Origin of the sequence: Streptomyces sp. NPDC015346, assembly GCF_043078785.1 — a bacterium.
In the GTDB taxonomy this organism is placed as follows: domain Bacteria; phylum Actinomycetota; class Actinomycetes; order Streptomycetales; family Streptomycetaceae; genus Streptomyces.
Genome location: NZ_JBIBTW010000005.1, coordinates 57672 through 114855, shown reverse-complemented (window position 1 = coordinate 114855; position 57184 = coordinate 57672). Strand labels below are relative to the sequence as shown.

Annotated in this window: 49 protein-coding genes, 1 pseudogene and 1 riboswitch (1 of these 51 running past the window's edge); of the genes and pseudogenes, 33 read left to right on the top strand and 17 right to left on the bottom strand. The window is 72.1% G+C overall.

What is annotated here, in order from left to right:
• Positions 1-104: 104 nt before the first annotated feature.
• The 5 genes and pseudogenes from ACF06X_RS19545 to ACF06X_RS19525 form a co-directional block, all read left to right on the top strand.
• Positions 105-464: pseudogene (locus tag ACF06X_RS19545) on the top strand (YraN family protein); the annotation flags it as partial.
• Positions 464-2077, top strand: a complete 1614-nt coding sequence (locus ACF06X_RS19540) for a YifB family Mg chelatase-like AAA ATPase (RefSeq protein ID WP_392288532.1) — start codon at positions 464-466, stop codon at positions 2075-2077. The pseudogene ACF06X_RS19545 and the gene ACF06X_RS19540, both read left to right, overlap by 1 nt.
• Positions 2074-3276 (top strand): DNA-processing protein DprA, encoded by a 1203-nt coding sequence (gene dprA / locus ACF06X_RS19535; RefSeq protein ID WP_392288531.1) that lies wholly within the window; start codon positions 2074-2076, stop codon positions 3274-3276. Before ACF06X_RS19540 ends, dprA begins: the two co-directional genes overlap by 4 nt.
• Before the next feature lie 236 nt (positions 3277-3512).
• Entirely contained in the window at positions 3513-4349 is an 837-nt protein-coding gene (whiG, locus tag ACF06X_RS19530) for an RNA polymerase sigma factor WhiG (RefSeq protein ID WP_392288530.1), read from the top strand.
• A 53-nt stretch (positions 4350-4402) separates the two neighbouring features.
• The gene (locus ACF06X_RS19525) at positions 4403-4960 is read left to right on the top strand and encodes a TetR/AcrR family transcriptional regulator (RefSeq protein ID WP_392289018.1); all 558 of its coding nucleotides are present in this window, start codon (positions 4403-4405) and stop codon (positions 4958-4960) included.
• Positions 4961-5040: 80 nt separating this feature from the next.
• Here the strand turns inward: ACF06X_RS19525 and ACF06X_RS19520 are convergent, their stop codons facing one another.
• Positions 5041-5520 (bottom strand): M23 family metallopeptidase, encoded by a 480-nt coding sequence (locus tag ACF06X_RS19520; RefSeq protein ID WP_392288529.1) that lies wholly within the window; start codon positions 5518-5520, stop codon positions 5041-5043.
• A 255-nt stretch (positions 5521-5775) separates the two neighbouring features.
• Here ACF06X_RS19520 and rpsB point away from each other — a divergent pair, with 255 nt between their 5' ends.
• From rpsB to ACF06X_RS19495, 5 genes are all read left to right on the top strand, one after another.
• A complete protein-coding gene (gene rpsB, locus ACF06X_RS19515) occupies positions 5776-6678 on the top strand; it encodes a 30S ribosomal protein S2 (protein WP_392288528.1) in 903 nt (300 codons plus the stop codon).
• A 122-nt stretch (positions 6679-6800) separates the two neighbouring features.
• Entirely contained in the window at positions 6801-7637 is an 837-nt protein-coding gene (gene tsf, locus ACF06X_RS19510) for a translation elongation factor Ts (protein WP_392288527.1), read from the top strand.
• Between the two features lie 159 nt (positions 7638-7796).
• Positions 7797-8561, top strand: a complete 765-nt coding sequence (gene pyrH, locus ACF06X_RS19505; RefSeq protein WP_158990975.1) for a UMP kinase — start codon at positions 7797-7799, stop codon at positions 8559-8561.
• A 100-nt stretch (positions 8562-8661) separates the two neighbouring features.
• Positions 8662-9219, top strand: coding sequence for a ribosome recycling factor (frr, locus tag ACF06X_RS19500; protein WP_392288526.1), 558 nt, complete (start codon positions 8662-8664; stop codon positions 9217-9219).
• On the top strand, positions 9219-10316 hold the full coding sequence (locus ACF06X_RS19495) for a phosphatidate cytidylyltransferase (protein ID WP_392288525.1): 1098 nt from the start codon (positions 9219-9221) through the stop codon (positions 10314-10316). The genes frr and ACF06X_RS19495 overlap by 1 nt, the downstream gene beginning before the upstream one ends.
• A gap of 91 nt (positions 10317-10407) precedes the next feature.
• On the opposite strand, the gene ACF06X_RS19490 is transcribed toward ACF06X_RS19495, so the two are convergent.
• On the bottom strand, positions 10408-11976 hold the full coding sequence (locus ACF06X_RS19490) for a phytoene desaturase family protein (RefSeq protein WP_392288524.1): 1569 nt from the start codon (positions 11974-11976) through the stop codon (positions 10408-10410).
• A gap of 3 nt (positions 11977-11979) precedes the next feature.
• On the bottom strand, positions 11980-12468 hold the full coding sequence (locus ACF06X_RS19485; RefSeq protein ID WP_392288523.1) for an SRPBCC family protein: 489 nt from the start codon (positions 12466-12468) through the stop codon (positions 11980-11982).
• 109 nt (positions 12469-12577) lie between these two features.
• On the opposite strand from ACF06X_RS19485, the gene ACF06X_RS19480 reads away from it, so the two are divergent.
• The 5 genes from ACF06X_RS19480 (at position 12578) to ACF06X_RS19460 (ending at position 18747) form a co-directional block, all read left to right on the top strand.
• Positions 12578-13516: an SDR family oxidoreductase gene (locus ACF06X_RS19480; RefSeq protein WP_392288522.1), complete on the top strand. Its 939-nt coding sequence runs from the start codon at positions 12578-12580 to the stop codon at positions 13514-13516.
• A gap of 134 nt (positions 13517-13650) precedes the next feature.
• Complete coding sequence (rlmN, locus tag ACF06X_RS19475) at positions 13651-14757, top strand: 23S rRNA (adenine(2503)-C(2))-methyltransferase RlmN (RefSeq protein WP_392288521.1); 1107 nt, start codon at positions 13651-13653, stop codon at positions 14755-14757.
• 29 nt (positions 14758-14786) lie between these two features.
• A riboswitch (TPP riboswitch) is annotated at positions 14787-14897 on the top strand.
• A gap of 86 nt (positions 14898-14983) precedes the next feature.
• Entirely contained in the window at positions 14984-16063 is a 1080-nt protein-coding gene (locus ACF06X_RS19470) for a thiamine ABC transporter substrate binding subunit (protein ID WP_392289017.1), read from the top strand.
• Between the two features lie 38 nt (positions 16064-16101).
• Complete coding sequence (locus ACF06X_RS19465; RefSeq protein WP_392288520.1) at positions 16102-17718, top strand: ABC transporter permease; 1617 nt, start codon at positions 16102-16104, stop codon at positions 17716-17718.
• The gene (locus ACF06X_RS19460; protein ID WP_392288519.1) at positions 17719-18747 is read left to right on the top strand and encodes an ABC transporter ATP-binding protein; all 1029 of its coding nucleotides are present in this window, start codon (positions 17719-17721) and stop codon (positions 18745-18747) included.
• A gap of 33 nt (positions 18748-18780) precedes the next feature.
• Here ACF06X_RS19460 and ACF06X_RS19455 read toward each other — a convergent pair whose 3' ends face one another.
• Positions 18781-19722, bottom strand: coding sequence for a hypothetical protein (locus tag ACF06X_RS19455; RefSeq protein ID WP_392288518.1), 942 nt, complete (start codon positions 19720-19722; stop codon positions 18781-18783).
• A 115-nt stretch (positions 19723-19837) separates the two neighbouring features.
• Between ACF06X_RS19455 and ACF06X_RS19450 the strand changes: the two genes are divergently transcribed.
• Positions 19838-20944, top strand: coding sequence for a hypothetical protein (locus ACF06X_RS19450; protein WP_392288517.1), 1107 nt, complete (start codon positions 19838-19840; stop codon positions 20942-20944).
• A gap of 25 nt (positions 20945-20969) precedes the next feature.
• On the opposite strand, the gene ACF06X_RS19445 is transcribed toward ACF06X_RS19450, so the two are convergent.
• The 5 genes from ACF06X_RS19445 to ACF06X_RS19425 form a co-directional block, all read right to left on the bottom strand.
• Positions 20970-22088 carry an LOG family protein gene (locus ACF06X_RS19445; protein WP_392288516.1) on the bottom strand — a complete coding sequence of 373 codons (1119 nt, stop codon included), beginning with the start codon at positions 22086-22088 and terminating at the stop codon, positions 20970-20972.
• 100 nt (positions 22089-22188) lie between these two features.
• Complete coding sequence (locus tag ACF06X_RS19440) at positions 22189-23364, bottom strand: hypothetical protein (protein WP_392288515.1); 1176 nt, start codon at positions 23362-23364, stop codon at positions 22189-22191.
• Entirely contained in the window at positions 23346-24077 is a 732-nt protein-coding gene (locus ACF06X_RS19435) for an ABC transporter ATP-binding protein (protein WP_392288514.1), read from the bottom strand. The genes ACF06X_RS19440 and ACF06X_RS19435 overlap by 19 nt, the downstream gene beginning before the upstream one ends.
• A 223-nt stretch (positions 24078-24300) precedes the next feature.
• Positions 24301-25680, bottom strand: a complete 1380-nt coding sequence (locus ACF06X_RS19430) for an aspartate aminotransferase family protein (protein ID WP_392288513.1) — start codon at positions 25678-25680, stop codon at positions 24301-24303.
• Entirely contained in the window at positions 25665-26156 is a 492-nt protein-coding gene (locus tag ACF06X_RS19425; protein ID WP_356896785.1) for an Lrp/AsnC family transcriptional regulator, read from the bottom strand. Before ACF06X_RS19425 ends, ACF06X_RS19430 begins: the two co-directional genes overlap by 16 nt.
• A 193-nt stretch (positions 26157-26349) precedes the next feature.
• Here ACF06X_RS19425 and ACF06X_RS19420 point away from each other — a divergent pair, with 193 nt between their 5' ends.
• Both ACF06X_RS19420 and ACF06X_RS19415 read left to right on the top strand, forming a co-directional pair.
• Positions 26350-27789: a gamma-aminobutyraldehyde dehydrogenase gene (locus tag ACF06X_RS19420; protein WP_392288512.1), complete on the top strand. Its 1440-nt coding sequence runs from the start codon at positions 26350-26352 to the stop codon at positions 27787-27789.
• A 132-nt stretch (positions 27790-27921) separates the two neighbouring features.
• Positions 27922-28476: a hypothetical protein gene (locus ACF06X_RS19415; RefSeq protein WP_392288511.1), complete on the top strand. Its 555-nt coding sequence runs from the start codon at positions 27922-27924 to the stop codon at positions 28474-28476.
• On the opposite strand, the gene ACF06X_RS19410 is transcribed toward ACF06X_RS19415, so the two are convergent.
• The 5 genes from ACF06X_RS19410 to ACF06X_RS19390 all read right to left on the bottom strand — a co-directional run bounded on the left by ACF06X_RS19410 (position 28442) and on the right by ACF06X_RS19390 (position 33413).
• Positions 28442-29650 (bottom strand): serine hydrolase domain-containing protein, encoded by a 1209-nt coding sequence (locus ACF06X_RS19410; protein WP_392288510.1) that lies wholly within the window; start codon positions 29648-29650, stop codon positions 28442-28444. The genes ACF06X_RS19415 and ACF06X_RS19410 overlap by 35 nt on opposite strands.
• Before the next feature lie 96 nt (positions 29651-29746).
• A complete protein-coding gene (locus ACF06X_RS19405) occupies positions 29747-30433 on the bottom strand; it encodes a response regulator (protein ID WP_392288509.1) in 687 nt (228 codons plus the stop codon).
• On the bottom strand, positions 30430-31479 hold the full coding sequence (locus ACF06X_RS19400; protein ID WP_392289016.1) for a sensor histidine kinase: 1050 nt from the start codon (positions 31477-31479) through the stop codon (positions 30430-30432). The genes ACF06X_RS19405 and ACF06X_RS19400 overlap by 4 nt, the downstream gene beginning before the upstream one ends.
• Positions 31480-31658: 179 nt before the next feature.
• Positions 31659-32351, bottom strand: a complete 693-nt coding sequence (locus ACF06X_RS19395) for a glycerophosphodiester phosphodiesterase (RefSeq protein ID WP_392288508.1) — start codon at positions 32349-32351, stop codon at positions 31659-31661.
• 18 nt (positions 32352-32369) lie between these two features.
• Positions 32370-33413, bottom strand: a complete 1044-nt coding sequence (locus ACF06X_RS19390; RefSeq protein ID WP_392288507.1) for an adenosine deaminase — start codon at positions 33411-33413, stop codon at positions 32370-32372.
• Positions 33414-33488: 75 nt separating this feature from the next.
• Here ACF06X_RS19390 and ACF06X_RS19385 point away from each other — a divergent pair, with 75 nt between their 5' ends.
• Positions 33489-34160, top strand: coding sequence for a DUF4190 domain-containing protein (locus tag ACF06X_RS19385; RefSeq protein ID WP_392288506.1), 672 nt, complete (start codon positions 33489-33491; stop codon positions 34158-34160).
• Positions 34161-34262: 102 nt separating this feature from the next.
• Here the strand turns inward: ACF06X_RS19385 and ACF06X_RS19380 are convergent, their stop codons facing one another.
• Positions 34263-34811 carry an NADAR family protein gene (locus ACF06X_RS19380; protein ID WP_392288505.1) on the bottom strand — a complete coding sequence of 183 codons (549 nt, stop codon included), beginning with the start codon at positions 34809-34811 and terminating at the stop codon, positions 34263-34265.
• A 175-nt stretch (positions 34812-34986) separates the two neighbouring features.
• On the opposite strand from ACF06X_RS19380, the gene ACF06X_RS19375 reads away from it, so the two are divergent.
• From ACF06X_RS19375 to ACF06X_RS19345, 7 genes are all read left to right on the top strand, one after another.
• Positions 34987-36501 carry a gamma-aminobutyraldehyde dehydrogenase gene (locus ACF06X_RS19375; RefSeq protein WP_392288504.1) on the top strand — a complete coding sequence of 505 codons (1515 nt, stop codon included), beginning with the start codon at positions 34987-34989 and terminating at the stop codon, positions 36499-36501.
• Between the two features lie 50 nt (positions 36502-36551).
• Complete coding sequence (locus ACF06X_RS19370) at positions 36552-37799, top strand: spermidine/putrescine ABC transporter substrate-binding protein (RefSeq protein ID WP_392288503.1); 1248 nt, start codon at positions 36552-36554, stop codon at positions 37797-37799.
• A 40-nt stretch (positions 37800-37839) separates the two neighbouring features.
• The gene (locus ACF06X_RS19365; RefSeq protein ID WP_392288502.1) at positions 37840-38991 is read left to right on the top strand and encodes an ABC transporter ATP-binding protein; all 1152 of its coding nucleotides are present in this window, start codon (positions 37840-37842) and stop codon (positions 38989-38991) included.
• Positions 38988-39905 carry an ABC transporter permease gene (locus ACF06X_RS19360; protein WP_392288501.1) on the top strand — a complete coding sequence of 306 codons (918 nt, stop codon included), beginning with the start codon at positions 38988-38990 and terminating at the stop codon, positions 39903-39905. The genes ACF06X_RS19365 and ACF06X_RS19360 overlap by 4 nt, the downstream gene beginning before the upstream one ends.
• Positions 39905-40699: an ABC transporter permease gene (locus ACF06X_RS19355; RefSeq protein ID WP_392288500.1), complete on the top strand. Its 795-nt coding sequence runs from the start codon at positions 39905-39907 to the stop codon at positions 40697-40699. The genes ACF06X_RS19360 and ACF06X_RS19355 overlap by 1 nt, the downstream gene beginning before the upstream one ends.
• A 46-nt stretch (positions 40700-40745) precedes the next feature.
• Positions 40746-42164, top strand: a complete 1419-nt coding sequence (locus tag ACF06X_RS19350; protein WP_392288499.1) for an NAD(P)/FAD-dependent oxidoreductase — start codon at positions 40746-40748, stop codon at positions 42162-42164.
• A 228-nt stretch (positions 42165-42392) separates the two neighbouring features.
• Positions 42393-42863, top strand: coding sequence for a hypothetical protein (locus ACF06X_RS19345; RefSeq protein WP_392288498.1), 471 nt, complete (start codon positions 42393-42395; stop codon positions 42861-42863).
• Between the two features lie 19 nt (positions 42864-42882).
• Here the strand turns inward: ACF06X_RS19345 and ACF06X_RS19340 are convergent, their stop codons facing one another.
• On the bottom strand, positions 42883-43380 hold the full coding sequence (locus tag ACF06X_RS19340; RefSeq protein WP_392288497.1) for a phosphatase PAP2 family protein: 498 nt from the start codon (positions 43378-43380) through the stop codon (positions 42883-42885).
• A 364-nt stretch (positions 43381-43744) separates the two neighbouring features.
• Positions 43745-45079 (bottom strand): 4-aminobutyrate--2-oxoglutarate transaminase, encoded by a 1335-nt coding sequence (gene gabT, locus ACF06X_RS19335; RefSeq protein WP_392288496.1) that lies wholly within the window; start codon positions 45077-45079, stop codon positions 43745-43747.
• 255 nt (positions 45080-45334) lie between these two features.
• Between gabT and ACF06X_RS19330 the strand changes: the two genes are divergently transcribed.
• The 7 genes from ACF06X_RS19330 to dxr all read left to right on the top strand — a co-directional run.
• Positions 45335-47719, top strand: coding sequence for an ATP/GTP-binding protein (locus ACF06X_RS19330; protein ID WP_392288495.1), 2385 nt, complete (start codon positions 45335-45337; stop codon positions 47717-47719).
• Between the two features lie 82 nt (positions 47720-47801).
• Entirely contained in the window at positions 47802-49364 is a 1563-nt protein-coding gene (locus ACF06X_RS19325; RefSeq protein ID WP_392288494.1) for a PucR family transcriptional regulator, read from the top strand.
• Positions 49365-49863: 499 nt separating this feature from the next.
• Positions 49864-50847: an EamA family transporter gene (locus ACF06X_RS19320; protein WP_392288493.1), complete on the top strand. Its 984-nt coding sequence runs from the start codon at positions 49864-49866 to the stop codon at positions 50845-50847.
• Positions 50848-51055: 208 nt separating this feature from the next.
• The gene (locus ACF06X_RS19315; protein WP_392288492.1) at positions 51056-52501 is read left to right on the top strand and encodes an aldehyde dehydrogenase family protein; all 1446 of its coding nucleotides are present in this window, start codon (positions 51056-51058) and stop codon (positions 52499-52501) included.
• 156 nt (positions 52502-52657) lie between these two features.
• Positions 52658-54580 carry an acyl-CoA dehydrogenase family protein gene (locus tag ACF06X_RS19310; RefSeq protein ID WP_392288491.1) on the top strand — a complete coding sequence of 641 codons (1923 nt, stop codon included), beginning with the start codon at positions 52658-52660 and terminating at the stop codon, positions 54578-54580.
• Between the two features lie 269 nt (positions 54581-54849).
• Positions 54850-56088: a 3-phosphoshikimate 1-carboxyvinyltransferase gene (gene aroA / locus ACF06X_RS19305; RefSeq protein ID WP_392288490.1), complete on the top strand. Its 1239-nt coding sequence runs from the start codon at positions 54850-54852 to the stop codon at positions 56086-56088.
• A 34-nt stretch (positions 56089-56122) separates the two neighbouring features.
• Positions 56123-57184, top strand: the 5' portion of a protein-coding gene (dxr, locus tag ACF06X_RS19300; protein WP_392288489.1) for a 1-deoxy-D-xylulose-5-phosphate reductoisomerase. Its footprint extends 219 nt past the window's final position; the window shows 1062 of its 1281 coding nt (coding positions 1-1062); the start codon lies at positions 56123-56125; its stop codon lies beyond the right edge, outside the window.

The following is a 57184-nucleotide window of genomic DNA, read 5'->3' as shown; positions in this document are numbered from 1 at the left end:
CCAGGCCGACAGGACCTACAGGACCGACCGGGGCGAAGGCGTCCGCGACGGACGCACTTCAGCCGAACGCACGGCGGAAGAACGCGGCACGGCAGCCCACCCTCGCCAGGAACGCCCTCGGCGCGTACGGAGAAGGCCTGGCCGTCCGCCGCCTCGCCGACGCCGGGATGACCGTCCTCGCGCGGAACTGGCGCTGCGGACGCGTCGGAGAGATCGACATCGTCGCCCGCGACGGCGACACCCTCGTCATCTGCGAAGTGAAGACCCGCCGCGAAGGCGCCTTCCAACACCCCATGGCCGCCGTCACCGCCACCAAGGCCGACCGGCTCAAACGGCTCGCGGCCTGCTGGCTCGACCGCCACGGCGGACCACCACCCCGTAGCGGCGTCCGCATCGACCTCATCGGAATCGTCCTGCCCCGCCGCGGCGCACCCGTGGTCACCCACGCCCAGGGGGTGGCCTGATGGGATTCGCCCGCACCTGCTCCGTCGCCCTCGTCGGCGTCGAGGGAGTCGTCGTCGAAGTCCAGGCCGACCTCGAAGCCGGAGTCGCCGCCTTCACCCTCGTCGGCCTCCCCGACAAGAGCCTCACCGAGAGCCGCGACCGCGTCAGGGCCGCCATCGTCAACTCCGACGCCGAATGGCCCCAGAAGAAACTCACCGTCGGACTCAGCCCCGCCTCCGTCCCCAAAGGCGGCTCCGGTTTCGACCTCGCGGTAGCGGCGGCGGTCCTCGGCGCCGCCGAACGGATCGACCCCCGCGTCATCGCCGACCTCGTCCTCATCGGAGAACTCGGACTCGACGGCCGCGTACGCCCCGTCCGCGGCGTCCTGCCCGCCGTCCTCGCCGCCGCCGAAGCCGGCTACCAACAGGTCGTCGTCCCCGAACGCACAGCGGGTGAGGCCGCCCTCGTCCCCGGAATCTCCGTCCTCGGCGTCCGCAGCCTGCGCCAGCTCATCGCCGTCCTCACCGATGAACCCGTCCCCGAGGAGGAACCCGCCGAAGAAGGCCGCCCCGACGCCATGCTCGCCGGACTCCTCGTCCCCGGAGCCGGTGTCGGCACCGGACTCTCCGCCGACCCCCTCGACGGACCCGACCTCGCCGACGTCGCCGGACAGCACGGCGCCCGCCGAGCCCTGGAAGTCGCCGCCGCCGGCAGCCACCACCTCCTCCTCTCCGGACCACCCGGAGCCGGAAAGACCATGCTCGCCGAACGACTCCCCGGCATCCTGCCCCCACTCACCCGCCAGGAGTCCCTCGAAGTCACCGCCGTCCACTCCGTCGCCGGCATCCTCCCGCCCGGCGAACCCCTCGTCCGCCGCGCCCCCTACTGCGCACCCCACCACTCCGCCACCATGCAGTCCCTCATCGGCGGCGGAAACGGACTCCCACGCCCCGGCGCCGTCTCCCTCGCCCACCGAGGCGTCCTCTTCCTCGACGAAGCCCCCGAATTCGCCGGCAAAGCCCTGGACGCCCTGCGTCAACCCCTCGAATCAGGACACGTCGTCGTCGCCCGCGCCGCGGGAGTCGTCCGCCTCCCCGCCCGCTTCCTGCTCGCCCTCGCCGCCAACCCCTGCCCCTGCGGACGACACACCCTCCACGGCGCCGGCTGCGAATGCCCCGCCTCCCTCATCCGCCGCTACCAGGCACGCCTCTCCGGCCCCCTCCTCGACCGCATCGACCTGCGCGTCCAAGCCGAACCCGTCACCCGCTCCGACCTCCTCGGCCAGGGCGGCCGAGGCGAATCCACCGCCACCGTCGCCGACCGAGTCCGCGAAGCACGAGCCCGCACCGCGGCCCGCCTCACCGGCACACCCTGGACCGTCAACAGCGAAGTCCCCGGACACGAACTGCGCACGCGCTACACCGTCGGACCCGGAGCCCTCGCCGCCGCCGAACGCGACATCGAACGAGGCCTGCTCACCGCACGCGGCCTCGACCGCGTCCTGCGCGTCGCCTGGACCGTCGCGGACCTCGCAGGACACGACCGGCCCGACGCCCACGACGTCGACCTCGCCCTCGAACTGCGCACCGGCATCACCCGCGGCGTACCCGTGGGAACGGGGGAGGGGACATGACCTCGCCCGAGGAACGCCTCGCCCGCGCCGCCCTCACCCGCGTCGTCGAACCCGGCGACGAACACGCCGGCCGCTGGCTGCGCCGGTACGGCGCCGTCGGCTTCCTCCAGCGCCTCCGCGACCCGGACCCCGGCCCGGCCCTGGAACTGGACCTGACCCTGGACCCCGGCCCCTCAGACACCGAGCCGTTCCCCGGCACCGGCCGGAAACGGGTCGACGGATGGCGGCGACGGGCCGCGGACGCCGACCCCCGGCGCGACCTCGACGCCGTCGACCGACTCGGCGGCCGGCTCATCGTCCCCGGCGACACCGAATGGCCCGGGCAGCTCGACGACCTCGGCGACGCCCGCCCCATCGGGCTCTGGATCCGCGGCCCCGCCGACCTCCGCACCTGGGCCCTGCGCTCCGTCGCCGTCGTCGGCGCCCGCGCCTGCACCCCCTACGGCGCCCACATGGCCACCACCCTCGCCTCCGGACTCGCCGAACGCGGCTGGGTCGTCGTCTCCGGCGCCGCCTTCGGCATCGACGGCGCCGCCCACCGAGGCGCACTCGCCGCCCAGGGCGCCACGGTCGCCGTCCTCGCCTGCGGAGTCGACACCCCCTACCCCCGCGGCCACACCCAGCTCATCGGACGCATCGCCGCACAGGGCCTCGTCGTCGGAGAACTGCCACCCGGCACCCACCCCACCCCCAGCCGCTTCATCCTCCGCAACCGCGTCATCGCCGCCCTCACCCGAGGCACCGTCGTCGTCGAAGCCGAATACCGCAGCGGCTCCCTCGTCACCGCCCGCTCCGCCCAGCGCCTCGGCCGTCACACGATGGGCGTACCCGGCGCCGTCACCAGCGGCCTCTCCGCGGGCGTCCACGAACTCCTGCGCGGCGAGGCCACCCTCGTCACCGACGCCGCCGAAGTCGTCGAACTCGTCGGCGACATGGGCCAGCTCGCCCCACCCCGCCGAGGACCCGTCCTGCCGCGGGACCTCCTCGACCCGGCCGCCGCCCACATCCTCGAAGCCCTGCCCGCCGGCGACCCCACCCCCGTACAGGTCATCGCACAGCGCGCCGGAACCGCCCCCGACGACACCCTGGCCAGACTGTACGAACTCCACTCCCTCGGGTTCGTCGAACGGCAGGGCGACGGATGGCAGTTGACGAACACCCCCACCGAAGGGTCGAACGCGCGGCGAGGCGGTACTTGACCTGGAGCATTCGGGTGAAAAGGTGATGCGGATGAACAGAGTTCTCTCGGCCGCACCCGAGGGGCCGACACGCGCCACGGCCCGGGTTCGAAGATGTGCCCGAGGGCGCCCGCCCCGACCGGCGCGATCCGCAGAGGTTCGCGCACCGCGACTGTCCAGTCACGCTACGCTCACCAGGATTCCCCACAGGACACCTATCCCGACTCACTCCACAGCAGAACGGCTCAAGGCAACGCATGCCCCAGCACACCTCCGGGTCTGACCGCGCTGCGGTGCCCCCAGCAGCCCGGGGCACCGTGCGACCGCCCGCACCGACATCGCTCGACGAGCTGTGGCGGTCGTACAAGGCGACGGGCGACGAGCGGCTGCGGGAACAGTTGATCCTTCACTACTCGCCGCTCGTCAAGTACGTCGCCGGCCGGGTCAGCGTCGGACTGCCGTCCAATGTGGAGCAGGCCGACTTCGTCTCCTCCGGCGTCTTCGGGCTGATCGACGCCATCGAGAAGTTCGACGTCGAACGGTCGATCAAGTTCGAGACGTACGCCATCACCCGCATCCGCGGGGCGATGATCGACGAACTCCGTGCCCTGGACTGGATCCCCCGCTCCGTCCGCCAGAAGGCGCGCAACGTCGAGCGGGCCTACGCCACGCTCGAAGCCCAACTGCGGCGAACCCCCACCGAGAGCGAGGTCGCCGCCGAGATGGGCATCGCGCTGGAGGAACTGCACGCGGTTTTCAGCCAGTTGTCTCTGGCGAACGTGGTGGCACTGGAAGAGCTGCTGCACGTCGGAGGCGAGGGCGGCGACCGGCTCTCGCTGATGGACACCCTGGAGGACACCGCCGCGGACAACCCGGTCGAGGTGGCCGAGGACCGCGAGCTGCGCCGCCTTCTCGCCCGGGCCATCAACACGCTCCCCGAACGGGAGAAGACCGTCGTCACCCTCTACTACTACGAAGGCCTCACCCTCGCGGAGATCGGCCACGTCCTCGGCGTCACCGAGAGCCGGGTCAGCCAGATCCACACCAAATCGGTCTTGCAGCTGCGGGCCAAGCTGGCCGATGTAGGACGCTGACGCCGCGAGGCCGGTCGTACAGTGGAGCCGTGCCCAGGATTCGAGCGGCCTCCGTGGCCGAGCACCGGACGATGCAGCGCGGCGCCCTGCTGGACGCCGCGCGATCCCTGCTGTCCGAAGGCGGTACGGAAGCGCTGACCTTCCCCGCCCTCGCCGAGCGCACGGGCCTGGCCCGCTCCTCGGTGTACGAGTACTTCCGCTCCCGCGCGGCCGTCGTCGAGGAGCTGTGCGCCGTCGACTTCCCCGTCTGGGCGGCGGAGGTCGAGTCGGCGATGGCCCGCGCCGACGATGCCGAGGGCAAGGTCGAGGCGTACGTCCGCACGCAGCTGGAGCTCGTCGGCGACCGGCGGCACCGGGCCGTCGTCGCGATCTCCGCGAGCGAGCTGGACGACGGCGCCCGCGAGAAGATCCGCGCCGCGCACGGCGGCCTCGTCGCCATGATCGTCGAGGCGCTCGCCGAACTGGGCCAGGCCGAGCCCCGGCTCGGCGCGATGCTCCTCCAGGGCGTCGTGGACGCGGCCGTGCGCCGTATCGAGCTGGGCGCGGCCGAGGAGCCGGACCGGATCGCCGAGGCCGCGGTCGCCATGGCCCTCAGAGGCGTCCGGGGCTGACCCCCTCCCCCCGCCCCCTCCCCCCCCACCCCCGCCCCGCCCCCTCCCCCCTTCGTCAATGGCTTGTCACGGAACGCCCGTCACGGGACGCCCGTCACCGGGAGGAGGCGGGAGGGGGGTCGGTGGAGGAGGTGCAGGGGGTTCAGGTAGATGTCGCCGCGCAGCAGGCCCCAGTGGAGGCAGGACCGCGGGCAGTGGGGGTTCGTGTCGCGTGGGGCGGTGAGGGTGGCCACGGGGCGGCCGCGGGTGACGTGGTCGCCGACGGCGACCAGGGGTGTCACCGGTTCGTAGGTGGTGCGCAGGGGTGGGTCGCCGGTGTCCGGCAGGGTGATGGTGAGGACGCCGCGGCCTCCGACGGGGCCCGCGAAGGTGACCACGCCGGATGTCGTCGCGTGGACGGTGGTGCCCGGGGCGGCCGCGAGGTCGATGCCCCGGTGGCCCGGGGCGTACGGCCCGGCCGGTGGGTCCCAGCCGCGGAGGATCTCCGGGGGTGGTGGGCCCACGGGCCACACCAGGGTGAGGGCGAGGAGCAGGGGCGCGAGGTTCGTCGTCAGGTGCATGGACGTCACGTTCCCGCAGGCCGTCCGGCCGTGGGGGGCGTGGGCCAGATCTGTGGACAACCCGGCGGTTGTGGACAGCGCCGTCACCCGGTGCCCCCCGGGTCCCGTACACTTCCTATGGCGATCCGGGTCACCGGGTCGACTTCGCACGCCCCGCCACCACCCTCACCGGTCGTGGCAGCGCCTTTTCGGTCCCTCGTGGCACGGCGCGTCGGGGCGTCAGGACATAACCGAGAACACCAAGGAGATACGGCCATGGCCGTCGTCACGATGCGGGAGCTGCTGGAGAGCGGCGTCCACTTCGGTCACCAGACCCGTCGCTGGAACCCGAAGATGAAGCGCTTCATCTTCACCGAGCGCAACGGCATCTACATCATCGACCTGCTCCAGTCGCTGTCGTACATCGACCGCGCCTACGAGTTCGTCAAGGAGACCGTCGCGCACGGCGGCTCCATCATGTTCGTCGGTACGAAGAAGCAGGCCCAGGAGGCCATCGCCGAGCAGGCGACGCGTGTCGGCATGCCGTACGTCAACCAGCGTTGGCTCGGTGGCATGCTCACCAACTTCTCCACCGTCTACAAGCGTCTGCAGCGCCTCAAGGAGCTCGAGCAGATCGACTTCGAGGACGTCGCCGCCTCGGGTCTCACCAAGAAGGAGCTCCTGGTCCTCTCCCGCGAGAAGGCCAAGCTGGAGAAGACCCTCGGTGGTATCCGCGAGATGCAGAAGGTGCCGAGCGCCGTCTGGATCGTCGACACCAAGAAGGAGCACATCGCCGTCGGTGAGGCGCGTAAGCTCCACATCCCGGTCGTCGCGATCCTCGACACCAACTGCGACCCCGACGAGGTCGACTACAAGATCCCGGGCAACGACGACGCGATCCGCTCCGTCACCCTGCTCACCCGCGTGATCGCCGACGCCGTCGCCGAGGGCCTCATCGCCCGTTCCGGCGCCGCGACCGGCGACTCGAAGCCGGGCGAGAAGGCCGCGGGCGAGCCGCTCGCCGAGTGGGAGCGCGACCTGCTCGAGGGCGAGAAGAAGGCCGACGAGACCGTCGAGGCCGCCGAGACCGAGAAGCCGGCCGAGGCCGCTGCCGAGACCCCCGCCGAGGCGCCCGCCGCCGAGGCCGAGGCTCCGGCCGCCGAGGCCGAGCAGGCCTGACCCACGGCCTGACCTTCCCGGTCCGGTTGTTTCGGATGGATCGGACGTCGACGGCGGGGGCCCACAAAGCCCCCGCCGTCCACCCGTAGATCTTTCAGACTTCGAGAGAGAAACTCAGACTCATGGCGAACTACACCGCCGCTGACGTCAAGAAGCTCCGTGAGCTCACCGGCGCCGGCATGATGGACTGCAAGAAGGCGCTCGACGAGGCCGACGGCAACGTCGACAAGGCCGTCGAGGCCCTGCGCATCAAGGGCCAGAAGGGCGTCGCCAAGCGCGAGGGCCGCTCCGCCGAGAACGGCGCCGTGGTCTCCCTCATCGCCGACGACCACACCTCCGGTGTCCTCGTCGAGCTGAAGTGCGAGACGGACTTCGTCGCCAAGGGTGAGAAGTTCCAGGCCGTCGCCAACAAGCTCGCCGAGCACGTCGCCGCCACCTCCCCGGCCGACCTGGAGGCGCTGCTCGCCTCCGAGATCGAGCCCGGCAAGACGGTCCAGGCGTTCGTCGACGAGGCCAACGCCAACCTCGGCGAGAAGATCGTCCTCGACCGCTTCGCGCAGTACTCCGATGGCTACGTCACGGCCTACATGCACCGCACCATGCCCGACCTGCCCCCGCAGATCGGTGTTCTCGTCGAGTTCGACAAGGAGAACGCCGAGGTCGCGAAGGGTGTCGCGCAGCACATCGCCGCCTTCGCGCCGAAGTACCTCACCCGTGAGGACGTTCCGGCCGAGGTCGTCGAGAGCGAGCGTCGTATCGCCGAGCAGACCACCCGCGAAGAGGGCAAGCCCGAGGCCGCGATCCCGAAGATCGTCGAGGGTCGCGTCAACGGCTTCTTCAAGGACGCCACGCTCCTCGGCCAGGCGTACGCCCTGGACAACAAGAAGTCGGTCCAGCAGATCCTGGACGAGGCCGGTGTCACCCTGAAGCGCTTCACGCGCATCAAGGTCGGCATCTGAGTCCGTACGCGACGGACACCGGACCCCGGTAGGGTCTGAAGCAGTTGTCCGCGCCCGGCGCAGGACGACCGCAGATCTGACGAGGAGGCCATTGCCGTAGGGGAAACCGCAAGGACCCATCGGCAATGGCCTTCGTCGTATGTGCACGAGGAGAGCTCCATGAACCAGACCGCCGCACAGGGCGACGACATCCACGGCAAAAAGGCCGGCCGCTTCATGCTGAAGCTGTCCGGCGAGGCATTCGCCGGCGGCGGCGCGCTCGGCGTCGACCCCGACGTCGTGCACAAGATCGCCCGAGAGATCGCCGCGGTCGTCCGCGACGGCGCCGAGATCGCGGTCGTGATCGGCGGCGGCAACTTCTTCCGCGGCGCCGAACTCCAGGTGCGCGGCATGGACCGGGCGCGCTCCGACTACATGGGCATGCTCGGCACCGTGATGAACTGCCTCGCCCTCCAGGACTTCCTGGAGAAGGAGGGCATCGACTCCCGCGTCCAGACCGCCATCACCATGGGCCAGGTCGCGGAGCCGTACATCCCGTTGCGTGCCGTGCGCCACCTGGAGAAGGGCCGTGTGGTCATCTTCGGTGCCGGTATGGGCATGCCGTACTTCTCCACCGACACCACGGCCGCCCAGCGCGCCCTGGAGATCGACGCCGAGGCCCTGCTCATGGGCAAGAACGGCGTGGACGGGGTCTACGACTCCGACCCGAAGACCAACCCCGACGCGGTCAAGTTCGACGCACTGGAGTACGGCGAGGTGCTCTCCCGCGACCTCAAGGTCGCCGACGCCACCGCCATCACGCTCTGCCGGGACAACAACCTTCCGATCCTCGTCTTCGAACTGCTCGCCGAGGGCAATATCGCGCGCGCGGTGAAGGGTGAGAAGATCGGCACTCTCGTGAGCGACCAGGGCACCCGGGCCTGAGTCTCGGCTCGAACCGGGTACCGCCCCGCGAGGGGATGGACAGAGCCCTGCCGGTCGTACACCGTGCAGGACAAGACGCGACGACACGCAGGAGCAAGTGGTGATCGAAGAGACCCTCCTCGAGGCCGAGGAGAAGATGGAGAAGGCCGTCGTGGTCGCCAAGGAGGACTTCGCCGCGATCCGCACCGGCCGTGCGCACCCGGCGATGTTCAACAAGATCGTGGCCGAGTACTACGGTGCCATCACGCCGATCAATCAGCTGGCGTCGTTCTCGGTGCCGGAGCCGCGCATGGCGGTGGTGACCCCCTTCGACAAGAGCGCGCTGCGCAACATCGAGCAGGCGATCCGCGACTCGGACCTCGGCGTCAACCCGAGCAACGACGGCAACATCATCCGTGTGGTGTTCCCGGAGCTGACCGAGGAGCGCCGCCGCGAGTACATCAAGGTCGCGAAGGGGAAGGCCGAGGACTCGAAGATCTCGATCCGCTCCGTCCGCCGCAAGGCCAAGGAGACCATCGACAAGCTGGTCAAGGACGGCGAGGTCGGCGAGGACGAGGGCCGTCGCGGCGAGAAGGAGCTCGACGACACCACCGCGAAGTACGTCGCGCAGGTGGACGAGCTGCTCAAGCACAAGGAAGCCGAGCTGCTCGAGGTCTGATGAACGACTCTTCCTGGGGGGCCCCGGCCGGTTCCGGCTACTGGGGGCCCGACCAGGGGCCTGCCCCGGCGGGTCCCGCATACGATGGGATGACGGCGGCGCAGACTCGGCCCATGCCCATCGTTCCCGACGTCCCCGCCGGCGACCACCAGGACGATCATGATCGGGGGGCCGCTTCGCAGAGCGGTCCCCTGTTCCGTGACGAGACGCCGAACGAGCACCCGCAGGAGCCCATGCCCACCCCGTCCCGTTCTGCTGAGGCGCCCGAGCCCCCGCAGAAGAAGAGCGCGGGCCGTGACCTGGGCGCGGCCATAGGGGTCGGGGTCGGGCTCGGCGCCGTCATCATCGCGTCGCTGTTCGTCTGGAAGGCCGCGTTCGTCGGCGTCATAGCGGTCGCCGTCGTGGTCGGACTGTGGGAGCTCACCTCCCGCCTCCAGGAGCGCAAGGGCATCAAGGCGCCGCTCGTGCCGCTGGCCGTCGGCGGCGCGGCCATGGTCGTGGCCGGATACGTCCGCGGCGCGGAGGGCGCCTGGGTCGCGATGGCCCTGACCGCCCTCGCCGTTCTCGTGTGGCGCATGACCGAGCCGCCCGAGGGCTATCTGAAGGACGTCACGGCGGGCGTCTTCGCCGCGTTCTACGTGCCGTTCCTGGCGACGTTCGTGGCGCTGATGCTCACCGCGGACGACGGGCCGCAGCGGGTGCTCACGTTCCTGCTGCTCACCGTCGTCAGCGACACCGGGGCGTACGCGATCGGCTGGCGGTTCGGCAAGCACAAGCTGGCGCCGCGGATCAGCCCCGGGAAGACCCGCGAGGGCCTGCTCGGAGCGGTGACGTTCGCGATGGCGGCGGGCGCGCTGTGCATGCAGTTCCTGATCGAGGACGGCTCGTGGTGGCAGGGTCTCGTCCTCGGGTTCGCGGTGGCGGCGAGCGCGACGCTCGGCGACCTCGGCGAGTCGATGATCAAGCGCGACCTCGGCATCAAGGACATGGGCACGCTGCTGCCCGGGCACGGCGGCATCATGGACCGGCTGGACTCGCTGCTGCCGACGGCGCCGGTGGTCTGGCTGCTGCTCGTGATCTTCGTCGGTACGGCCTGACCGAAGGTTTTTCGTACGGTTCGTACGGTGGGGCTCGCTGTCCGCGGGGACGGCGAGCCCTTCGTCGTCTCCCGGGAACCCCGGGGGCGGTTCAGGTCCGGCCCCACAGGCGGCCGCGCAGCGCCGCCCGGGCCGCGTTGGCGCCCGGCGCGCCGTGGACCCCGCCGCCCGGGTGCGCCGAGGCCGACGCCAGATACAAGCCCTTGACCGGGGTCTCCGGGCGGCCGTTGCCCGGCGTGGGGCGGAAGACCAGCTGCTGGTGCAGGGCGGCCGTACCGCCGTTGATGGCACCGTGCCGCAGGTTCGCGTCCATCGACTCCAGCGTCGGCGGGGCCAGGATCCGCCGCCCCCTCACGCGCTTGCGGAAGCCGGGAGCGTAGCGCTCCACCTGCGCCTCGACGCGGTACGCCATCGCCTCCCGCTCGCGCGCGTCCCAGAGGCCGGTGATGCCGTCGGGCCCCGCGTCGCCGCGGATGTTCTGCGGCACATGGGTGTACGCCCACGCCGACTCGGTCCCGGCGGGTGACCGCACCGGATCCGAGGTGGTCATCTGGCCGAAGAGGGCGAACGGCTCCTCGGGGACGTACTCCATGGCGATCTGCGCGGCGAAGCGGGTGAGACCGTCCACTCCGTCGGCCAGATGGACGGTGCCGGCCGTCGCCGCGGCCTCGGCCGTCCACGGCACGGGGGAGTCGAGCGCCCAGTCCACCTTGAAGGTGGCGAAGTCCCACTGGAAGCGCCGGATGTCGCGCAGCAGCCGGTCGGGCAGGTGCTCGGGGGCGACCAGCCGGCCGAAGAGCGCTGGTGCCGATACGTCGGCCAGGACGGCCCGGCGCGCGGGCACCTCCTCCCCGTGCGCCGTACGGACCGCGACCGCCCTGCCCTGTCGTACGACGACCGACACGACCGGCTCCCGGCACCGCACCGCTCCGCCGCGCCCGGCCAGGCGGCGCACCAGGGCGTCGGTCAGGGCTCCGGCCCCGCCGACCGGGACCGGGAAGCCGTGGCTCTGGCCGAGCATCGACATCAGCCAGCCGAACCCCCCGCTGCCCGCCGCCTCGGGGGCCAGGTCGGCGTGGAGCGCGTTGCCCGCGAGCAGCAGACGGCCCCCCTCCCCGCGGAACTCCTCCTCGCCCAGGCGGCGAACCGGCAGCGACAGGTTCCGCGCCAGCCGCAGCGCGGCCGAGGGCCGCAGCCGGGCGGCGAGGCGCAGCGCCGGCAGGACGGGCGGGAACGGGGTGAAAAGGGCCCGCAGGATGTCGGGGCCGAGCCGCTCCCACAGGGTGTACATCCGCTGCCAGGCGTCTCCGTCGCCCGTCGCGAACGCGTCGAGCCCGGCCGCGGTCGTCGCCGCGTCCCGCGCCAGGACCGCGCAGCGCCCGTCGGGGAGAGGATGCGCCAGGACGCGGGGGGCGTGGCTCCAGCGCAGGCCGTGGCGGCCGAGGTCCAGGCGGGCGATCACGGGGGAGGCGGCGGCCAGGGGGTAGAAGGCGCTGAAGAGATCACTGACGTAGTCGGGGTGGACGCCCCGGTCGCTGCGCACCGCGCCGCCCGGTGCGGGCTGCTCCTCCAGCACCTCCACGCTCCACCCGGCGTCCGCGAGGAGATTGGCGGCGACGAGCCCGTTGGGACCGGCCCCGATCACCACGGCGTCGGGCACGGGTCACACCGCCCGGGTCGACGTCTCGTCCGTGCGGTCCTCGTCCGGCCGGCCCTCGCCCGTGCCGTTCTCGACGGTCCTGGCCAGGCGGGTGAGCATGTCCCGGTGGCGGAGCTGGATCAGCGCGTCCGAGAGGGTGTTGTGCCACCGGCCGCCGAGGCCGCGCAGCGGATGCTCGTCGCAGATGATCAGGGTCTCCTCGCCCCACGGGCGGACGTCGAGAGCGACCCGGGCGCTTCCGATGCCCTTGGCGAACGCCTCCAGCTCCAGTTCGGCCCCCGGCACGCAGCGGCGCACGACGGTCTCCCCGTCGCCCGACCACGGGCCGATCCGGACCGTGTAGAGCAGCCGGGACCCGACCTGAGGCCAGTCGCCGTCCAGGGGCTTCGACTCGCTGGTGCCCACCACCCAGTCGCTGTAGCGCGAGGGATCCGCGAGGACGGCCCAGACGGCCTCGGGGGAGCGGCGGATCAGCTGGTGTCGTACGGCCATGGGGTCCTCCCGCGTGCGGTCGTGAGGTCGTGCGGTCGTGCGGCTGGTCGTCGGGCGTGCGGGTTCCCCGTCCCGCGCGGTCCATCCCTCCCCTGCCTACGGTGGACCCATGACCGGAGCTTCACCACTGCGCGGGCGTACGGCGGTCGTCACGGGCGCCGCCCGCGGTGTGGGGGAGCAGGTGGCCCTGGCCCTCGCACGGCGAGGGGCGCGGGTCGCCCTCGTGGGACACGAGGAGGCCGGACTCGCCCGGGTGGCCGCCCGCTGCCGGGCGGCCGGCGGCACGGCCCACCCCTGGCCGGCCGACGTGACCGACGAGGAACGGATGCGGGCCGTGGCCCGCGAGGTGGGCCGGCGGCTGGGGCCGGCGTCCGTCGTCGTCGCCAACGCCGGGATCGCGGCCGGCGGCCCGTTCGACCGCACCGACCCCGCCACCTGGCGCCGGATCGTCGAGGTCAACCTCCTCGGCAGCGCCGTCACGGCACGCGTCTTCCTGCCCGCCCTGCGGTCGACCCGCGGCCACTACCTCCAGGTCTCGTCCCTCGCCGCGATCGCGCCCTCGCCGATGATGACGGCGTACGGAGCCTCCAAGGCCGGCGTCGAGGCGTTCGCGTACGCCCTGCGGGCCGAGGTCGCGCACCTGGGCGTGACGGTCGGCGTGGCCCGCCTCGCCTGGACCGACACCGACATGATCCGGGCGGCCGAGGAGCACCCCGTCATGCGTGAGCTGCGCCACCACATGGCCTGGCCCGCCTCCCGGGTGCGCTCCCTCGACGGTGTCGGCGAGCGCCTGGCCCGAGGCATCGAACGCCGCCGCCCCGCCGTGAACCTGCCGCCCTGGCTCCGCGCGGTGCGCGCGGCCGCCCCGCTGCTGCCCGGCCTGGTCGCCCGCCACGCCCGCCACGTCCTGCCCCGCCTCGACGACGCCGACCTCGCCCCCACCGGCCTCCTCGGCCCGGGCGGCGCGGCGGACCGGGCGCGCACCGAGCTGGAGCCTCGCACCGGGCTGGAATCTCACAGCGGGCCGGAGCCTCGCACCGGAGCCTGAAGCGGCCGGCCTCCCGGCGGCCGGCCTCCCGGCGGCCGGCCTCCCGGCGGCCGGGCTCCCCGCGGCCGGGCTCCCTGCGGCCGGATCTCTTCGGATCCGGTCCACGCGCGCGCGTCTGCGACACTGGTAGCACCATGCCCAAGCCCGGAGAACTCACTTTCGTCGCGCCCCGCGGAGCCAAGAAGCCGCCGCGGCACATCGCCGACCTCACGCCCGCCGAGCGCAAGGAGGCCGTCGCCGCGATCGGCGAGAAGCCGTTCCGCGCCAAGCAGCTGTCCACGCACTACTTCGCGCGGTACGCCCACGACCCCGCCGAGTGGACCGACATCCCCGCGGGCTCCCGCGAGAAGCTGCGGAGCGAGCTGCTGCCGGACCTGATGTCCGTGGTCCGGCACATCTCGTGCGACGACGACACCACCCGTAAGACCCTGTGGCGGCTGCACGACGGCACGCTCGTCGAGTCCGTGCTCATGCGCTACCCGGACCGGGTGACCATGTGCATCTCCTCGCAGGCCGGCTGCGGGATGAACTGCCCGTTCTGCGCCACCGGCCAGGCCGGGCTCGACCGGAACCTGTCGACCGCCGAGATCGTGCACCAGATCGTCGACGGCATGCGCGCGCTGCGCGACGGCGAGGTGCCCGGTGGGCCGGCGCGGCTGTCCAACATCGTCTTCATGGGCATGGGCGAGCCGCTCGCCAACTACAAGCGCGTGGTCGGCGCCATCCGACGGCTCACCGACCCCGAGCCCGACGGACTCGGCCTCTCCCAGCGCGGCATCACCGTCTCCACCGTCGGCCTCGTGCCCGCGATGCTCCGCTTCGCCGACGAGGGCTTCAAGTGCCGTCTCGCCGTCTCGCTGCACGCGCCCGACGACGAACTGCGCGACACCCTCGTGCCCGTCAACACGCGCTGGAAGGTCCGCGAGGTCCTCGACGCCGCTTGGGAGTACGCGGAGAAGTCCGGCCGCCGGATCTCCATCGAGTACGCCCTCATCCGGGACATCAACGACCAGGCCTGGCGCGGCGACCTCCTCGGGCGGCTGCTCAAGGGCAAGCGCGTGCACGTGAACCTGATCCCGCTGAACCCGACCCCGGGCTCGAAGTGGACCGCCTCCCGGCCCGAGGACGAGAAGGCCTTCGTCGAGGCCATCGCCTCCCACGGCGTGCCGGTCACCGTCCGTGACACCCGTGGTCAGGAGATCGACGGTGCCTGTGGACAGCTGGCGGCCTCCGAACGCTGACCTTGTACTCTGAGCTCGAACACATCTCCATATTCCGACAGGGGAGCGCCACAGCGCTGAGAGTGCGGTCACCGTAGGACCGCAGACCCTCTGAACCTCGCCCAGGTCATTCTGGGTAGGAAGTTCGGTCGCTACTCGAGCTGTTGCGCCCTGCCCACCCCCGGGTGGGCAGGGCCGCGTCTCTTCCTGGTCACACCCAGGAGGAATTTCAGTGAGCACCAAGAAGATGGCCGCCGTGGGCGTAGCCGCCGCGCTGGGCGTCACCACCCTCGCCGCCTGCGGTACCGAGGAGATCAGGGACGCGGCCGGTAAGTCCGGCGAGCCCGCGCCGAAGACCGTGACCCTCGTCAGCCACGACTCCTTCAACGCCTCCAAGGAGGTGCTCGCGGAGTTCACGGCGCAGACCGGCCTCACGGTCAAGGTCCTCAAGAGCGGCGACGCCGGCGAGGCCGTCAACAAGGAGATCCTCACCAAGGGCTCCCCGCAGGGCGACGTCTTCTTCGGCGTCGACAACACCCTGCTCTCCCGCGCCCTCGACAACGGGATCTTCGTCCCGTACGAGGCGAAGGGCCTGGACCGGGTCCCCGCCGAGCTGCGGCTCGACAAGGAGCACCGGGTCACCCCGGTCGACTCCGGCGACATCTGCGTCAACTACGACAAGAAGTACTTCGCCGACAAGAAGCTCTCGCCCCCGCAGACCTTCGACGACCTGGCGAAGCCGGAGTACAAGAACCTGCTCGTGGTGGAGAACCCCGAGCGGTCCTCCCCGGGCCTCGGCTTCCTCCTCGGCACCGCCGCCCGGTACGGCGACGACGGCTGGGTGGACTACTGGAAGAAGCTCAAGGCCAACGGCGTGAAGACCGTCGACAGCTGGGAGCTCGCCTACAACCAGGAGTTCTCCGGCTCCGCCGGCGGCAAGAAGGCCAAGGGGGACCGGCCGCTGGTCGTGTCGTACGCCTCCAGCCCGCCGGTCGAGGTCCTCTACGCCGAGCCGCAGCCCAAGGAGGCCCCCACCGGCGTCTCCACCGGCACCTGCTTCCGGCAGACCGAGTTCGCGGGCCTGCTGAACGGGGCCAAGAACCCCGAGGGCGGCAAGAAGCTGATCGACTTCCTGATCTCCAAGAAGTTCCAGGACGACATGCCGCTGCAGATGTTCGTCAACCCGGTCGTCAAGGACGCCACCCTGCCCGAGCTCTTCACGAAGCACGGTGTCGTCGTCGACAAGCCGCAGACCATGGCACCCGCGAAGATCGCCGAGAAGCGTGACCAGTGGATCCAGCAGTGGTCGTCCCTCGTTCTGAAGTAGGGCGCGACGTCAGGGGAAGCGCGGCGCGGCTCGGCCTCATGGTCGTGCCCGTCGCGTTCTTCGCCGTCTTCTTCGCCTGGCCCGTCGTCTCGATCGTCGAGCGCGGGCTGAGGACGGACGACGGCGCCTGGCGGTTCGGCCGGTTCGGCGAGACGCTGACCCGGCCGGAGATCCTCGACGTCCTGTGGTTCACGCTCTGGCAGGCGCTCGCCTCGACCGCGCTGACGCTGCTGGTCGCACTCCCCGGCGCGTACGTCTTCGCGCGCCTCGACTTCCCCGGCAAGGGACTGCTGCGCGCGGTCGTCACCGTCCCGTTCGTCATGCCGACCGTCATGGTCGGCACCGCCTTCCTCGCGCTCGTCGGCCGCGGCGGGCTCCTCGACGAGCTGTGGGGCGTCCGCCTCGACACCACCGTCTGGGCGATCCTCCTCGCCCACGTCTTCTTCAACTACGCCGTCGTCGTCCGTACGGTCGGCGGACTCTGGGCCCAGCTCGACCCCCGCCAGGAGGAGGCCGCCCGCGTCCTCGGCGCCTCCCGCTGGACCGCCTGGCGGACCGTGACCCTGCCCGCGCTCGCCCCGGCCGTCGCCGCCGCGGCGCTGATGGTCTTCCTCTTCACCGCCGGCTCCTTCGCCGTCGTCCAGATCCTCGGCGGGCCGGCGTACTCCACCCTGGAGACCGAGATCTACCGGCAGACGGTCGACCGCTTCGACCTGACGACGGCCGCCGTGCTCACCCTCGTGCAGTTCACCGCCGTCGGCCTGATCCTCGCCGTGCACGCCCGGACGGTGCGCCGGCGCGAGAGCGCGCTGAAACTCGTCGCGCCCGAACAGACCGCGCACCGCCCCCGGGGAGCGGGCCAGTGGACGCTGTTCGGAGCCGTCCTGCTCTCCGTCGCGCTGCTGATCCTGCTGCCGCTCGGCGTCCTCGTCGAGCGCTCCTTCGCCACCTCCGAGGGATACGGGCTCGCCTACTACCGGGCCCTGCGGTCCGTGGACCCCTCCGGCACCTTCCTCGTGCCCCTCGCCGACACGATCGGCAACTCGCTCCAGTACGCCCTCGTCGCCACCGCCCTCGCCCTCTCCATCGGCGGACTGGCCGCCGCGGCCCTCACCCGGCGGGCCGGGCGGCTGGTACGCGGCTTCGACGCGCTCCTCATGCTGCCGCTCGGGGTCTCCGCCGTCACCGTCGGCTTCGGTTTCCTCATCACGCTCGACGAGCCGCCGCTCGACCTCCGGGCCAGCTGGATCCTCGTGCCCCTCGCCCAGGCGCTGGTCGGCGTCCCCTTCGTCGTACGGACGATGCTGCCCGTGCTGCGGGCCGTCGACGAACGGCTGCGGGAGGCGGCGGCCGTCCTCGGTGCCTCGCCGCTGCGGGCCTGGCGGGAGGTCGACCTGCCGCTCGTCCGGCGGGCCCTGCTCATCGCGGCCGGGTTCGCCTTCGCCGTCTCGCTCGGCGAGTTCGGCGCGACCGTCTTCATCGCCCGGCCCGACAACCCGACCCTGCCGGTCGCCGTGGCCCGCCTCCTCGGACGGCCCGGCGAGCTCAACTACGGCCAGGCCATGGCCCTTTCGACGATTCTGATGGTGGTGTGCGCGGTGTCCCTGCTGCTCCTCGAACGGCTCCGCACCGACCGGACCTCGGGGGAGCTGTAGATGCTGACGATCGAGGACGCGACCGTACGGTTCGGTGAGCGCGCCGCCCTGGACGCGGTGGACCTGGAGGTCGCCGAGCACGAGATCGTGTGTGTGCTCGGACCGAGCGGCAGCGGGAAGTCCACGCTGCTGCGGGCCGTCGCCGGGCTGCAGGCCCTGGACGGCGGCCGGGTGCTGCTCGGCGGCGCCGACCAGGCGGGCGTACCCGTGCACCGGCGGGAGGTCGGGCTGATGTTCCAGGACCATCAGCTCTTCCCGCAGCGGGACGTGGGCGGCAACGTCGCCTTCGGGCTGCGGATGCACGGCGTCGGCCGGGCCGAGCAGAGTGCGCGGATCGCGGAGCTGCTCGACCTCGTCGGGCTGCCGGGGGCCGGGCGCCGGGCCGTGGCCTCCCTCTCCGGCGGCGAACAGCAGCGGGTCGCGCTGGCCCGGGCGCTGGCCCCTAGGCCCCGGCTGCTGATGCTGGACGAGCCGCTCGGTCAGCTCGACCGGGGGCTGCGGGAGCGGCTCGTGGTCGAACTGCGGCAGCTGTTCGGGCGGCTTGGCACGACCGTGCTGGCCGTCACCCACGACCAGGGCGAGGCGTTCGCACTCGCCGACCGGGTGGTGGTCATGCGGGACGGCCGGATCGCCCAGTCGGGAACCCCGCTGGAGGTCTGGCAGCGGCCGGCGTCGGAGTTCGTCGCGCGCTTCCTCGGCTTCGACAACGTCGTACCGGCGACCGTCGACGGCGCCGCCGCCGACACCGTCTGGGGGAAGATCCCGGTCCCCGAGGGCTCGGCGCGGGGCGAGGGGAAGATCCTCGTCCGCCCGGCCGGAGTGCTCCTGGGCGCCCCCGAGGACGGGCTGCCCTGCGTCGTCGAGGCCCGTACGTTCCGCGGCAGCCACGTCGCCGTCCTCCTCCGGCCCGTCGAAGGCCCGCTCCTGGAGGCCGAGTGCACGCTCCGGGACGCGCCGGACGAGGGCGACGAGGTGGGAGTGACGTTCGACGCCGCCGAGGTCGTGGTCCTGCCGGACGAGCGGGGCTGACCACCGGCGTCGGCCCTGGGCCGGCCGCGCGTCCTACGGGACGCGTACGGGCACGGGCTCGGGCTTCTCAGGCTCCGGCTCGGGCGTCACCGGTGTCTCCGCGACCGTCTCGCCCTCCGGCGCGCCGAACCACGCCACCGCCACCGCTCCCGCGACCGCCAGGACGAAGCCGGTCACCGCGAGCCAGGCGAACCCCGGACGGGACGCGTCGCCCAGCCACCACACGCCGATCATGCCCGGCAGCACGGTCTCGCCGACCACGAGCGCCGCCGTCGCCCCGTTCACCGAGCCGATCTGCAGCGCGACCGTGTGCAGATACATCCCGCCGATCCCGGCCACCAGGATCGCGTACAGCGCCGGGTCCGCGAGCAGCGCGCGCAGGTCGAACGGGTCGATGCCGTTCAGCACCCGGACCCCGACGCCGAGCGCGCCGAAGCCGAGCCCCGACAGCAGACCCGCCAGGATCGCCGCCCGGGCGCCCAGGAACCGTACGAGGACGGTGCCGCCCACCATCAGCAGCAGCGAGATCGCGAGCAGCCACCAGTGCGTGGCGATCGGGGTGTGCCCACTGCCCTCCGGGCCCGCCGCGCTCGCCAGGAGCACCAGCGCCGAGCAGACCACGCCGATCGAGGTCCACTCCGCGCGGGTGAGCCGTATCCCCAGCAGCTTGACGCTCAGGACCGCCGTGATGACGAGGTTGGCGCTGATCACCGTCTGGGAGAGGAAGAGCGGAAGCATCCGGGCGGCCAGCGCGCCGAGCCCGAAGCCGACGAAGTCCAGGATCGTGCCGACGACGAACTCCCAGGTCATCGCCGCCTTCGCGGTGGACTGCAGGCTGGGCCCGCCCCGCCCGGTGACCTGTCCGGACGCCGCCGCCTCACGGCGCGCGGACTTGCGGGAGCCGACGGCCTGAAGCACCGAGCCCGTGCCGTAACAGATCGATGCGGCGACGGCGGTCAGCAGTCCAATGAGCACGAGAGGGCTCCGTTTCCGGGTACGCGACGGTGTTCCGACTGCCAGACGTGGGATCGGGCGCCGAAGTTGCCTCGTCCGGACATCCGCGTTGATCAACTGGCCTACGCTGCTGCCCGTGAGCGGAATAGACGTGGGAAACGGAGTGGTCGGCGCCATCCTGGGGGTGGTCTTCGCCGCCCTGTTCCAGCAGTGGACGCAGGACGTCTGGTTCAGGATCAGACGCCGTTCGGCCGGAGTGGTCCGGAGCATCACCTTCCGCGAGCGGCAGGCATTGGCCTGGTCGACCTTCTCGCTCGGTCCGCTGCACACCTCCGCCCTCGTCGTCGAGGGCGACGGGGACCGCCCGATCGCCGCCGAATCGATCCACGTCCAGGTCCTGGACGAGGAGATCGCGCTGCCCGAGGAGATGGCGGCCTGGCGCGACGAGATCGAGGCCGAGGAGCGCCGGGTGGAGGCGACCGGCGAGCGGGCCCCGGTGTGGAACGGGCCGCGGTACGCCGTGGAGAGCCTGGAGGTCTCCAGGACCGCCCTCGACGAGCGGTCCGAGGTTCATCTGCGGCTGCGGCCCACCGACTACTACACCTTCCTCGCCGCCCAGCAGCTGGACCGCCGGCTCCCCGACGGCAGCACGCCCCGCTCCCGCTACCTCGACCCCGAGGACCCGCTGGCCGCGCCGGCGTTCCTCCAGTGCAGCTTCGGGGTCAACATCGCCGTGGTCACCTCCGACCACCTGCTCGTCGTCAGCCGCCGCAGCGACCGGGTCCGGATGGCACCGGGCGTGTGGAGCTCCTCCGTCAACGAAGGACTCTCCCGGCACATCGACTCCGCCGGCCGCAACGCGCCCGACCTGCACGCCGTGGCTCGCCGCGGCATGCGGGAGGAGCTGTCGCTGGAGCCGCACGAGTACACGCTCTCCCTGCTCGCCTTCGTCCTCGACGTCGACAAACGGCAGTGGAGCGCCCACTTCTACGCCCGGCTCGGCGACATGACGGGGGAGCAGCTCCGGGCGCGGCTGAGCAGGGGAGTCGCCGACCGCTGGGAGCACCAGACCATCGAGTACGTCCCCTTCCGCTCCGCCGACGTGGCCCGCTACCTGCTGCGACCCGACCGCATCCACCTCTGGGCGCCCGTCGCCCCCGCCCTGTTCCATCTGGCGCTCGTGCATGTGCACGGCCGGGCCTCGGTGGAGCGCGCGGAGGCGCAGGCGGTGCGCCGGCTGTAGCGGGCTCGACGGCTCTACGGGGGCTCTACGGGGCGCTCGCCAGGCGGCGCAGCGCCTCGGGGGCCTCCTCGACCGTTTCGACGAGGGCGATCCGGGCCGCCATCGGCCGGTCCGCCGCCAGGGCCGACAGCAGCGGCCACGCGGGCAGGCGCTCGGTCCAGTGGGCGCGGTTCACCAGGACCATGAGGGTCGGGCGGCCGCGGGACTCGTAGTAGTTCGGCGTGGTGTTGTCGAAGATCTCCTGGACCGTCCCGGCGGCGCCGGGCAGGAAGACGACACCGCCGTCGCAGCGGGCGAGCAGTCCGTCCTCGCGGGTGGCGTTGGCGAAGTACTTCGCGATGTGGCCGGCGAAGGCGTTCGGCGGCTCGTGGCCGTAGAACCAGGTCGGGACACCGACCGAGTCGCCGCCGCCGGGCCACCGGCCGCGCACCTCGAACGCCACCCGCGCCCACTCGGTGACGGACGGGGTGAAGGAGGGGGCCTTGGCGAGGAGTTCGAGCGCCTCGTCGAGGACGGGGTCGGCGAGCGGCGCGGTGTAGGCGCCGAGGTTCGCGGCCTCCATGGCACCGGGGCCGCCGCCCGTCGCCACGGTGAGGCCGGCGCGGGCCAGCGACCGGCCGAGCCGGGCGGCACCCGCGTACGCGTCGGTGCCCCGGCCCATCGCGTGGCCGCCCATGACGCCGACGACCCGGTGGCCGACGAGGAGTTCGTCGAGGGCATCGGAGATCGCGTCGTCGTGGACCGAGCGGAGCATCGAGGCGAAGACGTCGCCGTCGGCCTTCGTCCGCTGGAACCAGGCGTAGGCGAGGGCGTCGGGGGTCGCCGCGTACCCCTCCTCCCGCATGACGCCGGTGAAGAGTTCCTCGGGGGAGTAGAGCAGGGCGCGGTACGGGTCGAACGGCACGTCCGGTACGGGCGGGAAGACGAGGGCCCCGTCGGCGCGGACCTTGGCGGCGGCCTCGGGCCGCATCGGGCAGCCGAGGAAGACGGCGCCGGTCGTGGCGACGGAGAGCAGCTCGACGCCGCGGTCGGTGAGGTCCACGGACTGGATCCGGTAGCCGACGAGGGAGCCCTGGGCGAGGGCCGCGTCGAACTCGGCGAGGCTGTGGATCTCGCGGTGGTGGGGACGAGGGGGACGGGCCATGGGCTCACGATAGGCCGGACCCGGCGAGACCGTCGCCCACGACGGACGGCGCCGACGGGGCGCGGGTGTCGGACCCGGGCGTCGGCCTCGGGCGTCGGTGTCAGCCTCGGAGGGGGACCGCTGCCAGTTCCGCCACGAGCCACGTCACGGGCAGGAACACCGCGAGCAGGACGCCCGCGCGCATCAGTGCCGCCGTGCGCAGGACCGTCGCCGGGGCGCCGAGACGGAGGAGGGCCTCGGTGGTGTGGGCGCGGCTCTGCTTCGACTCGAGCGCCGCCGTCAGCAGCGTCGCCGTCGTGCAGGCGAGCACCAGGCCCGCCCCCAGACCCGACAGCGGACCGAAGTCACCGGCCCCGGCTCCGGCCCCGGCCCCCGCCCCGGATCCGTACAGGGTGCCCGCCGCCAGGGCGGCCGAGACGACCGCGCAGACCACGCCGAGCGGGCGGCCGATACGGCGGGACTCGCCCATGAGGACCCGGCCGGCCAGCAGCCGGACCGCGCCCGGGCGGGCCGTCTGGAGGAGCCGGCCGCACCAGTGGGTGAGGCCGGGGCCCGCCATCGCGAGGCCGACGGCCGTGAGGATCCAGCCGGCGAGCACGCCGCCGGGGCTGCCCTCGAACCGTCCGGGCAGCGGGAATGTTCCGCCCTCGCCGCCCTGCCCGGCGTACGTCTCCACCGCGAGGCCGACCGCGACCAGCGCCACGCCCCACGGCAGCCCGGTCGGCGCCGGCCCCTCGGCGCCGTCGGCGCTCGTGGCAGCGGTGTTCTTCCTCGGCCGCAGCGCGAGACCGGCCGCCGTGGAGGCGGCCACCGGCAGGATCGCGAGCAGGGTGAGCGCCGCGGCGAGCGGGATCGGCTGGTCGGCGGCGAGCAGCTCGGCGGCCGCCCCGTCGAAGGGCATCCCGGTGATGTCCCCGCGCAGGTGCAGGTAGAACAGCAGCGCGAGCATCGAGCCGAGCGTGCAGGAGACCGCCGTGGAGGCCGCGGCGAGCGCCGTCAGCCGGGCCGGCCCGAGGCCGACCGCGGAGAGCCCGGGACGGGGGCGGATGCTGGGATCCGTACGGGCCACGGCGACCGCGAAGTACACGGTCGCCGCGAGCGGGATCGCGCACCACAGCAGGCGCAGGGACGCGGCGGCCGCGTCGGCGGGGTGCCCGACGGCGTACCCGAGCGTGCACAGCAGCAGGAAGCCGACGCCCGCGGCCGCCGCGGCGACCAGGAGCCGCCGCAGCAGGACGAGGGGGTGGGTTCCGCGGACTAGACGGAGAGCGAGCACTCGGCGACGCCCTCCGCCCCGGTCGTCGGCGCCGCCGTCGTCCCGACCCGCCGCCCGTCGAGCAGGGCGACCGTGCGGTCGGCGTGGGTGGCGACCTCGGTGTCGTGGGTGGCCAGCACCACGGTGATCCGGTGCGAGCGGACCGCGGCCATCAGGGTCCGCAGCACCTGGGCGCCGTCGGCGCGGTGCAGGGAGGCGGTCGGCTCGTCCGCGAAGAGCACCGACGGGGTGGTGACCAGGCCCCGGGCGATGGCGATCCGCTGCCGCTGCGACTGGGTGAGGGCGTGCGGGCGCTTGCGCGCGCACGCGCCGATGTCCAGCCGCTCCAGCCACTCCATGGCGGAGGTCTTCGCGGCCCGGTGGGAGATCCCGCGCAGGAGCAGCGGCAGGGCCGCGTTCTCCCAGGCGGTCAGCTCGGGTACGAGTCCGGGCTCGGGGTCGATCCAGCCGAACCGCTCACGGCGCAGCCGCTCGCGCTGGGCCGGGGTCATGGTGTGGACGGGGCCGCTGTTGAACCAGACCTCGCCCTGCTGGGCGACCGCCTGGCCCGAGAGGCAGTGCATGAGGGCGGTCTTGCCGCTGCCGCGCGGCCCGACCAGGGCGAGGATCTCGGCCTCGCGGACGCCGAGGGAGACGCCGCTGAGCACGGTCGACTTCCCGAGGGAGTAGTGCAGAGAACGCGCCCAGAGCACGTCGTTGTCCGGTGGGGCCATCGCGTACACCTCGAAGTCGGATCTGCTGTGTGGTTCCCCGTGTACCCCCGTACGGGGGAACGAAGAGACGGGCCTTTCGGTCACTGGGCACCGTCTGGGCACCGTAAGGATTCAGATCCGCTTGTAGGGACAGCACACGGCCCGGGCTGCCGCCATCCACTCGGATGGCGGCAGGCCCGGGCCGGAGGTCACGCCGTGAGGGCGGCGTGGTGCGAGGAGATCTTTACAGCTTCGTCCAGGCCTCGGTGAGGGTGGCGCGGAGGATCTGCTCGATCTCGTCGAACGTGGACTGGTCCGCGATCAGCGGCGGAGCCAGCTGGATGACCGGGTCCCCACGGTCGTCGGCGCGGCAGTACAGACCGTTGTCGTACAGCGCCTTGGAGAGGAAGCCGTAGAGCACGCGCTCGGTCTCCTCGTCCGTGAAGGACTCCTTGGTGACCTTGTCCTTGACGAGCTCGATGCCGTAGAAGAAGCCGTTGCCGCGGACGTCGCCGACGATCGGCAGGTCGTGCAGCTTCTTCAGGGTGTCGAAGAAGTTGCCCTCCTGGTCCAGCACGTGCTGGTTCAGGCCTTCCTTGTCGAAGATGTCGAGGTTGGCGATCGCGACCGCCGACGACACCGGGTGGCCACCGAAGGTGTAGCCGTGCAGGAAGGTGTTGTCGCCCTTGTAGAACGGCTCCGCGAGGCGGTCCGAGATGATGCAGGCACCGATCGGGGAGTAACCCGAGGTCATGCCCTTGGCGCAGGTGATCATGTCCGGCACGTAGCCGAACTTGTCACAGGCGAACATCGTGCCGAGGCGGCCGAAGGCGCAGATCGTCTCGTCGGAGACGAGGAGCACGTCGTACTGGTCACAGATCTCGCGGACCCGCTGGAAGTACCCGGGCGGCGGCGGGAAGCAGCCACCGGCGTTCTGCACCGGCTCCAGGAAGACGGCCGCGACGGTCTCGGGGCCCTCGAAGAGGATCTGCTGCTCGATCTGGTCGGCGGCCCAGCGGCCGAAGGCCTCGGGGTCGTCGCCGTAGATCGGGGCGCGGTAGATGTTGGTGTTCGGCACCTTGTGCGCGCCGGGGACCAGCGGCTCGAAGGGGGCCTTCAGGGCCGGCAGGCCGGTGATCGACAGGGCGCCCTGCGGGGTGCCGTGGTAGGCGACCGCGCGGGAGATGACCTTGTACTTGGTGTGCTTGCCCTGCAGCTTGAAGTACTGCTTGGCGAGCTTCCAGGCGGTCTCGACGGCCTCGCCGCCACCGGTGGTGAAGAAGACCTTGTTCAGGTCACCCGGGGCGTACTGCGCCAGCCGCTCGGCCAGCTCGACGGCCTTGGGGTGCGCGTACGACCACACGGGGAAGAACGCGAGCTCCTGCGCCTGCTTGTAGGCGACCTCGGCCAGCTCCTGGCGGCCGTGTCCGGCGTTGACCACGAAGAGGCCCGCGAGACCGTCGAGGTAGCGCTTGCCCTTGTCGTCGAAGATGTAGGTGCCCTCACCACGCACGATGGTGGGAACGGGCGAGTTCTCGTACGACGACATGCGGGTGAAGTGCATCCACAGGTGGTCGTACGCGGTCTTGGAGAGGTCCTTGCTCACGGCTATCGGGTTCCCCACATATAGGTCTGCTTCTTGAGCTTGAGGTAGACGAAGCTCTCGGTGGAGCGCACGCCGGGGAGGGTGCGGATGCGCTTGTTGATCACATCCAGCAGGTGGTCGTCGTCCTCGCAGACGATCTCCACCATCAGGTCGAACGAGCCCGCGGTCATCACCACGTACTCGCACTCGGCCATGGCAGTCAGCGCGTCGGCGACCGGATCGAGGTCACCCTCGACGTTGATGCCGACCATCGCCTGCCGCCGGAATCCCACGGTGAGCGGGTCGGTGACGGCGACGATCTGCATGACGCCCTGGTCGAGCAGCTTCTGGACGCGCTGCCGCACGGCCGCCTCGGAGAGGCCGACGGCCTTGCCGATGGAGGCGTACGGGCGGCGACCGTCCTGCTGGAGCTGCTCGATGATCGCCAGCGAGACGGCATCGATCGTCGGGGACGAACCGGTTCCGGTCCTGGAGTTCGTGCTTTGACTGGCCACAACCCCACTGTGCACCGAGACTCGTCTGTCTTGCAAGCCCGAAGCGATGTAATTCGTTGTTTTCGCTTCGTGATCTCACTGAATCCGAAGTTGGGGGGTGCCAGGCCTGTCGAAAGCGTCCGCCGAGCGACTACTGTGGGGATGTCTCACCCATCGGGACAGAATGAACTCTGAACGACAGGAGGGGTGGCAAGTGACCACCGAGCTGCGCCGGCTGCGTAACTACATCAACGGGGAGTTCCGGGACGCCGCCGACGGGCGGACCATCGAGGTGGTCAACCCGGCCACGGGCGAGGTCTTCGCCACGTCTCCGCTCTCCGGCCAGGCGGACGTCGACGCCGCGATGACGGCCGCCGCGGCCGCCTTCCCGGCCTGGCGCGACACCACGCCGGCCGAGCGCCAGAAGGTCCTGCTGAAGATCGCGGACGCCTTCGAGGAGCGCGCCGAGGACCTGATCGCCGCCGAGGTCGAGAACACCGGCAAGCCGGTCGCTCTCACCGCGAGCGAGGAGATCCCGCCCATGGTGGACCAGATCCGCTTCTTCGCGGGTGCCGCCCGGATGCTCGAGGGCCGCTCGGCCGGCGAGTACATGGAGGGCATGACCTCGATCATCCGCCGCGAGCCGGTGGGTGTCTGCGCCCAGGTCGCGCCGTGGAACTACCCGATGATGATGGCCGTGTGGAAGTTCGCCCCGGCCCTCGCCGCGGGCAACACGGTCGTCCTCAAGCCCTCGGACACGACCCCCGCGTCGACCGTCCTGATGGCCGAGATCATCGGCTCCATCGTCCCCAAGGGCGTCTTCAACGTCCTGTGCGGCGACCGCGAGACGGGCCGCGCGATGGTCGAGCACCCGATCCCGGCGATGGCCTCCATCACCGGTTCGGTACGCGCGGGCATGCAGGTCGCCGAGTCGGCGGCCAAGGACGTCAAGCGCGTCCACCTGGAGCTGGGCGGCAAGGCCCCGGTCGTCGTCTTCGAGGACACCGACATCGACAAGGCCGTCGAGGACATCTCGGTGGCCGGCTTCTTCAACGCGGGCCAGGACTGCACGGCCGCGACCCGGGTCCTCGTCCACGAGTCGATCCACGACCAGTTCGTCTCCGCGCTCGCCAAGGCCGCCGCCGAGACCAAGACCGGTCAGCCGGACGACGAGGACGTGCTCTTCGGCCCGCTGAACAACGCCAACCAGCTGAAGCAGGTCAGCGGCTTCATCGAGCGCCTCCCGGCGCACGCCAAGGTCGAGGCGGGTGGCCACCGGGTCGGCGACAAGGGCTACTTCTACGCCCCGACCGTCGTCTCCGGCCTGAAGCAGGACGACGAGATCATCCAGAACGAGGTCTTCGGCCCGGTCATCACGGTGCAGTCCTTCCGTGACGAGGAGCAGGCCCTGGAGTACGCCAACGGCGTCGAGTTCGCGCTCGCTTCCTCGGTCTGGACGAAGGACCACGGCCGCGCGATGCGGATGTCCAAGGCGCTCGACTTCGGCTGTGTGTGGATCAACACCCACATCCCGCTGGTGGCCGAGATGCCGCACGGCGGCTACAAGAAGTCCGGCTACGGCAAGGACCTCTCGGCGTACGGCTTCGAGGACTACACGCGCATCAAGCACGTGATGACCTCGCTGGGCCAGTAGCCCCGAGAGCGTCGAACGGCGCGGCCCCGGCACCCTGTCGAACAGGGCGCCGGGGCCGCGCCGTTGTGGGGGGGGCACCCGAGGGTGCCCCCCACTTTTTGAACGCGTTCATGAGGGGCGTACGGTGAGGGCATGAGCGACACCGACGGGCCCAGAGCCCTCCTGAAGCGCATCCGTGTCTGGCTGGTCCTCTTCATCGTCTGCCTGGTGCTCAGCGGGCTCACCGCCTTCCCGCTCGTCACCGAACTCCGCCTGGCCGAGGCCGCCCTGACGTCCTGGGCGTCCCCGGTCGCCGACCACTTCCCGGGCCTCATGGAGTGGATCCGGCGGGTCCGCGACGGCCTGGACGCCGCCGACGCGCAGTACCCCTTCGTCCTCTACGGCACCGACTGGCTGGCCTTCGCCCACCTCGTCATCGCCGTCGCCTTCTACGGGCCCTACCGCGACCCGGTCCGCAACATCTGGGTGATCCAGTTCGGCATGATCGCCTGCGCCGGCATCGTGCCGCTCGCGCTGATCTGCGGCCCGATCCGGGGCATCCCCTTCTGGTGGTCGGTCATCGACATGTCGTTCGGCGTCTTCGGTGTGATCCCGCTGCTCGTCGTCCACCGGATGATCAAGCGCCTGGAGGCGCTGGAGGCACAGCAGGCGCTCAGGCCGACGGTGTCCCGTAGGTCGCCAGCATGAGCCTCAGCGCGACCTCGTTCGTCTCCTGGCCCTTCGCGTCCGTGGAGTTGACGCTGTAGACGAGGGTGCGCGCGCCGTCGCGGGTCGAGGCGATCGCCGTGTTGTAGCCCCACCGGCCGCCCGTCTTGCCCCACACCTCGCGCCCGCCCAGCCTCTTCATCGACAGGCCCACCGAGAACGCCGCCGGGTCGCCGCTCCGGAAGTCCGCGACCTTCGGCAGCGTGAACATCTCCTCCAGGAGCGGGCCGCGCACCACCCGTCCCCGGAAGAGGGCCTTCGTGAAACGCTCCAGGTCCGCCGTGGTCGAGATGATGTCGCCCGCCGCCCAGCCGTCCGTCACGCCCCACACCGTCACGTCGCGCAGCCCGGTCGTGCCGTCGTCCAGCGTCATCGCCTGATAGCCGTGGTTGTGCGGGCCCCGGATGCGCGGGTCGGTCCCGGGGAAGTACGTGTCACGCAGACCGAGCGGCCGCAGGACGCGCGCGGCGACCTGGTGCTCGTACGAGTCGCCCGTCACGCGCTCGATCAGCAGGCCCGCGATCGTGTAGCCGATGTTGAGGTAGTGCTGCTTCGTGCCGGGCGCGAACTCGGGCTCCTTCGCCGTCGCCGAGCGCACGATCTCCCGCGGGTCGTGGACGTCGAACCGGTGCGCGTACCACTCCTCGACCGTGTCCCCGGGGAAGTCGGCGGCCGGGATGCCATGGGTGTGGTCGAGGAGCTGACGGACCGTGACCTTCCCGTACCGGCCGGGGATCAGCTCCGGCAGGTACGAGCGGGCCGGGCGGTCCAGGTCGAGGCGGCCCTCGGCGGCCAGCTGGAGCGCGACCGCCGCCGTGAAGACCTTGGTCACCGAGCCGGCCCGGAAGCGGCCCTCCGGATCCGCCGGGCGGTCCGTCTCCAGGTCGTGCACGCCGGAGGTGCCCCGCCAGACGCCCTCGGTGCCCCCGACCCGTACCAGAGCGGCCGTCGCCCGGCCGTCCGGCAGCCCGGCGATCGCCGCCGCCAGGGCGGGGTTCCGCGCCTGGACGGAGGCGGACGCCGGGTTGGACATCGAGGCGGACACCGAGGCGGACGCCGAGGCCGGCGGGGCGGCGGAGGCCGGCAGGGTCGCCGTGCCCGCCGCGACGCCCAGCACGAGCGCGGTGGCGATCAGCGCGCGGGTGGTGCTCTTCATGGTGGTCAACTCCCGTGACGTGAGCGGTTGTTCTCGACTCACATCCTGCTGACCGGCGGGATCGCGCGGATCGCCCGCGCAGGGGGTCTTCGCCGGTCAGCTCCTCGCCCGCACGGGGGAGTCCGGCGCCCCACCCGCCTCGACCAGACCCGTCTCGTACGCGCAGATCACCGCCTGGATCCGGTCACGCAGCCCCAGCTTGGCGAGCACGTTGCCCACGTGCGTCTTGACCGTGTGCTCGCTGACGATCAGCTCCGCCGCGATCTCGGCGTTCGAGAGACCGCGCGCGAGCAGCAGCAGCGTCTCCCGCTCCCGGCCGGTCAGCGCCTCCAGGCGCGGGTCGGGCACGCGCCTGCGGGCCGCCGGCCGCGTGTACTGCTCCACCAGCCGGCGGGCGACGGACGGCGCGAGCAGCGAGTCGCCCCGCGCCACCACCCGTACCCCGTGCACCAGATCGTCCCGGCGCACGTCCTTCAGCAGAAAGGCGCTCGCGCCCGCGTGCAGTGCCTCGTACACGTACTCGTCGGAGTCGAAGGTCGTCAGCATCACCGTCCGGCAGGCCGACTCCGCGCTGATCGCGCGGCACGCCTCGATGCCGTCCATGCGCGGCATCCGGATGTCGAGCAGCGCCACGTCGGGCGCGTGCCGGCGCACGGCCTCGACCGCCTCCGCCCCGTCGCCCGCCTCCGCGACCACCTCGATGTCCGGCCGGGCGTCCAGGATCATCGCGAAGCCGCTGCGGACCAGCTCCTGGTCGTCGGCCACCACCACACGGATCGTCAACGTCCCGCCTCCAGAGGAATCGTGGCCCGGACCCGGAAGCCCCGGCCGTCCGGGCCCGGGCCGGTGCTCGCCGTACCGCCGTGGGCGGCCGCCCGCTCGCGCAGACCGAGCAGTCCGTGGCCGCCGGAGCCCGGCCGCGGGCCGCGACCGTCGTCCGTCACCACGATCTCCAGCACGTCGTCGCCGCGCGTGAGCCGTACGGAGGCGGTGCGGGCGTCCGCGTGCTTCACCACGTTCGTCAGCGCCTCCTGGACGATCCGGTAGACCGTCGCCCCGGTGGCCGTGGGCAGGGCGTGCACCCCGCCCGTCGCCCGGTAGGTGACGTCGAGACCGCCGGCCCGGACCCGCTCCACCAGGCCGGGCAGGCCGGCGAGGTCCGGCTGCGGCTCCCTCGGCGCGGGCGTGCCGCCCGCCGGACCGTCCTCGTCCCGCAGCACGCCCAGCATCCGGCGCAGCTGCGCCATGGCGTCCCGGCCCGTCTCGGAGATCGCGTCGAAGGCGGCCTCGGCTCGCTCCGGAGCCGTACGCACCGCCACCGGTCCCGACTCCGCCTGCACGATCATCAGGCTCACCGCGTGGGAGAGGATGTCGTGCATCTCCCGCGCGATCCGGGCCCGTTCGCGCGCGGCGGCCTGCTCGGCCTCGACGCGGTTGGCCCGCTGCCGGGTGTCGGTCAGCCGGCCGAAGACGTACGCCGCCGCGAACACGAAGAGGGAGAAGGTCAGTTCACGTGCCGACCGGGTGTTGAGCCAGACGGAGACCGGCACCGCGAGCGCGAGCAGGACGACCGTGACGAGCCGGTCGCGGGCCGGCGAGAGCGCGGCGATCGTGTAGGTGATGACCAGACCGGTGTACGGCAGGGGCTGGCCCGGCCCCTCCACGGCGGTCTTGTAGAGCGCGCTCGTCGCCAGGATCGCCAGCAGGACGGCCATCGGTGCGCGCCGCCGCCAGACCAGCGGGACCACGGTGAGGGTGGTCAGCCCGTACGCCGGCCAGGTCGCCGGCTCCAGCTCCGGCCCGCGCGGCACGACGAACGGCATGGTCATCGCCGCCTGCACGAGCAGCGCGACGCCGATGTCGACCGCCCAGGGGTGGGCGCCGCCGAGCGTCCTGGCCCGGTCCCACAAGCCCTGCACGCTTCCGGCTCTGCTCGCCTCCGCCTCAGCCTCCGCCTCCGCCTCCGCCTCCACCCGTGTCTCCGCCCGTATGCCGTGCGGTGTGTCTCTCACGGTGTGCGGCCCCTTCGCAGTTCGGCGGCGAGCGCGTCCACACGGTTGGTGGTGATCGAGTCCACCCCGTGCTCCAGGAGCTTACGCATCGCGCGCCGGGTGTCCGGGGTCCAGACGGAGACGAGATACCCGTCCCGGTGCACCCGGTCCACCAGCTGCCGGCTCACCAGCCCGAAGCGGTAGTTGAGCCAGCGCGGCCGGACCGCGTCCAGGAGCACGGGGCGCGGGGGCGCCAGCGTCGTCCAGGTCAGGGCGATCTCGGCGGACGGGTCGGCGGCCCGGACCTGGAGCATGGCGACCGAGCCCGCGCAGTAGAGGACCCGCTCGGCGGCGCCGCACTCGCGGACCGTGCCGACGACGCGGCGGACCGACGACTCGTCGCCGCCGGGCAGATCGAGCATCAGCCGGTGCGGCCCGGCCGCGATCAGCGCCTCGCGCAGGGTCGGGATCCCGCCGTCCGTCAGTTCTTTCAGCTGCTCCAGGGAGAGCGAGGACAGCGGCCGGTCGTGACCCCACAGCCGTTTCAGCGTGTCGTCGTGGAGGAGGACGGGGACGTCGTCGCGGGTGAGCCGCACGTCCACCTCCACGGCGTCCGCGCCCCCCTCGATCGCCGAGACGATCGAGGGGACCGTGTTCTCGCGGACGCGGTACGGGTCGCCCCGGTGGGCGACGACAGTCACGTGGTCCATGGCCTCATTCTCGGGTCGTCAGGGCCGGGGCGCCGGTCGGCCCGCGAGCCACTGTTCGGTGTACGCGTCGATCTCGGCGGCGATCCGGGCCTTGCCGGCCGGGTCGAGGAAGGAGGCCTCGACGGCGTTCTTGGCGAGGGCGGCGAGCCCGCGCTCGTCGAGCTCCAGGAGGCGGGCGGCGACCGCGTACTCGCTGTTCAGGTCCGTGCCGAACATCGGCGGGTCGTCGCTGTTGATGGTCACGAGGACACCGGCGGCCACCATCTCCTTGATCGGGTGCTCGTCCAGGTGGGCGACCGCCCGGGTCGCGATGTTGGAGGTCGGGCAGACCTCCAGGGCGATCCGGTGCTCGGCGAGGTGGGCGAGGAGCGCGGGGTCCCGCACGGCGCTGGTGCCGTGGCCGATGCGCTCGGCGTGCAGGTCGTTCAGGGCGTCCCAGATCGTCTCCGGGCCCGTCGTCTCGCCCGCGTGCGGCACCGAGTGCAGGCCGGCCGCGACGGCGCGGTCGAAGTACGGCTTGAACTGGGGGCGGGGCACCCCGATCTCCGGGCCGCCGAGACCGAAGGAGACCAGGCCCTCGGGGCGCAGGTCGACGGCGAGCCTGGCCGTCTCCTCGGCGGCCACCAGACCGGCCTCACCGGGAATGTCGAAGCACCAGCGCAGGACGACCCCCAGCTCCGCCTCGGCCTGCTTGCGGGCGTCCTCGATCGCCTCCATGAAGGCCCGCTCGTCGATTCCGCGCCGGGTCGAGCTGTACGGGGTGATCGTCAGCTCGGCGTACCGGATGTTCTGGCGGGCCATGTCGCGGGCGATCTCGAAGGTCAGCAGCCGGACGTCCTCCGGGGTGCGGACGAGGTCCACGACCGAGAGGTAGACCTCGACGAAGTGCGCGAAGTCGGTGAACGTGAAGTAGTCGGCGAGCGCCTCCGGGTCCGTGGGGACCTTGGAGTCCGGGTGGCGGGCGGCCAGTTCGGAGACGATCCGGGGGGAGGCGGAGCCGACGTGGTGGACGTGCAGCTCGGCCTTGGGAAGCCCGGCGATGAAGGGGTGGAGATCGGTCATCGGATCATCGTAGGCCGGGCCGGTCCCCGCCCGGAGGGAGGTCGTAGCATGGCGGGACCACGATGGGGGAGGCCCATGTCTGACAACAGCGAGCAGCAGCGGGGCGGGTACGACCCGGCGGATCCGTGGGCTCCGCCGAACCGCGACGGGGTGGAACTGAGCAAGCCGGCGGCCCCGGAGCCGCAGGACCGGCCGCCGGTGTCGCCGGTGCACGACCAGCCGACGATGACGTCCATGCCGGCGGCGGGGGACGGCACGGGAGAGCTCCCGCCGCCGCCCGTCGCCCCGGGCGGACCGGCGGCGACGCCCGGCGCGTACGGATATCCGCCGGCGCCGCCGGCGGCCGGGGCGACGTCGACGTACGGCTACCCCGGCTACCCGGGGTACAGCGGCTACGGTCAGCAGGGCTGGCAGGGCGGCGGCGGTCAGTCCAACGGCATGGGCACGGCGGCCATGGTGCTCGGCATCCTGGCCGTCTGTCTCTTCTGCCTGTACGGCGTGCTCAGCCTGATCCTGGGCGTGCTGGCCCTGATCTTCGGGATCATGGGCCGCAAGCGGGTCCAGCGCGGCGAGGCGAACAACGGCGGCCAGGCGACGGCCGGTGTCGTCCTGGGATCGATCGGCATCGCGCTCGGAGTGGCGATGATCGGCTTCCTCGTCTGGATCTTCATGAACGCCGAGGAGTTCGAGAACGACGGCGGCCTGAACGATCCGTTCGCGACCAGCCTGGTCGTCGAGAACCGCTGACCGACGCGGTCGACGACGCCCGACGGCGACGACCGGCGAAGGGCCCGGCACCCCGGTGCGGGGCCCTTCGCCGTTCCCCGTCCGCCGTTCCCCGTCCGCCGTTCACCCGCCCCGCAGGCGGGACCTCGCCTCCATCAGGGCGAAGCCCAGCAGATTCAGGCCCCGCCAGCGGGAGGGGTCCTTCGCCCGGGGGTCGTCGGCGGCCAGACCGATGCCCCACACGCGGTCCAGCGGACTCGCCTCCACCAGGACACGGCCGCCCGTGCCCAGCAGGAACCCCCGCAGCGCCTCGTCCGAGGCGAACTTGTGGACGCTGCCCTCGACCACGATCGCGAAGCGCTCCCGCTCCCACACCTTCTCGTCGAAGCCCCGCACCAGCCGCCCGGCCCTCTTCGCCGCCGCCGGCGAGCGGGCCGCGAGGGCCGCCCGCTCGGCCTCCGGGTCGCCGAAGAGCCGTGCCTTCGACGCCATCATCCAGTGCTCCGCCGTCGCGTACCGAACCCCTTCGACCTCGAACGGCGACGGCCACCACTGACTCAGGCAGCTCGCCGAGAGCTGCCCGTCCGGCCTCCCGCGGTGCCCCCAGAAGTGCAGCCACTTGACCTTCTCACCCTTGCTGACCTGCTGTGTCAGCTCTTCAAGATGCCCCATGCACGCGAGTCTGGCAGCCGCCACGGACACTCCGTACGGGGATTTCCCGGCACCCTCGACACATGGTCGACGTATTCCGTCGCGTAACCAAAAGGCAACAACGGAATCACTTGTTGGACCGACATCCCTCTGTCAGGATCGGCACTCAATTCGAGCTGGAACAACGGAGAGCGTCATGGGCAACCGCTTCCAGGTGACCGACCGCTTCGCGGACGGCGCGCAGTACATCGGCGGGCGGCTGCGCCCCGGGACCTCGGGTCAGGAGCACAGCGTCGTCGATCCGGCCACGGGCGAGAGCGTCCACACCTACGAACTGGCCTCCACGGCGGACGTCGACGCGGCCGTCGCCGCCGCCAGGGACGCCTTCCCCGCGTGGGCCGGCGCCACCCCCGGCGAGCGCTCCGACGCCCTGCACCGGTTCGCCGGCGTCCTCGCCGAACAGGCCGAGGAGTTCGCCCGCGTCGAGTCCCTCCAGTGCGGCAAGCCCATCAAGCTGTCGACCGAGTTCGACGTCCCCGGCACGGTCGACAACACGGCCTTCTTCGCCGGGGCCGCCCGCCACCTCCAGGGCCAGTCCGCCGGGGAGTACAGCGGCGACCACACCTCGTACGTCCGCCGTGAACCCATCGGGGTCGTCGGCTCCATCGCCCCCTGGAACTACCCCCTCCAGATGGCCGCCTGGAAGATCCTCCCGGCCATCGCCGCCGGCAACACGATCGTCCTCAAGCCGGCCGAACTCACCCCGCTCACCTCGCTGATGTTCGCGCGGGCGGCCACGGAGGCCGGCATCCCCGACGGCGTCGTCAACATCGTGACCGGCGCGGGCCGGATCGCGGGCGAGCACCTCGTCGGCCACCCCGACGTCGCCATGACCTCCTTCACCGGCTCCACCCCGGTCGGCAAGCGGGTCGCCGAGATCGCCACCTCCACCGTGAAGCGGCTCCACCTCGAACTCGGCGGCAAGGCACCCTTCGTCGTCTTCGACGACGCCGACCTGGAGGCCGCCGCCCACGGCGCCGTCGCCGCCTCCCTCATCAACACCGGGCAGGACTGCACCGCCGCCACCCGCGCCTACGTCCAGCGCCCGCTCTTCGACGCGTTCGTCGCCCGGGTCGCCGAGCTGATGGAGACCGTCCGCCTCGGCGACCCCTTCGACCCCTCCACCGACCTCGGGCCGCTGATCAGCCACGCCCAGCGGGACCGGGTCGCCGCCTTCGTCGAGCGCGCCCGCGGCTACGCCACGGTCGTCACCGGCGGCGAAGCCCCGGGCGGAGAGCTGAAGAACGGCGCGTACTACCGTCCGACCCTGATCACCGGCGCCGCGCAGGACAGCGAGGTCGTGCAGTCGGAGATCTTCGGACCGGTCCTCGTGGCCCTGCCCTTCGACAGCGACGACGAGGGCCTCGGGCTCGCGAACGACACCCCCTACGGCCTCGCCGCCTCCGCCTGGACCCGTGACGTGTTCCGCGCGAACCGCGCCACCCGCGAGATCAAGGCGGGGTGCGTCTGGGTCAACGACCACATCCCGATCATCAGCGAGATGCCGCACGGAGGCTACAAGGCCTCCGGCTTCGGAAAGGACATGTCGGCGTATTCCTTCGAGGAGTACACGCAGGTCAAGCACGTGATGTACGACAACACAGCGGTCGCCGCGAAGGACTGGCACCGCACGATCTTCGGGGACCGATAGCAATCTCGTCGCCCGACCAGCGGCGAAACCATCCCGAAAGGGCACAGCGCATGGAGCAGTACGAGCCCGACAGCCTGTCCGCCGCGCAACTGGCGGCCATGCGGCGCAGCCTGACGAGCGGCCGGGGCGCCCTCACACGCCGTTCGATGCTGCGCGCCGGAGGCGTAGGAGCGCTCACGATCGGCGGCCTCGCGTCCCTGAGCGCCTGCGGCATCCCGCCGGCCAAGCGGGAGGGCCAGGGGCCCGCCTCGACCGACTTCTCGGCCAAGGAGAAACAACTCAGCTTCTCCAACTGGACGCAGTACATCGACATCAGCGAGGACGAGAAGTCCCGCCCGACCCTGGAGGCGTTCACCAAGCGCACCGGGATCAAGGTCAAGTACACCGAGGACATCAACGACAACGTCGAGTTCTTCGGGAAGATCCAGCCCCAGCTCGCCGCCGGCCAGGACACCGGCCGCGACCTCATCTGCGTCACCGACTGGCTCGCCGCCCGCATCATCCGCCTCGGCTGGGCACAGAAGCTCGACCCGGCCAACCTGCCGAACGCCTACGCCAACCTGGCCCCGCAGTTCCGCCGCCCCGACTGGGACCCCGGCCGCTCCTACTCGTACCCGTGGACCGGCATCTCGACCGTCATCGCGTACAACGTGAAGGCCACCGGAGGCCGCAAGGTCGACTCCGTCACCCAGCTGCTCGACGACCCCACCCTCAAGGGCAAGGTCGCCTTCCTCTCCGAGATGCGCGACACGGTCGGCATGACCCTGCTCGACATGGGCAAGGACCCGGGCACCGTCACCGACGCCGACTTCGACGCCGCCCTCGGGCGGGTCCAGAAGGGCGTCGACACCAAGCAGATCCGGCGCTTCACCGGCAACGACTACACCTCGGACCTCAGCAAGGGCGACATCGCGGCCTGTCTCGCCTGGGCCGGAGACCTCATCCAGCTCCAGGTCGACAACCCGGACATCAAGTTCGCGATCCCGGCGGCCGGTTACATGACGTCCACCGACAACCTCCTCGTCCCCGCGAACGCGCGGCACAAGACGAACGCCGAGCGGCTCATCGACTACTACTACGAGCTTCCGGTCGCCGCCCAGCTCGCCGCGTACATCAACTACGTGTGTCCGGTCGACGGGGTGAAGGACGAGCTCACCAAGATCGACCCGGCGCTGGCGAGCAACACGCTGATCCTCCCGGACAAGGCCATGGCCAGGAAGTCGCACGCCTTCCGCTCGCTGACGAGCGAGGAGGAAACGGCGTACGAGGAGAAGTTCGCCAAGCTCATCGGTGCCTGAGCAGTCGTCACCCACCCCTTACGAACCGGGATCGCAACCCATGACTGACACGAACACCGGCGGCGACGTCCGTCTCACCGGCATCAGCAAGACGTACGGCTCCTTCACCGCCGTGCACCCGCTCGACCTGACCGTGCCGCAAGGCTCGTTCTTCGCCCTCCTCGGCGCCTCCGGATGCGGAAAGACCACCACGCTGCGGATGATCGCCGGCCTCGAGGAGCCCACCACCGGCACCGTCTTCCTCGGCGACAAGGACGTCACCGACCTCCCGCCGTACAAGCGGCCGGTCAACACCGTCTTCCAGTCCTACGCGCTCTTCCCGCACCTGGACATCTACGAGAACATCGCCTTCGGCCTGCGCCGCCGGGGCGTCACGTCCGTGAAGAAGCAGGTCGGCGACATGCTCGACCTCGTCCAGCTCGGCGACAAGGCCAAGCACAAGCCGCACCAGCTCTCCGGCGGCCAGCAGCAGCGCGTCGCCGTCGCCCGCGCGCTCATCAACCACCCCCAGGTCCTCCTCCTCGACGAGCCGCTCGGCGCCCTCGACCTCAAGCTGCGCCGCCAGATGCAGCTGGAGCTCAAGCGGATCCAGACCGAGGTCGGCATCACCTTCGTCCACGTCACCCACGACCAGGAGGAGGCCATGACCATGGCCGACCAGGTCGCGGTGATGAACGGCGGCCGGGTCGAGCAGCTCGGCGCGCCCGCCGACCTCTACGAGAACCCCCGCACCACGTTCGTCGCCAACTTCCTCGGCACCTCCAACCTCATCGAGGCGGAGGTCGTCGAGACCGGCTCCACCGACCTGGTCGTGACGGCCGGCGGCGGCAAGCTCACGCTGCCCGCCGACCGCTGTTCCGCGACCGTACGCACCGGCGGCAAGGTCCTCGTCGGTGTCCGGCCCGAGAAGATCTCGCTCGCGCACGCCGACGACGCGAGCTCGATCGCCGACGGCCGCAACAGGGTCACCGGCCGGATCGTCGACTCCTCCTTCATCGGGGTCTCCACGCAGTACGTGGTGAACTCGCCGGCCGGCGCGGAGCTGCAGGTCTACGAGCAGAACATAGAGCGCGACACACGCCTGGTGCCCGGCGCCGAGGTCGTCCTGCACTGGAACCCGGCCCACACCTTCGGCCTGGACGCGACTCAGGACATCGACGCGGGCGTGGAGACGGTGGAGGACGCCTCGTGACCATCACGGAAGCTCCACCGGCGGCGGACCTCCCGGTCCGCAAGGGGTCCACCCGCAGGCGGCTCACGCCGTACTGGCTGCTCCTGCCCGGCATCGTCTGGCTGCTCGTCTTCTTCGCGCTGCCGATGGTCTACCAGGCCTCGACCTCCGTGCAGACCGGCTCCCTGGAGCAGGGCTTCCAGGTCACCTGGCACTTCCAGACCTACTGGGACGCCTTCCAGGAGTACTGGCCGCAGTTCGTCCGGTCCCTGCTGTACGCCGGTACCGCCACGCTGCTCTGTCTGCTCCTCGGCTACCCGCTGGCGTACCTGATCGCGTTCAAGGCCGGCCGCTGGCGCAATCTGCTCCTGGTCCTGGTCATCGCGCCGTTCTTCACCAGCTTCCTCATCCGGACGCTGGCGTGGAAGACGATCCTCGCCGACGGCGGGCCGGTCGTCGACGTCCTCAACACCCTGCACGTCCTGGACGTGACCAGCTGGCTCGGCTGGACCGAGGGCGACCGCGTCCTCGCCACCCCGATGGCCGTGGTCTGCGGTCTGACGTACAACTTCCTGCCGTTCATGATCCTGCCGCTCTACACCTCCCTGGAGCGGATCGACGGCCGGCTGCACGAGGCCGCGCGGGACCTGTACGCGTCCCCGACGACCACCTTCCGGAAGGTGACGTTCCCGCTCTCCATGCCGGGCGTCGTCTCGGGCACCCTGCTCACCTTCATCCCGGCCAGCGGTGACTACGTCAACGCGGAGCTGCTCGGCTCCACCGACACCAAGATGGTCGGCAACGTCATCCAGTCGCAGTTCCTCCGGGTGCTCGACTACCCGACGGCGGCCGCGCTGTCCTTCATCCTCATGGCGATCGTGCTGATCATGGTCACCGTCTACATCCGCCGTGCCGGAACGGAGGACCTGGTCTGATGCGCTGGATACGACGCAACCTCGTCGTCATCGCGGGCCTGCTGACGCTCGCGTACATGATCGTGCCGAACATCGTCGTGATGGTGTTCTCGTTCAACAAGCCGAACGGGCGCTTCAACTACGCCTGGCAGACGTTCTCGCTGGACGCCTGGAAGGACCCGTGCGGCGTCGCCGACCTGTGCGGTTCGCTGACCCTGTCGCTCCAGATCGCCGCCTGGGCGACGGTCGGCGCCACGGTCCTCGGCACGCTGATCGCCTTCGCGCTGGTCCGCTACCGCTTCCGGGCGCGCGGCGCGATCAACTCGCTGATCTTCCTGCCGATGGCGATGCCCGAGGTCGTCATGGCCGCCTCCCTGCTCACGCTCTTCCTCAACATGGGCGCCGAGCTGGGCTTCTGGACGGTCCTGATCGCCCACATCATGTTCTGCCTGTCGTTCGTGGTGACGGCGGTCAAGGCGCGCGTGATGTCGATGGACCCCCGCCTGGAGGAGGCTGCGCGCGATCTCTACGCGGGCCCGGTGCAGACCTTCGTACGGGTCACGCTGCCGATCGCCGCACCCGGTATCGCCGCCGGAGCGCTGCTCGCCTTCGCGCTCTCCTTCGACGACTTCATCATCACCAACTTCAACGCGGGCTCGACCGTCACCTTCCCCATGTTCGTCTGGGGTTCGGCGCAGCGCGGCACGCCCGTGCAGATCAACGTCATCGGCACGGCGATGTTCGTCATCGCCGTCCTGGTGGTGGTCGCCGGTCAGATCGTCAGCACCCGGCGCAAGAAGGCAGCGACAAGCTGAGTACGACACGTACGACCCTGAGCTAAGCCCTGAAGGAGTGGAAACCATGGCCCCAGTCGCCATGCGTAGTGCCGCACGCTCTCTCTCCGACGCCCAGCCCGTCCCCTTCTGGCTGGAAGACCCCGGCAAGCCCGGCGCCCTGCCCGCCCTCACCGGCACCGAGAAGTGCGACCTTCTCGTGGTCGGCGGCGGCTACAGCGGACTGTGGACCGCGCTCCTCGCCAAGGAGCGGGAGCCGGACCGGGATGTCGTACTGATCGAGGGGCGCGAGGTGGGCTGGGCCGCCTCGGGCCGCAACGGCGGCTTCTGCGCCGCCTCCCTCACGCACGGGTTCGGCAACGGGCTCGCCCGCTGGCCGGACGAGCTGGTCACGCTGGAGCGGCTCGGCGAGCGCAACCTCGACGCCATCGAGGCGGCGGTCGCCCGCTACTCCCTCGACTGCGACTTCGAGCGCACCGGAGAGATCGACGTCGCCACCGAGCCGCACCAGGTCGAGGAGCTGCGCGAGATGTACGAGGCGGCCCGCCGGCTCGGCCTCGCGGACGGTCTCGAACTCCTCGACCGGGACGCGGTCCGTGCCGAGGTCGAGTCGCCGACCTTCCTCGGCGGCCTCCACGACCGCCGCGGGGTCGCCATGCTCCACCCCGCCAAGCTCGCCTGGGGCCTGAAGCGGGCCTGTCTGGACCTGGGCGTACGGATCTTCGAGAACACCCCCGGCCTCGCACTGGTCTCCCTCGGCGCGGGGATGGGGGTACGCACCCCCTACGGCCGGGTGGTCGCCCGCCGTGTCGCCCTCGGCACCAACGTCTTCCCCTCGCTGGTCAAGCGGGTGCGGCACTACACGGTCCCGGTCTACGACTACGTCCTGACGACCGAGCCGCTGACCGACGAGCAGCTCGCCTCCGTCGGCTGGAAGAACCGCCAGGGTCTGGGCGACAGCGCCAACCAGTTCCACTACTTCCGCATCACCGCCGACCACCGGATCCTGTGGGGCGGCTACGACGCGATCTACCCCTTCGGGGGCCGCCTCAGCGCCGAGCGGGACCACCGCCCGGAGACGTACCTCAAGCTCGCCGAGCATTTCTTCCGCTGCTTCCCGCAGCTGGAGGGGGTGCGCTTCAGCCACGCCTGGGGCGGCGCGATCGACACCTGCTCGCGCTTCTCCGCCTTCTTCGGCACGGCGCACCAGGGGAAGGTGGCGTACGCGGCGGGGTTCACCGGCCTCGGGGTCGGCGCCACCCGCTTCGGCGCGGACGTGATGCTCGACCTGCTGGCCGGTGAGCACACGGAGCGCACCGAGCTGAAGATGGTCCGCTCCAAGCCGCTGCCGTTCCCGCCCGAGCCGCTTGCCTGGGCGGGCATCGGCCTCACCAAGTGGTCGCTGGCCCGGGCCGACGAGAACGGCGGGCGCCGCAACCTGTGGCTGAAGACGATGGACCGGCTGGGTCTCGGTTTCGACAGCTGACGGCTGACGGCTGACGGCTGAACGACCGACAGGTGAACGGCTGACGGCTTGCGCGGGACGCCGATCGCGCGCCGGGTCCACGCCCCCGGCGCACACCATTCGATCATGGTGTGACCCAGTTCACTCCCGATGTACCGGCCGAACCCGCGTAATGATCGTCGCCAACCCCGCTCTCTGCGTGTGGGCACCGCGTCCGCGTGTCCGCACACGGAATGGAGGCCGTTGGCGATGAGTGGTTCGGGGGCCAGGACCGCAGTGGAATGGCTGGCATCGGTGGCGCCGGATCCCGACGCCTGCCGGTGGGAGTGGGAGCGCAACCCCCTCGGGGTCACGCTGCTGCCCGCCGGCAGGCGTTGGGACGTGCTGATCCTGCCCGGGGAGCTCGGCTGCCCCACGCTCGACGTGCTGGTACGGCTCGTGGACCGGCCGGGTCCCGTCCTGGCCGACTTCGGCGAGGCCAGGACGGGCTTCTTCGTGCCCCCGGGCACGGCGGCGCGCTGGCTCGGCACCGGGGTGCGCGGCGCCGGCCACGGCACCTGGATCGTCGTCCCGTATCCGGGGCGCGTGACCGGCGGAGTGCGGTGGCTGGTGCCGCCGGACGGGAGCGGGACCCTCAACGACGCCTCGCTCCTGGAGCTGGCGATGCACGAGGCGGCGGGCCGTCTGGCCCGCGAGGAGAGGGGACGGGGGACGCGGTAGCCCTCCCCGGCACCGCGGTTCAGCCGGAACGTCGCCGCGTACAGGTGGAGCTGAGCGTCAGGATCAGCAGACCCAGACAGAGACTGGCCAGCACGTCCAGGGGCCAGTGGAAGCCGCGCAGGACCAGGCCGGTGCCCGTCGCCGCCGTCAGGAGGGCGGCGACGGGCAGCAGCCGGCGCGAGAGCAGGAAGGCCGCGCCGAAGTAGGCGACCATCGCGGTCGCGGTGTGGCCCGACGGGTAGTAGCCCGCGGCCCAGGGCTCCAGCGGGCCGGGGCGGGCGGTCCATTCCTTCAAGGGGATGACCAGGAGCGGGACGAGCGCCATCGCCAGACCCGCGTACAGCGCCGCCGCGCGCCGGCCGTGCCACACCGCGTACGCCATCGCGCAGCCGAGGACGGGCAGGGCCACCGTCATGTTGCCGAGGTCGGCGCCGAGTTCGGAGAGGCCGCGCGGGACCGTGTCCACCAGCGCGCGGGAGACCCGCTCGTCGAGGCGGGCCAGCGGGCCTCCGGCCACGACCTGCCAGGTGAAGAGGGAGAAGACGGCGACCGCCGAGAAGAAGACAGCCGTCCTCCCCGGAACAGGGGGGGTGGTTCCGGGGAGGACGGCTTGACCGGGCTGCCGCGCGCCCCGGGGGGTGTGGGGCGGGCGGCCATCCGATCGGTGAGGAGTTCCGGAGCCGGAGGCTCCAGTGGTGTGCGCGAGGGCACGATCAAGGCGGGGCTGGGGAGGCTCCGCCCTGGTGTCGCCCGCAGTCCCCTGCGAGCGGGGTGTTTCTCTCATCTGCAGAAACCGTACGCCACGGAAAGGGGGGCCGACAGCCGGATCTCCATCCCGCCATCGGCCCCCCACACCTTCTTCACACCGGGTGTCGAACGCCTCAGATTCCGGCGAACGCGTTCTCGATGATGTCGAGGCCCTCGTTCAGCAGGTCCTCGCCGATGACCAGCGGCGGCAGGAAGCGCAGCACGTTGCCGTAGGTGCCACAGGTCAGGACCAGCAGGCCCTCGGCGTGGCAGGCCTTCGCCAGCGCGCCGGCGGCCTCCGGGTTCGGCTCCTTGGTCGCGCGGTCCTTGACCAGCTCGATCGCGATCATGGCGCCGCGGCCGCGGATGTCGCCGATGGCGTCGAACTTCTCGGCCATCGCCGACAGGCGGGCCTTCATGACCGACTCGATCTTCTTCGCCTTGGCGTTGAGGTCGAGCTCCTTCATCGTCTCGATGGAGCCCAGCGCGCCGGCGCAGGCCACCGGGTTGCCGCCGTAGGTGCCGCCCAGGCCGCCGCCGTGCACGGAGTCCATGATCTCGGCGCGGCCGGTGACGGCGGCGAGCGGCAGACCGCCCGCGATGCCCTTGGCGGTCGTGATCAGGTCGGGGACGATGCCCTCGTCCTCACAGGCGAACCACTGGCCGGTGCGGCAGAAGCCGGACTGGATCTCGTCGGCGACGAAGACGATGCCGTTATCGTTGGCGAACTTCACGATCGCCGGCAGGAAGCCCTTGGCCGGCTCGATGAAGCCGCCCTCGCCGAGGACCGGCTCGATGATGATCGCGGCGACGTTCTCGGCGCCGATCTGCTTGGTGATGTTGTCGATCGCCTGGGCGGCGGCCTCGGGGCCGCAGTTCTCCGGGCCGGTGGGCCAGCGGTAGCCGTAGGCGACCGGCACGCGGTAGACCTCGGGCGCGAACGGACCGAAGCCCTGCTTGTACGGCATGTTCTTCGCCGTCAGCGCCATGGTGAGGTTGGTACGGCCGTGGTAGCCGTGGTCGAAGACGACGACGGCCTGGCGCTTGGTGTACGAACGGGCGATCTTGACCGCGTTCTCGACCGCCTCGGCGCCCGAGTTGAACAGCGCGGACTTCTTGGCGTGGTCGCCCGGGGTCAGCTCGGCCAGCGCCTCGCAGACCTCGACGTACCCCTCGTACGGCGTCACCATGAAGCAGGTGTGCGTGAAGTCGGCGAGCTGCGCGGCGGCGCGGCGGACCACGGCCTCGGCGGAGGCGCCGACGGAGGTCACGGCGATGCCGGAGCCGAAGTCGATGAGGCGGTTGCCGTCGACGTCCTCGATGATGCCGCCGCCGGCCTTGGCGGTGAAGACGGGCAGCACGGAACCCACGCCGCCGGCCACGGTGTCGAGGCGGCGGGCCTGAAGCTCCTGCGACTTCGGACCGGGGATGGCGGTGACGACGCGCCGCTCCTGCGGGACAGCGTTCATGCGGGGCTCCTGGGGTGTTCTGGACGCACGTGTGGCTTTCTTCCGCAGGCTAGGTGCGCGGGAGGGGTCCGGGCATGCGCCGATCGGGAGTGGTGGGGGGTGTGTCGTTGTCCGTGGTGGACATGGCGTCGCTCCGGGGGTGCCGGAAAGGCGCACGTTCCCACGGGTGAGCGAAACGGCTCCGGGGCCGCCGTCGCCCACTAGATTGACGGTTGCACGGATGCGGCGACCCGGCTGGTCAGGGGGCAGGGGTTCATGGAGACCGAAGGCACGTACGAGTCACGCGACACGCGGGGCACCGGCCGGGGAGCGGGAAACGCGGTCCCGCGCCCCGCCACGCCACCCGGGCCCGTCGCGCCGGGCCCTGGACCCCTCGCGCCTTCCCCCGCAACGCCCCCTGGACCCCCCGCGCCCGCCGTCCCGCCCGGCGTCCTGCCGGCCGCCCCACCCGTACCGTCGCACGCCCCCACCCGTATCGGCGTCGCCGAATGGCTCCGTATCCCCCGCCCGGCGGCCGATCCCGGCGTGTGGCGCCTCGGACACCGCGAGAGGCCGCCGGAGGAGCTGGACCGCGTGCCCGGGCGCCAGCTGTTCACCGGCGCGTTCATCGCCTACCTCTGCGGCTGGCTGCTCTGGTCGCTGCTCTGGAACGGCTACCTCCAGGGATGGTGGATCTTCGTCACCGACTGGTGGCTGCTGCCCATGCTCTGGCTCGTCCCCGACTCCTGGCAGGCGCCCACGAGCCCCCAGTTCGACCTGTACGTCGCCGCGACCTACCTCTGGTACGCCGTCGTCCTCACCCTCTTCGCGATCGGCTTCGGACGGGTCGGCAACTGGCGGGACGTCTGGCTGCGCTACGGCGTCCCGCTGTGGCCGCTCTTCGTCCTCGTGCCGGGCGTCTGGCGCGACATGCCGCGCACCGTCACCTGGCTCGCCTGGGTCTCGAACGCCTACTACCTGCTGTTCGGCCTCGCGGTGCTCGCGGCCGTGGCGCGTGTCGGCACCTGGCCGGCCGTGCGCGCGCGCCTCGGGACGGCCGACCCCGCCGCCCCGGCCGCCCGGCCGCCGGCCGCCGACCCCGTCGAGTGGCCCGAGCTGCGCGAAGCCGGTCTCACCGAGGCCGCCGGTACGCTCGCCGACGCCACCCGCCGGGGTCTGCTCGGCGACGTCGACTACGCCAGGATCCGCCGCGCCTGGCAGGGCGTACGGACCCGGCCCGAGCGGCTCGCCGCCTTCACCGAGGCCGTGCGGACCAGCGGCCCCGCCGCCTGCGCCCACCCCTCCGGCCTGCGCGACCTGCCCGTCCGTACCGCCACCCACGACCTGGCCACCGCCCAGGTCCTCATCGGCACCGCGGCCGACCACCCTCGCAACCCGTACGCCCGCCGCACCACCGGCGTCGCCCTGGAGCCGGCGCTGCTCGGCACCTCGCTGCTCGCCGTCGGCCCGGCCGGCTCCGGGAAGACCACGCGGCTCGTCCGGCCGGTCGTCGAGTCGCTCTGCCTCCAGGCGCTGGCGAACCGGGCGGCCGTCATCGCCGTCGCCTCCCACGGCACGGTCCTCGGCCCCGACGAGGCCTTCGACGTGGTCGTCTCCGTCGGACGGCCCGAATCCACCCACGACCTCGACCTGTATGGCGGGACGGACGACCCCGACGAGGCCGCCCGGATCCTGGCCGAGGCGCTCGTCGGCGACCTCGTCGCCGACAGCCGCCGGGCCGCCACCGCCCTCGCCCAGCTGATCGGGCCGTTCCGCGCCGCGTACGGGCGCTTCCCGGCCGTCCCCGAGCTGCGCGAGCTGCTCGCCGGGACGCCCGAGGCGCTGGACGCGCTGCGGGCCGCCGTCGCCGGGGACCCCGCCCAGCTGCGCGAGCTCGACGCCCGGCAGCGGCAGGACCGGCGGGGTGACGACACCGCCGTCCTGCTCGCCGAACGGATCGCGTTCCTCGACCGGCCCGCCTTCGCCTCCTTCTTCCACACCGTCCGGACCGAGGGCGAGCGCCGCCCGCAGTTCTCGCTCCGGGCCGTCGAGCACCCCCTGCGTGTCCGCGTCGACCTGCCCGAACGCGGGCACGCCGAGGCCTCCCGGATCGTCTCCCGGCTGCTGCTCGCCCAGTTCGCCGAGGCCGCCCTCGGCCGCCGCGACCGGTCCCTCTTCGCCTGCCTGGTCCTCGACGACGCCACGTACACCGTCACCGGCGAATCGGTACGGGCGATTCAGCGGCTGCGCTCCGTCAACGCCGGTGTCGTCCTCGCCCTGCGCGGACTGGAGGACGTGCCCGAGGCGCTGCGCGGACCGCTGCTCGGGGCCGTCGGCTGCCGGATGGCGTTCGCCGGGATCGCGCCCTGGGACGGCGGACGGTTCGCCGAGACCTGGGGGACCGAATGGGTGCAGACCCGCGACGTCACCAACCGGCAGATCATCTCCGACGAGCCCCTCACCAAGGCCCTGCACTTCATGCGGCGGGTGGTGACCGGCAAGGCGGCGACGGCGGAGGCCGTGACCGTACGGGAGGTGGAGCGCGAGCGCTGGTCGGCCTCCGACCTCGCGCACGCCGTCCCCGCCGGGCACGCCGTGCTCTCCCTCACCCATGTGCGGGGCGAGCACACGCCACCGCTCCTGGTCGACCTGCGGAGCTGACGCGGGCGCCTCGGGGCCCTGGCACAATCGGGGGCGCCGTTCGTCGGATCGGCCTCCCTCCGCTCAAAGGTTACGACGGTCCATGCCGCCCACCCTCGCCTCCCTCGTCCAGCACTCGGCGCTCAAACTCACGGTCCGCGCAGGTGAGGACCGTCTCGACACCCCCGTGCGCTGGGCCCATGTCAGCGAGCTCGCCGACCCCGTTCCGTACATGGAGGGCGGCGAGCTGCTGCTCACCACGGCGCTGACCCTGGACGCCGAGGACGCGGAGGCGATGCGCCGCTACGTGCGGCGGCTGCTCGCCGCCGGGGTGGTCGGCCTCGGCTTCGCCATCGGCGTCAACTACGAGGCCATCCCCGAGCCCCTGGTCGAGGCGGCGCGCGCGGAGGGCCTGCCGCTCCTCGAAGTGCCGCGGCGCACCCCGTTCCTCGCGATCAGCAAGGCGGTGTCGGCGGCGATCGCGGCCGACCAGTACCGGGCGGTCACGGCCGGGTTCGAGGCCCAGCGCGAGATGACCCGGGCGGCGCTCGCGGAGGGCCCGGACGCGGTGGTGGCCCGGCTCGCGGCCCATGTGGACGGCTGGGCGGCGCTGTACGACACCTCCGGCGCCGTCCTCGCCGTGTCCCCCGAGTGGGCGGCGCGTCGGGCCGCCCGGCTGACGCCCGACGTCGAACGGCTCCGCGAGCGGCCCGCCCCGGCGAGCGCGGTGGTCGGCGGCACCGACGACCGGGTGGAGCTGCAGTCGCTCGGCACGGGGCGGCGGGTGCGGGGCGCGCTCGCGGTCGGGACGGGGGCGCCGCTCGGGACGGCGGAACGGTACGCCGTGCACTCCGCGATCGCGCTCCTGACGCTCACGACGGAGCGTTCGCGCTCGCTGCAGGCGGCGGAGGGACGGCTCGGCGCGGCGGTCCTCCGGATGATGCTGTCCGGGCAGCCGGACCACGCGCGGGCGGTGGCGGGCGACCTGTACGGCGGGCTGCTCGACGCCCCCTTCCGTCTCCTGATCGCCGAGACGGCGCCGGGGGAGCGGGAGGGCGAGCCCCCGCTCCCCGCGTTCGCCGACGCCCTGGAGTCGGCCGCGGCCCACGCCGGTGAGACGGTCCTCGTGGTGCCGGAGGGCGAGGACCGGCTCCTGGTCCTGGCCGGCGACGGCGGCGCCGTCGTCACGGCCTGCGAGGGGTACGCGGCGAGGGACGCGGAGGAGGCCGGTGTCGTCGTCGGCCTCTCGGCCCCGGCGGGCCCGATCGCGGCGGCGGCCGCCTACAAGCAGGCCGAGCAGGCGCTGTCGGTGGCCCGGCGCCGCGGCCGGGCGCTCGTCGAGCACGAGGAGCTGGCGGCCGGCTCGGTCCTGCCGCTGCTCGCGGACGACGCGGTCCGCGCCTTCGCGGACGGGATGCTCCGCCCGCTGTACGAGCACGACGCCACGGGCCGCGGCGACCTCGTCGCCTCCCTGCGGGCCTGGCTCTCCCGCCACGGCCAATGGGACGCGGCGGCGGCGGACCTGGGCGTCCACCGCCACACGCTGCGCTACCGCATGCGCCGTGTGGAGGAGATCCTGGGCCGCTCCCTCGACGACGCGGACGTCCGCATGGAACTCTGGCTCGCCCTCAAGGCCACGGGCGCGGAAGCCTCCTCGGACCAGTAGCCCGCCCGCCGGGACGCCCCGCGCGCGGGTACCGGCCCCGGGACCCTGCCGGGCCCACCGCCCGTACCGCTTCCGGCTGCCGGGTGCGTACGAACGCCGCGACCAGTAGCCCGCACGCCCGCCGGGACGCCCCACGCGCGGGCACCGACCCGGGGGCCCTGCCGGGCCCGTGCCCGTACCGGTTCCGGCCGCCGGGTGCGTACCGACGCGGCGGCGAGCCGCTCCCGGGCGCGCGGCCAGGGTTCCGGCTGCCGGGTGCGTACCAACGCGGCGCGAGCCGCCCCCGGGCCCGTGCCCGTACCGGTTCCGGCCGCCGGGTGCGTACCGACGCGGCGGCGAGCCGCTCCCGGGCGCGCGGCCGTCAGCGGCCACCCCCCCCGACGCCCCGCCCGGGCCTGCCCGCCCCCGGCCGCCCCACCCTCCCCGAGAGGGCCTCGTGCTGCCCGATCGCGGGCAAAATTCCTGGTCCTCGGCGCTGGGATTTCATAGCCTCCGGGACATGACAAGCCCCGCCGTCGATCCGGCCTCCTCCGCCCTCCAGGCACCCGTGCCCGCGCCCACCCCGACCCCCTCCCGCACCCCCCGCCGTATCTCCGGCGCCGTCTGGGCCGCGTTGGGCATCGTGTACGTCGTCTGGGGGTCCACGTACCTCGGGATCCGGATCGTCGTCGAGACGATGCCGCCGTTCCTCTCCGCCGGGCTCCGCTTCGTCGTCGCCGGCCTCCTCCTCGCCGCGCTGATCGCCTGGCGGCAGGGGCCCGCCGCCCTCCGCGTCACCCGCGCCCAGCTCCGCTCCGCCGCCCTCGTCGGCCTGCTCCTGCTCCTCGGCGGCAACGGCCTCATCGTCCTCGCCGAGACCTCCGTGCCCTCCGGGCTCGCCGCCCTGCTCGTCGCCGTCGTCCCCGCCTGGGTCGTCGTCCTCAAGGCCGTCTTCGGGCAGCGCCCCACCGGCGGCGGCGTCGCCGGCGTCCTCCTCGGGCTCGCCGGACTCGCCGTCCTCACCCTCCCCGGCCTCAGCGGCGACGTCCGGATCGGCGGCGTCCTCCTCGTCGTCGTGGCCACCCTCCTCTGGTCCGTGGGCTCGTTCTCCTCCTCCCGGATCCCGATGCCCGCCAACCCCTTCACCGCCAGCGCGTACGAGATGGTCGCCGGCGGCCTCGGCTGCGCCGCGCTCGGCCTGATCCGCGGCGAGCAGTACGGCCTCGACCCCGCCGCGATCTCCGCCCGCTCCTGGATCGCCCTCGGCTACCTCGTCGTCTTCGGCTCGATCATCGCCTTCACCGCGTACGCCTGGCTCCTGCAGACCGCCCCGCTGTCGCTCGTCGCCACCTACGCCTACGTCAACCCGGTCGTCGCCGTCCTCCTCGGCGCCCTCGTCCTCGACGAGGCCCTCACCTGGCCGATCGCCCTCGGCGGCGCGGTCGTCGTCGCCGGCGTCTGGCTGATCGTCTCCACGGAGCGAACGACGAAGCCAAGGAGCTGAGCCCTCCGCTTCGGCCAAACCGGCGAGACGGACGCCCCCCACCACTCCACACCGGACAAACGACGCTTCGCCTCCTCGGCCCTACCGTGGCAGTCGGACACCTCACCGCGACACCCGCGCCGAGTCGTCCGTCACAGCGACAGTCACAGCGGCAGTCGCAGCGACAGCCACCGCTACACCAACCGATACGGAAAGGGCCGGGCCGCACATGTCTGACACCCACGCCTTCTGGCTCGCCGGCCGCGAGGCCACCGGCGAGGCCACCTTCGACGTCACCTCCCCGTGGGACGGTCGTCTCGTCGGCAAGGTCAGCGTGCCCACCGAGGCCCAGGTCGAGGAGGCCGTCGCGGCCGCCCACGCCGTCGTCGACGAGTTCGCCGCCACCCCGGCGCACGTCCGCGCCGCCGCCCTCGACCACGTGTCGAAGCGTCTCGCCGAGCGCACCGAGGAGATCGCCCAGCTGATCTCCGCCGAGAACGGCAAGCCCATCAAGTGGGCCCGTGGCGAGGTCGGCCGCGCCGTCTCCGTGTTCCGCTTCGCCGCCGAGGAGGCCCGCCGCTTCAACGGCGGCGAGGCCCAGCGCCTCGACACCGAGGCCGGCGGCGTCGGCCGCCTGGCGCTCACCCGCCGTATCCCCAAGGGCGTCGTCCTCGGCATCGCGCCGTTCAACTTCCCGCTGAACCTCAGCGCCCACAAGGTCGCCCCGGCCATCGCCGTCGGCGCCCCGATCATCCTCAAGCCGGCCCCGGCCACCCCCATCTCCTCCCTCATCCTGGGCGAGCTGCTGGCCGAGACCGACCTGCCGGCCGGTTCCTGGTCCGTCCTGACGGTGCCGAACGACCGCATGCCCGCCCTCGTGCAGGACGAGCGCCTCCCGGTCATCTCCTTCACCGGCTCCGACAAGGTCGGCTTCGCCATCCAGCAGTCCGTGCCCCACAAGCACTGCACCCTGGAGCTCGGCGGCAACGCCGCGGCCGTCGTCCTCGGCGACTGGGCGTCCGAGCAGGACCTGGACTGGGCGGCGACCCGCATCGCCACCTTCTCCAACTACCAGGGCGGCCAGTCCTGCATCTCCGTGCAGCGCGTGATCGCCGACGCCTCGGTCTACGACCGGCTCGTCCCGAAGATCGTCGCCGCCGTCGAGGCCCAGGTCACCGGCGACCCGAACGACTCCGCCACCGACGTCGGCCCGCTGGTCGACGAGAACGCCGCCCGGCGCGTCGAGTCCTGGGTCGACGAGGCCGTCCAGGCCGGTGCCAAGCTGCTCACCGGCGGCAAGCGCGAGGGCGCCAGCTACGCCCCGACCGTCCTCACCGACCTCCCGGCCGACGTCACCCTGGCCCGCGCGGAGGTCTTCGGACCGGTCCTCACGATCGCCCGGGTCGACGGCGAGGCCGAGGCCTTCGCCGCCGTCAACGACTCGGACTTCGGCCTCCAGGCCGGCGTCTTCACCCACGACCTGCAGACCGCCTTCCGCGCCCACCGCGCGCTGGAGGTCGGCGGCGTGATCATCGGCGACGTCCCGTCCTACCGCGCCGACCAGATGCCGTACGGCGGCGCCAAGAAGTCCGGCGTCGGCCGCGAGGGCGTCCGCTACGCGATGGACGACTACACCTACGAGCGCGTCCTGGTCCTCACGGGCCTCGCGCTGTAACCCGTACTCCTGTACGGACCGAGACCGACGGCCGGAGCCCACTGTGCGGGGGCTCCGGCCGTCTCCTCGTCTATCGGAACCTCGCGAAATCGGGTACTACGGACGGGTAGCCCCAGCCCTACGAGAGCCCCCGACGAGTGGCGAGGTGAGCTCCGCATGTCCGCACCCACCCAGCGGCCCAAGGTCACGGAACGAGAAGCACGTCAGGTCGCCGAGGCCGCGCGCGAACAGACCTGGCGCAAACCCAGCTTCGCCAAGGAGCTGTTCCTCGGCCGCTTCCGCCTCGACCTCATCCATCCCCATCCGATGCCCTCCGAGGAGGACGTACGGCGCGGAGAGGCCTTCCTGGCCAAGCTGAGGACCTTCTGCGAGACGGAGATCGACGGCCGGCGCATCGAACGCGAGGCCCGTATCCCCGACGAGGTCGTCGCCGGCCTCAAGGAGCTCGGCGCGCTCGGGATGAAGATCGACCCCAAGTACGGCGGCCTGGGCCTCACCCAGGTGTACTACAACCGCGCCCTGGCCCTCGTCGGCTCCGCGAGCCCCGCGATCGGCGCCCTGCTCTCCGCCCATCAGTCGATCGGCGTACCGCAGCCGCTGAAAATCTTCGGTACCCAGGAGCAGAAGGACGCCTTCCTGCCGCGGCTCGCCCGCACGGACATCTCGGCCTTCCTGCTCACCGAGCCGGACGTGGGCTCCGACCCGGCCCGGCTCGCCACGACGGCGGTGCCGGACGGGGACGACTACGTCCTCGACGGGGTGAAGCTCTGGACGACCAACGGCGTCGTCGCCGACCTGCTGGTCGTCATGGCGCGGGTGCCGAGGTCCGAGGGGCACAAGGGCGGCATCACCGCCTTCGTCGTCGAGGCCGACTCGCCCGGCGTCACCGTCGAGCACCGCAACGCCTTCATGGGGCTGCGCGGCCTGGAGAACGGCGTCACCCGCTTCCACGACGTGCGGGTCCCGGCGGCGAACCGCATCGGCCCCGAGGGCGCGGGCCTCAAGATCGCCCTCACCACCCTGAACACCGGCCGGCTCTCGCTCCCCGCGATGTGCGTCGGCGCCGGCAAGTGGGCCCTCAAGATCGCCCGCGAGTGGTCCGCGGTACGGGAGCAGTGGGGCAAGCCGGTCGCCCGCCACGAGGCCGTCGGCACGAAGATCTCCTTCATCGCCGCGACCACCTTCGCCCTGGAGGCGGTCGTCGACCTCTCCTCGCAGATGGCCGACGAGGACCGCAACGACATCCGCATCGAGGCCGCCCTCGCCAAGCTCTACGGCTCCGAGATGGGCTGCCTCATCGCCGACGAACTGGTCCAGATCCGGGGCGGACGCGGCTACGAGACGGCCGACTCGCTGGCCGCCCGGGGCGAACGGGCCGTACCCGCCGAACAGCTCCTGCGCGACCTGCGGATCAACCGGATCTTCGAGGGCTCGACCGAGATCATGCACCTGCTCATCGCCCGCGAGGCGGTGGACGCCCACCTCGCCGTCGCCGGCGACATCATCGACCCCGAGAAGTCGCTGGGCGACAAGGCGAGGGCGGGGGCGCGGGCCGGCGGCTTCTACGCCCGCTGGCTGCCCAAGCTCGTCGCCGGACAGGGCCAGGTCCCGGGCGCCTATCGGGAGTTCGGCGTCCTCGCCACGCATCTTCGGTACGTCGAGCGGACCTCGCGCAAGCTCGCCCGTTCGACCTTCTACGCGATGTCGCGGTGGCAGGGCCGGATGGAGCTGAAGCAGGCCTTCCTCGGCCGGATCGTGGACATCGGCGCGGAGCTGTTCGCGATGAGCGCGGCGTGCGTACGGGCTGAGCTCATGCGGTCGACGGGGGACCACGGCAAGGAGGCCTACGCGCTGGCGGACGTGTTCTGCCGGCAGTCGCGGCTGCGGGTGGAGGAGCTCTTCGGGCGCCTCTGGGCCAACACGGACGACCTGGACCGGCGGGTGGTGGACGGGGTCCTCGCGGGCCGCTTCGAGTGGCTGGAGGCGGGCGTGGTGGACGCGAGCGACGACGGCCCCTGGATCGCCGAAACACCCCCCGGCCCCTCAACCACCGAAAACGTCCACCGCAAAATCCCCTGACGCACGGGCACCCGTGTGGGCAACCGTCCCGCCCCGTTGTGGGCAATCGTCCCGCGGGGCGGGACGGGTGGGCACAACCCACGACGGCGCCGCACCCGAGGTGACCGTACGGACTGGGAGCCTGGGCCCGGCAAGGGCGCCGTCCGTTGTGCCCACCCGTTCCGCCCCAGCGGAACGAATGCCCACAACGGGTGGTGGAGACGCGCCGTGGCCGTCCACGGTGCGGACGCGTCACGCCGGGCGCCCGAGCCCACGGCACCATGACCCCCGTGCCCGCCATCGAAATCCCCGGTTCCAAGTCCGTCACCGCCCGCGCGCTCTTCCTCGCCGCCGCCGCCGACGGGACCACCACCCTCCTCCGGCCGCTCCTCTCCGACGACACCGAGGGCTTCGCCGAAGGGCTGAAGTCCCTCGGGTACGAGGTGCGGCAGGAGCCGGGGGCCTGGCACATCGACGGCCGGCCCGCCGGGCCGGCCGTCGACGACGCCGACGTGTACTGCCGCGACGGCGCCACCACCGCCCGCTTCCTCCCCACCCTCGCCGCCGCCGGCCACGGCACCTTCCGCTTCGACGCCTCCCCCCAGATGCGCCGCCGCCCCCTCGCCCCCCTCACCACCGCCCTGCGCCGGCTCGGCGTCGACCTCCACCACGACGGAGCCGAGGGCCACCACCCCCTCACCGTCACCGCCCACGGCATCAAGGGCGGGGCGCTCACCCTCGACGCCGGCCAGTCCTCCCAGTACCTGACCGCGCTGCTCATGCTCGGCCCGCTCACCGCCGAGGGCCTCGCCATCACCGTCACCGACCTGGTCTCGGAGCCGTACGTCGAGATCACCCTCGCGATGATGCGGGCCTTCGGCGCGCACATCACCCGGGACGGCCGGACGTACACCGTCGCCCCCACCGGCTACCGGGCGACCACCTACGCCATCGAGCCCGACGCCTCCACCTCCAGCTACTTCTTCGCCGCCGCCGCCCTCGACCCCGGCCGCACCGTCACCGTCCCCGGCCTCGGCACCGGCGCCCTCCAGGGCGACCTCCGCTTCGTCGACGTCCTGCGCCGCATGGGCGCGGAGGTGGAGATCACCGACGCGGCCACCACCGTCCGCGGCACCGGCACCCTGCGCGGCCTCACCGTCAACATGCGGGACATCTCCGACACCATGCCGACCCTCGCCGCCCTCGCCCCGTTCGCCGACGCACCGGTCCGTATCGAGGACGTCGCCAACACCCGGGTCAAGGAGTGCGACCGCCTCGACGCCTGCGCCGAGAACCTCCGCCGCCTCAGCATCACCGTCACCACCGGCCCCGACTGGATCGAGATCCACCCCGGCACCCCGTCGGCGGCCGGCGTCGAGATCGCCACCCACGGCGACCACCGGATCGTCATGTCCTTCGCCGTCACCGGCCTGCGCACCCCCGGCATCACCTTCGACGACCCCGGCTGCGTACGGAAGACCTTCCCCGACTTCCACCACGTGTTCGAGGCGTTCACCCGAACCCCGTGAAGGCCGCCCCGTCTTTGCGGCAAGAATGGGGGGCATGAGCGACAGCCCCTCTCCTCTCGCCGACCCGCACATCGCCTTCGACGCGGCCGAAGGCCGCCGGGACATCGTCGTCCTCGGCTCCACCGGGTCCATCGGCACCCAGGCCATCGACCTGGTCCTGCGCAACCCCGACCGCTTCCGGGTCACCGGCCTCGCCGCCTCCGGCGGCCGGATCGGGCTGCTCGCCGAGCAGGCGCACCGGCTGCGGGTCACCACGGTCGCCGTCGCCCGCGAGGACGCCGTCCCGGAGCTCCGGGACGCGCTGACGCGGTTGTACGGCTCCGAGCCGCTGCCCGAGATCCTCGCGGGTCCCGACGCCGCTACCGAGCTGGCCGCCTCCCCGTGTCACACGGTGCTCAACGGCATCACCGGCTCCATCGGCCTCGCGCCCACGCTCGCCGCCCTCGAAGCCGGCCGCACTCTCGCCCTCGCCAACAAGGAGTCGCTGATCGTCGGCGGCCCGCTGGTCAAGGCGGTGGCCAAGCCCGGCCAGATCATCCCGGTCGACTCCGAGCACGCCGCCCTCTTCCAGGCGCTCGCCGCCGGCACCCGCGCCGACGTCCGCAAGCTGGTCGTCACCGCCTCCGGCGGCCCCTTCCGCGGCCGTACCCGCGAGGAGCTGGCCCACGTCACCCGCGAGGACGCGCTCTCCCACCCCACCTGGGCCATGGGACCGGTCATCACGGTCAACAGCGCCACCCTCGTGAACAAGGGCCTGGAGGTCATCGAGGCGCACCTGCTCTACGACATCCCCTTCGACCGCATCGAGGTCGTCGTCCACCCCCAGTCCTACGTCCACTCGATGGTCGAGTTCACCGACGGCTCCACCCTCGCCCAGGCCACCCCGCCCGACATGCGGGGCCCGATCGCCATCGGCATCGGCTGGCCCGAGCGGGTCCCGGACGCGGCCCCCGCCTTCGACTGGTCGAAGGCCTCCACGTGGGAGTTCTTCCCGCTCGACACCGAGGCCTTCCCGGCCGTCGCCCTCGCCCGCCACGTCGGCGAGCGGGGCGGCACCGCGCCCGCCGTCTTCAACGCGGCCAACGAGGAGTGCGTG

What these genes read in the sequence shown, in the direction of transcription:
- gabT (WP_392288496.1), bottom strand. Translation starts at nt 45,079, where the DNA reads ATGAACGCTGTCCCGCAGGAGCGGCGCGTCGTCACCGCCATCCCCGGT.
- whiG (WP_392288530.1), top strand. Translation starts at nt 3,513, where the DNA reads ATGCCCCAGCACACCTCCGGGTCTGACCGCGCTGCGGTGCCCCCAGCA.
- ACF06X_RS19375 (WP_392288504.1), top strand. Translation starts at nt 34,987, where the DNA reads ATGGGCAACCGCTTCCAGGTGACCGACCGCTTCGCGGACGGCGCGCAG.
- ACF06X_RS19445 (WP_392288516.1), bottom strand. Translation starts at nt 22,088, where the DNA reads ATGGCCCGTCCCCCTCGTCCCCACCACCGCGAGATCCACAGCCTCGCC.
- ACF06X_RS19485 (WP_392288523.1), bottom strand. Translation starts at nt 12,468, where the DNA reads ATGGCCGTACGACACCAGCTGATCCGCCGCTCCCCCGAGGCCGTCTGG.
- ACF06X_RS19350 (WP_392288499.1), top strand. Translation starts at nt 40,746, where the DNA reads ATGGCCCCAGTCGCCATGCGTAGTGCCGCACGCTCTCTCTCCGACGCC.
- tsf (WP_392288527.1), top strand. Translation starts at nt 6,801, where the DNA reads ATGGCGAACTACACCGCCGCTGACGTCAAGAAGCTCCGTGAGCTCACC.
- ACF06X_RS19370 (WP_392288503.1), top strand. Translation starts at nt 36,552, where the DNA reads ATGGAGCAGTACGAGCCCGACAGCCTGTCCGCCGCGCAACTGGCGGCC.
- ACF06X_RS19330 (WP_392288495.1), top strand. Translation starts at nt 45,335, where the DNA reads ATGGAGACCGAAGGCACGTACGAGTCACGCGACACGCGGGGCACCGGC.
- ACF06X_RS19365 (WP_392288502.1), top strand. Translation starts at nt 37,840, where the DNA reads ATGACTGACACGAACACCGGCGGCGACGTCCGTCTCACCGGCATCAGC.
- ACF06X_RS19400 (WP_392289016.1), bottom strand. Translation starts at nt 31,479, where the DNA reads ATGACCATGCCGTTCGTCGTGCCGCGCGGGCCGGAGCTGGAGCCGGCG.
- ACF06X_RS19390 (WP_392288507.1), bottom strand. Translation starts at nt 33,413, where the DNA reads ATGACCGATCTCCACCCCTTCATCGCCGGGCTTCCCAAGGCCGAGCTG.
- ACF06X_RS19315 (WP_392288492.1), top strand. Translation starts at nt 51,056, where the DNA reads ATGTCTGACACCCACGCCTTCTGGCTCGCCGGCCGCGAGGCCACCGGC.
- dprA (WP_392288531.1), top strand. Translation starts at nt 2,074, where the DNA reads ATGACCTCGCCCGAGGAACGCCTCGCCCGCGCCGCCCTCACCCGCGTC.
- ACF06X_RS19320 (WP_392288493.1), top strand. Translation starts at nt 49,864, where the DNA reads ATGACAAGCCCCGCCGTCGATCCGGCCTCCTCCGCCCTCCAGGCACCC.
- ACF06X_RS19520 (WP_392288529.1), bottom strand. Translation starts at nt 5,520, where the DNA reads ATGCACCTGACGACGAACCTCGCGCCCCTGCTCCTCGCCCTCACCCTG.
- rpsB (WP_392288528.1), top strand. Translation starts at nt 5,776, where the DNA reads ATGGCCGTCGTCACGATGCGGGAGCTGCTGGAGAGCGGCGTCCACTTC.
- ACF06X_RS19310 (WP_392288491.1), top strand. Translation starts at nt 52,658, where the DNA reads ATGTCCGCACCCACCCAGCGGCCCAAGGTCACGGAACGAGAAGCACGT.
- ACF06X_RS19480 (WP_392288522.1), top strand. Translation starts at nt 12,578, where the DNA reads ATGACCGGAGCTTCACCACTGCGCGGGCGTACGGCGGTCGTCACGGGC.
- ACF06X_RS19410 (WP_392288510.1), bottom strand. Translation starts at nt 29,650, where the DNA reads ATGAAGAGCACCACCCGCGCGCTGATCGCCACCGCGCTCGTGCTGGGC.
- ACF06X_RS19415 (WP_392288511.1), top strand. Translation starts at nt 27,922, where the DNA reads ATGAGCGACACCGACGGGCCCAGAGCCCTCCTGAAGCGCATCCGTGTC.
- ACF06X_RS19325 (WP_392288494.1), top strand. Translation starts at nt 47,802, where the DNA reads ATGCCGCCCACCCTCGCCTCCCTCGTCCAGCACTCGGCGCTCAAACTC.
- ACF06X_RS19380 (WP_392288505.1), bottom strand. Translation starts at nt 34,811, where the DNA reads ATGGGGCATCTTGAAGAGCTGACACAGCAGGTCAGCAAGGGTGAGAAG.
- ACF06X_RS19495 (WP_392288525.1), top strand. Translation starts at nt 9,219, where the DNA reads ATGAACGACTCTTCCTGGGGGGCCCCGGCCGGTTCCGGCTACTGGGGG.
- rlmN (WP_392288521.1), top strand. Translation starts at nt 13,651, where the DNA reads ATGCCCAAGCCCGGAGAACTCACTTTCGTCGCGCCCCGCGGAGCCAAG.
- ACF06X_RS19540 (WP_392288532.1), top strand. Translation starts at nt 464, where the DNA reads ATGGGATTCGCCCGCACCTGCTCCGTCGCCCTCGTCGGCGTCGAGGGA.
- ACF06X_RS19395 (WP_392288508.1), bottom strand. Translation starts at nt 32,351, where the DNA reads ATGGACCACGTGACTGTCGTCGCCCACCGGGGCGACCCGTACCGCGTC.
- ACF06X_RS19465 (WP_392288520.1), top strand. Translation starts at nt 16,102, where the DNA reads ATGGTCGTGCCCGTCGCGTTCTTCGCCGTCTTCTTCGCCTGGCCCGTC.
- ACF06X_RS19435 (WP_392288514.1), bottom strand. Translation starts at nt 24,077, where the DNA reads ATGGCCCCACCGGACAACGACGTGCTCTGGGCGCGTTCTCTGCACTAC.
- ACF06X_RS19345 (WP_392288498.1), top strand. Translation starts at nt 42,393, where the DNA reads ATGAGTGGTTCGGGGGCCAGGACCGCAGTGGAATGGCTGGCATCGGTG.
- ACF06X_RS19355 (WP_392288500.1), top strand. Translation starts at nt 39,905, where the DNA reads ATGCGCTGGATACGACGCAACCTCGTCGTCATCGCGGGCCTGCTGACG.
- ACF06X_RS19470 (WP_392289017.1), top strand. Translation starts at nt 14,984, where the DNA reads ATGGCCGCCGTGGGCGTAGCCGCCGCGCTGGGCGTCACCACCCTCGCC.
- pyrH (WP_158990975.1), top strand. Translation starts at nt 7,797, where the DNA reads ATGAACCAGACCGCCGCACAGGGCGACGACATCCACGGCAAAAAGGCC.
- ACF06X_RS19460 (WP_392288519.1), top strand. Translation starts at nt 17,719, where the DNA reads ATGCTGACGATCGAGGACGCGACCGTACGGTTCGGTGAGCGCGCCGCC.
- ACF06X_RS19385 (WP_392288506.1), top strand. Translation starts at nt 33,489, where the DNA reads ATGTCTGACAACAGCGAGCAGCAGCGGGGCGGGTACGACCCGGCGGAT.